This is a genomic window from Microbulbifer sp. ABF4_148 (assembly GCF_056158985.1).
The window spans coordinates 122,844-180,514 of the sequence record NZ_JBSWUI010000001.1 but is presented as its reverse complement, the minus strand read 5'-3'; the positions used below and the strand labels follow the sequence as shown (position 1 = coordinate 180,514).

40 protein-coding genes (1 of these 40 only partly in view) are annotated in these 57,671 nt (G+C 57.2%); 19 read left to right on the top strand and 21 right to left on the bottom strand.

The annotated features are described in order from the left end of the window. From ACXAD0_RS00715 to ACXAD0_RS00705, 3 genes are all read left to right on the top strand, one after another. Positions 1–369 carry the 3' end of a GH1 family beta-glucosidase gene (locus ACXAD0_RS00715; RefSeq protein ID WP_475086425.1) on the top strand. Its footprint begins 1,008 nt before the window's first position, so only the last 369 of its 1,377 coding nucleotides appear in the window; the start codon falls outside the window, past its left edge; it ends in the stop codon at positions 367–369. 149 nt (positions 370–518) lie between these two features. Further along, positions 519–1,913: a glycoside-pentoside-hexuronide (GPH):cation symporter gene (locus ACXAD0_RS00710; RefSeq protein WP_475086424.1), complete on the top strand. Its 1,395-nt coding sequence runs from the start codon at positions 519–521 to the stop codon at positions 1,911–1,913. 31 nt (positions 1,914–1,944) lie between these two features. Continuing rightward, complete coding sequence (locus ACXAD0_RS00705) at positions 1,945–3,123, top strand: glycoside hydrolase family 26 protein (protein WP_475086423.1); 1,179 nt, start codon at positions 1,945–1,947, stop codon at positions 3,121–3,123. A 248-nt stretch (positions 3,124–3,371) separates the two neighbouring features. Here ACXAD0_RS00705 and xylA read toward each other — a convergent pair whose 3' ends face one another. The 5 genes from xylA to ACXAD0_RS00680 form a co-directional block, all read right to left on the bottom strand. Further along, positions 3,372–4,712 (bottom strand): xylose isomerase, encoded by a 1,341-nt coding sequence (gene xylA / locus ACXAD0_RS00700; RefSeq protein ID WP_475086422.1) that lies wholly within the window; start codon positions 4,710–4,712, stop codon positions 3,372–3,374. A gap of 2 nt (positions 4,713–4,714) precedes the next feature. Further along, positions 4,715–6,205: a xylulokinase gene (gene xylB / locus ACXAD0_RS00695; RefSeq protein ID WP_475086421.1), complete on the bottom strand. Its 1,491-nt coding sequence runs from the start codon at positions 6,203–6,205 to the stop codon at positions 4,715–4,717. Continuing rightward, a complete protein-coding gene (tal, locus tag ACXAD0_RS00690) occupies positions 6,202–7,170 on the bottom strand; it encodes a transaldolase (RefSeq protein WP_475086420.1) in 969 nt (322 codons plus the stop codon). Before tal ends, xylB begins: the two co-directional genes overlap by 4 nt. Before the next feature lie 197 nt (positions 7,171–7,367). Continuing rightward, complete coding sequence (locus ACXAD0_RS00685; protein ID WP_475086419.1) at positions 7,368–9,725, bottom strand: alkaline phosphatase D family protein; 2,358 nt, start codon at positions 9,723–9,725, stop codon at positions 7,368–7,370. A gap of 25 nt (positions 9,726–9,750) precedes the next feature. After that, complete coding sequence (locus ACXAD0_RS00680) at positions 9,751–10,707, bottom strand: sugar kinase (protein ID WP_475086418.1); 957 nt, start codon at positions 10,705–10,707, stop codon at positions 9,751–9,753. A gap of 442 nt (positions 10,708–11,149) precedes the next feature. Between ACXAD0_RS00680 and ACXAD0_RS00675 the strand changes: the two genes are divergently transcribed. The 3 genes from ACXAD0_RS00675 to ACXAD0_RS00665 all read left to right on the top strand — a co-directional run bounded on the left by ACXAD0_RS00675 (position 11,150) and on the right by ACXAD0_RS00665 (position 16,994). After that, positions 11,150–14,677: a TonB-dependent receptor gene (locus tag ACXAD0_RS00675; protein WP_475086417.1), complete on the top strand. Its 3,528-nt coding sequence runs from the start codon at positions 11,150–11,152 to the stop codon at positions 14,675–14,677. A 67-nt stretch (positions 14,678–14,744) separates the two neighbouring features. After that, positions 14,745–16,250, top strand: coding sequence for a tryptophan halogenase family protein (locus ACXAD0_RS00670; RefSeq protein WP_475086416.1), 1,506 nt, complete (start codon positions 14,745–14,747; stop codon positions 16,248–16,250). Between the two features lie 177 nt (positions 16,251–16,427). After that, positions 16,428–16,994 (top strand): redoxin family protein, encoded by a 567-nt coding sequence (locus tag ACXAD0_RS00665; protein WP_475090274.1) that lies wholly within the window; start codon positions 16,428–16,430, stop codon positions 16,992–16,994. An 88-nt stretch (positions 16,995–17,082) separates the two neighbouring features. Here ACXAD0_RS00665 and ACXAD0_RS00660 read toward each other — a convergent pair whose 3' ends face one another. Then, entirely contained in the window at positions 17,083–21,156 is a 4,074-nt protein-coding gene (locus tag ACXAD0_RS00660) for a carbohydrate-binding protein (RefSeq protein ID WP_475086415.1), read from the bottom strand. Positions 21,157–21,571: 415 nt separating this feature from the next. Next, positions 21,572–24,013 (bottom strand): agarase, encoded by a 2,442-nt coding sequence (locus ACXAD0_RS00655; RefSeq protein WP_475086414.1) that lies wholly within the window; start codon positions 24,011–24,013, stop codon positions 21,572–21,574. Between the two features lie 352 nt (positions 24,014–24,365). Between ACXAD0_RS00655 and ACXAD0_RS00650 the strand changes: the two genes are divergently transcribed. From ACXAD0_RS00650 to ACXAD0_RS00640, 3 genes are all read left to right on the top strand, one after another. Next, positions 24,366–25,382 (top strand): phosphotransferase family protein, encoded by a 1,017-nt coding sequence (locus ACXAD0_RS00650; RefSeq protein ID WP_475086413.1) that lies wholly within the window; start codon positions 24,366–24,368, stop codon positions 25,380–25,382. Further along, complete coding sequence (gene eno, locus ACXAD0_RS00645; RefSeq protein ID WP_475086412.1) at positions 25,372–26,658, top strand: phosphopyruvate hydratase; 1,287 nt, start codon at positions 25,372–25,374, stop codon at positions 26,656–26,658. The genes ACXAD0_RS00650 and eno overlap by 11 nt, the downstream gene beginning before the upstream one ends. Before the next feature lie 100 nt (positions 26,659–26,758). After that, the gene (locus ACXAD0_RS00640; protein ID WP_475086411.1) at positions 26,759–29,353 is read left to right on the top strand and encodes a glycoside hydrolase family 2 TIM barrel-domain containing protein; all 2,595 of its coding nucleotides are present in this window, start codon (positions 26,759–26,761) and stop codon (positions 29,351–29,353) included. A 3-nt stretch (positions 29,354–29,356) separates the two neighbouring features. On the opposite strand, the gene ACXAD0_RS00635 is transcribed toward ACXAD0_RS00640, so the two are convergent. From ACXAD0_RS00635 to ACXAD0_RS00595, 9 genes are all read right to left on the bottom strand, one after another. Beyond that, on the bottom strand, positions 29,357–29,734 hold the full coding sequence (locus ACXAD0_RS00635) for a hypothetical protein (RefSeq protein ID WP_475086410.1): 378 nt from the start codon (positions 29,732–29,734) through the stop codon (positions 29,357–29,359). Positions 29,735–29,815: 81 nt separating this feature from the next. Then, a complete protein-coding gene (locus ACXAD0_RS00630; protein ID WP_475086409.1) occupies positions 29,816–31,264 on the bottom strand; it encodes an aldehyde dehydrogenase family protein in 1,449 nt (482 codons plus the stop codon). A 34-nt stretch (positions 31,265–31,298) separates the two neighbouring features. Beyond that, positions 31,299–32,078 carry an enoyl-CoA hydratase/isomerase family protein gene (locus tag ACXAD0_RS00625; protein ID WP_475086408.1) on the bottom strand — a complete coding sequence of 260 codons (780 nt, stop codon included), beginning with the start codon at positions 32,076–32,078 and terminating at the stop codon, positions 31,299–31,301. Between the two features lie 4 nt (positions 32,079–32,082). Next, on the bottom strand, positions 32,083–33,231 hold the full coding sequence (locus ACXAD0_RS00620) for a CaiB/BaiF CoA transferase family protein (protein WP_475086407.1): 1,149 nt from the start codon (positions 33,229–33,231) through the stop codon (positions 32,083–32,085). Next, entirely contained in the window at positions 33,228–34,388 is a 1,161-nt protein-coding gene (locus ACXAD0_RS00615) for a CaiB/BaiF CoA transferase family protein (protein ID WP_475086406.1), read from the bottom strand. The genes ACXAD0_RS00620 and ACXAD0_RS00615 overlap by 4 nt, the downstream gene beginning before the upstream one ends. A gap of 4 nt (positions 34,389–34,392) precedes the next feature. Further along, positions 34,393–35,547, bottom strand: coding sequence for an extracellular solute-binding protein (locus ACXAD0_RS00610; protein WP_475086405.1), 1,155 nt, complete (start codon positions 35,545–35,547; stop codon positions 34,393–34,395). A 141-nt stretch (positions 35,548–35,688) separates the two neighbouring features. Beyond that, entirely contained in the window at positions 35,689–36,450 is a 762-nt protein-coding gene (locus ACXAD0_RS00605; protein WP_475086404.1) for an SDR family NAD(P)-dependent oxidoreductase, read from the bottom strand. Positions 36,451–36,461: 11 nt separating this feature from the next. After that, positions 36,462–37,352: a fumarylacetoacetate hydrolase family protein gene (locus tag ACXAD0_RS00600; RefSeq protein WP_475086403.1), complete on the bottom strand. Its 891-nt coding sequence runs from the start codon at positions 37,350–37,352 to the stop codon at positions 36,462–36,464. A gap of 256 nt (positions 37,353–37,608) precedes the next feature. Continuing rightward, positions 37,609–38,244: a 2-dehydro-3-deoxy-6-phosphogalactonate aldolase gene (locus tag ACXAD0_RS00595; RefSeq protein WP_475086402.1), complete on the bottom strand. Its 636-nt coding sequence runs from the start codon at positions 38,242–38,244 to the stop codon at positions 37,609–37,611. A 169-nt stretch (positions 38,245–38,413) separates the two neighbouring features. Here ACXAD0_RS00595 and ACXAD0_RS00590 point away from each other — a divergent pair, with 169 nt between their 5' ends. The 9 genes from ACXAD0_RS00590 to aldA all read left to right on the top strand — a co-directional run bounded on the left by ACXAD0_RS00590 (position 38,414) and on the right by aldA (position 51,395). Next, a complete protein-coding gene (locus tag ACXAD0_RS00590) occupies positions 38,414–39,976 on the top strand; it encodes a sugar porter family MFS transporter (protein ID WP_475086401.1) in 1,563 nt (520 codons plus the stop codon). A gap of 43 nt (positions 39,977–40,019) precedes the next feature. Beyond that, positions 40,020–40,796, top strand: a complete 777-nt coding sequence (locus ACXAD0_RS00585; RefSeq protein WP_475086400.1) for an SDR family NAD(P)-dependent oxidoreductase — start codon at positions 40,020–40,022, stop codon at positions 40,794–40,796. Between the two features lie 7 nt (positions 40,797–40,803). Then, on the top strand, positions 40,804–41,958 hold the full coding sequence (locus ACXAD0_RS00580; RefSeq protein WP_475086399.1) for a mandelate racemase/muconate lactonizing enzyme family protein: 1,155 nt from the start codon (positions 40,804–40,806) through the stop codon (positions 41,956–41,958). A 145-nt stretch (positions 41,959–42,103) separates the two neighbouring features. Beyond that, a complete protein-coding gene (locus tag ACXAD0_RS00575; RefSeq protein ID WP_475086398.1) occupies positions 42,104–44,527 on the top strand; it encodes an agarase in 2,424 nt (807 codons plus the stop codon). A 119-nt stretch (positions 44,528–44,646) separates the two neighbouring features. Then, the gene (locus tag ACXAD0_RS00570; protein WP_475086397.1) at positions 44,647–46,926 is read left to right on the top strand and encodes an agarase; all 2,280 of its coding nucleotides are present in this window, start codon (positions 44,647–44,649) and stop codon (positions 46,924–46,926) included. A gap of 67 nt (positions 46,927–46,993) precedes the next feature. Then, positions 46,994–48,133, top strand: coding sequence for a mandelate racemase/muconate lactonizing enzyme family protein (locus ACXAD0_RS00565; protein WP_475086396.1), 1,140 nt, complete (start codon positions 46,994–46,996; stop codon positions 48,131–48,133). 13 nt (positions 48,134–48,146) lie between these two features. Next, positions 48,147–49,172, top strand: coding sequence for a zinc-dependent alcohol dehydrogenase (locus ACXAD0_RS00560; RefSeq protein WP_475086395.1), 1,026 nt, complete (start codon positions 48,147–48,149; stop codon positions 49,170–49,172). A gap of 6 nt (positions 49,173–49,178) precedes the next feature. Continuing rightward, entirely contained in the window at positions 49,179–49,943 is a 765-nt protein-coding gene (locus ACXAD0_RS00555) for an SDR family oxidoreductase (protein WP_475086394.1), read from the top strand. Positions 49,944–49,946: 3 nt separating this feature from the next. Next, positions 49,947–51,395 (top strand): aldehyde dehydrogenase, encoded by a 1,449-nt coding sequence (aldA, locus tag ACXAD0_RS00550; RefSeq protein WP_475086392.1) that lies wholly within the window; start codon positions 49,947–49,949, stop codon positions 51,393–51,395. A gap of 231 nt (positions 51,396–51,626) precedes the next feature. Here the strand turns inward: aldA and ACXAD0_RS00545 are convergent, their stop codons facing one another. Next, positions 51,627–52,235: a GntR family transcriptional regulator gene (locus tag ACXAD0_RS00545; protein WP_475086391.1), complete on the bottom strand. Its 609-nt coding sequence runs from the start codon at positions 52,233–52,235 to the stop codon at positions 51,627–51,629. Positions 52,236–52,501: 266 nt separating this feature from the next. Between ACXAD0_RS00545 and ACXAD0_RS00540 the strand changes: the two genes are divergently transcribed. Beyond that, a complete protein-coding gene (locus ACXAD0_RS00540) occupies positions 52,502–53,407 on the top strand; it encodes a 2-dehydro-3-deoxygalactonokinase (RefSeq protein ID WP_475086390.1) in 906 nt (301 codons plus the stop codon). Positions 53,408–53,454: 47 nt separating this feature from the next. On the opposite strand, the gene ACXAD0_RS00535 is transcribed toward ACXAD0_RS00540, so the two are convergent. The 4 genes from ACXAD0_RS00535 to ACXAD0_RS00520 form a co-directional block, all read right to left on the bottom strand. After that, positions 53,455–54,345, bottom strand: coding sequence for an SMP-30/gluconolactonase/LRE family protein (locus ACXAD0_RS00535; RefSeq protein WP_475086389.1), 891 nt, complete (start codon positions 54,343–54,345; stop codon positions 53,455–53,457). 125 nt (positions 54,346–54,470) lie between these two features. Next, positions 54,471–56,006 carry a PhnE/PtxC family ABC transporter permease gene (locus tag ACXAD0_RS00530; RefSeq protein WP_475086388.1) on the bottom strand — a complete coding sequence of 512 codons (1,536 nt, stop codon included), beginning with the start codon at positions 56,004–56,006 and terminating at the stop codon, positions 54,471–54,473. Beyond that, entirely contained in the window at positions 55,982–56,659 is a 678-nt protein-coding gene (locus ACXAD0_RS00525; RefSeq protein ID WP_475086387.1) for an ATP-binding cassette domain-containing protein, read from the bottom strand. Before ACXAD0_RS00525 ends, ACXAD0_RS00530 begins: the two co-directional genes overlap by 25 nt. Before the next feature lie 7 nt (positions 56,660–56,666). Continuing rightward, positions 56,667–57,536, bottom strand: coding sequence for a putative selenate ABC transporter substrate-binding protein (locus tag ACXAD0_RS00520; RefSeq protein WP_475086386.1), 870 nt, complete (start codon positions 57,534–57,536; stop codon positions 56,667–56,669). Between the last annotated feature and the right edge of the window lie 135 nt (positions 57,537–57,671).

Genomic DNA, 57,671 nt, shown 5'->3' with positions numbered 1-57,671 from the left:
TATCCAGATGGCATAGCGCGTGTGCTGCAGGATCTGGCCCACCATCCGCGGATGCCACCAATCTACATTACCGAGAATGGCATGGCGGCTGACGATCACCTCCACGACGGGCGCGTGCACGATACGGTCCGGGTTGACTACCTGCAGCGTCACCTGCTCGCGGTCGAGCGCGCCATCGCTGCAGGGGTAGATGTACGGGGATACTTTGTGTGGAGCCTGCTGGACAACTTTGAGTGGGCCGAAGGCTATGCCAAGCGATTTGGCATTTTTCATGTGAATTATCAGACACAACAGCGTTCCCCCAAGGACAGTGCGCGGGCACTGAAGGCCCTGATGGAGTCGCGGACGATGCTGACCGCCTCGAGCTAGCTCTGTAAACGTTTACATTTTGTTTTTCCGAAGCTATATTCGGGTAAGCCTGTGCGCACTGGCGCACGTCACGGGGCTCAGAATAACGATAATCCCCGGCCCTGCCCGCGGTCTGTCACCGGTCAGGGGGGAAACTAACAGGTGCGATAATGCGTAGTAGCAGCTTGTCCGTGAAGGAAAAGCTCGGCTACGGCCTGGGAGATACGGCGAGTAACATCGTCTTCCAGGTCGTCGTCAACTTCATGATGTTTTTCTATACCGACGTCTTCGGGATATCGGCTGCGGCTGCGGGCACCCTGATGTTTGCCCTGCGGATCTTTGATGGGGTGACTGACCCGTTAATGGGTGGGCTGGCCGATCGTACCCGCTCCCGTTGGGGCCGCTATCGTCCGTATTTGCTCTACGCCAGTATTCCCTACGGTATCCTCGGTGTGCTGGCATTTACCACGCCGGACCTGTCTGAAAACGGCAAGCTCATCTACGCCTACATTACCTATGCGGCGCTGATGACTGTTTACACCGCGATCAATATTCCCTATTCCGCTCTGGGTGGCGTCATCAGTGATGACCCGGGTGAGCGGGCCTCGGTGCAATCCTACCGTTTTGCGATGGCCATGGTCGGTGGAGCCATTGTCACCGCTGCGACCATGCCGCTGGTGAAATTTTTTGGTGGCGAGAACCAGGTGCTGGGCTTTCAGTTGACCATGGGAGTTCTGTCGCTGCTGGCAGTGGTGTGCTTTGTTATCTGCTTTGTCTCCACGCGGGAAAGGGTCGAGCCACCCGTGGAGCAGCAAGGTGAGAGAGGTGTCAAAGGGATCTGGCAATTTATGCGGGACTTCTTCTCGCTGTTCCAGAATCGGCAGTGGGCACTGGTCGCGGGTATTGCGTTCTTCCTGCTGATACTCGTGGCGGTCCGCGGAATGGTTACGCCTTACTATGTGATTTATTTCCTCGGCGAAGAAAATCTTGTCAGTGCGTTTATGACAGCAGGGATGCTGGCATCGGTTGCCGGCGCTTTGCTGACCAATCGCCTGGCGCGTCGACTGTGTAAAGTTTACCTGTTCAAGCTCGGCATAGTCGGTGTGATCTTGTTCCACGCGCTGTTATTTTTTGTTCCAGCCGGACAGGTTGAGATGGCCTTTCTCGTCTTTATGTTCGCCAACTTCGCGCAGATGATCGTGGTACCGCTGATGTTTTCCATGATTCCGGATACGGTAGATTATGGTGCTCAATATACCGGCAGGAAGAATATGGCGATGGCATTCTCCGGACATTTGCTCGCGATTAAGGCTGGCCTGGCGGTGGGCGGCATCGTGACAGGATTCTTGCTCGACTATTTCGGTTATGTCGCCAGTCAGGCGCAAACCGAATTTGCCCTGACGGGTATTCGCGTGGCGATGGCATTGGTTCCAGTCGTTTGTGCGGTGTTGGTTATGGTTTTGATCGGTCGCTACCAGCTGGATAACCGAACCATGGCCAAACTGCATACGCAAGACAATCGTCATGATGATGCAGTTAATGGACAGATGATCAGCGCCAGTTAGGCGGGCGCCTTTCCATTAGAAGGACTTGGAAATGCAATTCAAGAAATCGATGAAAGCAATAGCCTGTACCGCTTTGCTTTCCAGTTTGCTCGCTGGATGTCAGACAGAAGTGTCGGAGCCCCAAAGCTTCTCCCGTTTTGAGCCAAAAAATAACCGTGTGCTGGTGTTTGCCGGACAAAACCTGGCGGCTACGCGTGCCTATTATGCTTTGGAGTCTGTGCCCAAGCCTGCCGGTTTTACTGACTATATTTCTTACCAGTTGGGTAATCAGTACCCGGAGTTTGCCCCGGATTTCCCGACCAGTTACGAGGGCAATGACGGCCTGTTTGAAGCGACCAATTGGGGCGGCGGTGAGCAGTGCACCGACTGCCTGTTGCATGAGCCCGGCTACGAGCAGGCCGCCATCGCCATTGGTATGTATATCGGGGGCCCGCTCGGGGCGCAGGGAGAGCAGGGCGAAGTCTGTACCGCGCAGCCTCACTGTAATGTTGCCCGTATCGCACGCGGCGAACTCGACAGCCAGCTCAATACGTTCGCAGACTGGCTGCTGGGGTTGGGGCAGCGACCGGTATTTTTACGCATCGGCTACGAATTTGATGGTGCGTGGAACGGGTACGACCCTGCGCAATACCGTGAAGCATTCAAGTACATCCGACGTTTCCTCGATGGTAAGGGGGTCACCAATGTGGCGTATGTGATGCAGTCATTTGGTTATGCCAGCTACGAGACCATGCAGGCATACTATCCGGCCCCGGATGATCAGTATGAGTCTTATGTCGACTGGATTGGCTATTCATACTTTACGAACGACGCCCAGGCACCGGGTATCAACGAACTGAAGTTTGCCCGGGACCACGGGATGAAGGCATTTATTGCGGAGGTGACGCCGCACACTGGCGACTGCGCACGCCAGATCGATATCTCGACGAATGCACCCTTGGCACGTGAGTGGATTGACAATTTTTTTGATCACGTGGAAGCGAATCGTGATGTGGTGCGAGCGGTCGCCTACATCAATGCACGCTGGAACGATGCGGATTACTCACCCATGTGGAGTGTGCAGCAGGACCATAACTGCCCTGGCTACTTTGCCAACTCTAATGCGCGACTCAATGATGCGCCTACCATTGCCGACTACTGGGGAGAGAAAATTTCCCAGCCATACTTTCTGAACGATAGTAAAAACTTACTTTCCGAGTTAAAGCAGTAACTGGAAAACTCTCACAGGGTGAGTAGTTCGGGCCGGCTTTGCCGGCCTTTTCTTTTCTGATGCTGCGTCACCTGTCGCTCTATCTTGTCAATTTCTCCACAAGTGTGTCCATGCAATTTTGACCATCGCGATACTGGATTGCAGTGACACATTATTTACAGATCTTGTTTTGAGATTAGTCTGAGTTTTCGCAGGATATAAAAAGGGAAGCCAACTGGCTTCCCTTCTCGTTTCTTCTGTTGCAAAGCTTATGAGCAGAGATACTGGTTAACCAGGTTCTCGAACAGCTCTTGTTTGCCACTGATTGAACGCGGCTCACCGTATTCACCGGCAAGCTTTGCCAGATCGGCGAGTCCGAGCTTGCCCTCGCGGAATGCGGCACCATCTCCGCTGGCGAAGCTTTCGTAGCGGGCCTCGCGCCACTTCAGGTAGGGCGAGTCATTCAGCAGGCGATGGGCCACTTCCAGTCCGCGCGCGAACGCGTCCATGCCGCCGATATGACCGATAAAAATATCTTCCATATCGACGGATTCGCGACGTACCTTGGCATCGAAATTGAGGCCGCCATTCTTGAAGCCGCCATCTTCGAGGACGACCAGCATCGCGGTCACTGTGTCATACAGATCGGTGGGGAACTGATCCGTGTCCCAGCCGTTCTGATAGTCACCGCGGTTGGCATCGATACTGCCGAGCATATTAGCGTCGGCACACATTTGCAGTTCGTGTGCGAAGGTGTGGCCGGCAAGCGTGGCATGGTTGGCTTCGATGTTGAGCTTGAAGTCATTTTCCAGGCCATGTTGGCGCAGGAAACCGATCACGGTCTGGGCGTCGAAATCGTACTGGTGCTTGGTGGGTTCCATGGGTTTCGGCTCAATCAGGAAATCTCCCTTGAAGCCAATGGTGCGACCATAGTCACGGGCCATGGTGAGGAAGCGACCCATGTTTTCCAGCTCTTTCTTGGTGCTGCTGTTGAACAGGGAGATATAGCCTTCGCGGCCACCCCAGAACACATAGTTTTCACCACCCAGTGCCACGGTCGCATCGAGTGCGGCCTTCACCTGGGCGCCAGCGTGGGCAACCACCTGGAAGTTCGGATTGGTGGCTGCGCCATTCATATAGCGCGGGTTACTGAATACATTGGCGGTGCCCCACAGCAGTTTCATACCGCTGGCTTTCTGCCGCTCTGCGGCCATTTCCACCAGGGTCTGCAGGTTACGCTCGCTTTCCGCCACGGTGTCACCTTCCGGTGCCATATCGCGGTCATGGAAGCAGTAGTAAGGCACGCCCAGCTTGGTGAAAAATTCAAACGCCGCATCGATACGCTGCTTGGCGGCGGTCATCGGATCAGCGGCATCGTCCCAGGAAAATACCTGGGTGCCCGGACCGAATGGGTCAGCGCCCGCGCCACAGAAGGTATGCCAGTAACAGACGGCGAAGCGCAGGTGCTCTTCCATGGTCTTGCCGCCGATGACTTTTTTCGGGTCATAAAACTTGAATGCCAGCGGATTGTCGGACTCGCGTCCTTCGTACTGGATTGCGCTGATTTCGGGGAAGTATTCCTTTGCCCCGGTAATTACTTGTCTGCTCATCATTATTCTCCTGCGTAAACGGGAGACAGTCGGGCGAGAAGCTCGCCGAATGCCTGGTAATGCGGTTGGTATCTTTCTGCGGAATCCGGATTCGGAGTACAGCTATTGGTGTTGTCGACGACCAGATGCTGGTCGAGCCAGTCTGCCAGCTGGGTATCATTACGTGGTTCGGAAACCCAGGCTGCCTGCAGGGCAGCGCCGAGTGCGGCACCCTCCTGTTGCTGCAATACCTCGACCGGTAGATTGAAAATATCGGCAATCATTTGCCGCCAGTGTGGGCTGCGGGAGCCGCCACCGGTGAGACGAATACGGGTAAATGATTGCCCGGCGCGAGCGAAGGCTTCCAGACCGCGACGCAGCGTGAAAGTCGCGCCCTCCATCGCGGAACGATACAGGTTGGCGGACGTGGTGTTACCGGGTGTCAGTCCGAACACGGCGGCGGTGGCCTCCGGAAGGTTCGGGGTCCGCTCCCCATTGAAAAAGGGCAGGGTGAGTACGCCGTCGGCACCGGGCTGGCTGTTTGCCAGTAGCTGTTCGCATTCGTCGAGACTTTTATCGAGGAGCTGTCGGATGGTTTCTGTGGCAACGGTGCAGTTCATGGTGCACAACAGCGGCAGCCAGCCACCAGTTGACGAACAGAAAGCAGCGAGCTCGCCCTCCGGGTCGATTGCCGGCTTGTCACTGTGGGCGAACAGGGTTCCGGAGGTGCCCAGACTCAGGGTCAGGCGCCCCTCACAAACGGAGCCGGTACCCCAGGCGGCCATCATATTGTCACCGCCGCCGGTAGCGACAATCACGCCGTCCGGCAGACCGAACTCCTCCTGTGCGGCCTTGCTCAGCGGAATGCTCTCATCGGCCGACAATAGTCGCGGCAACAGCTGGGATAGATCGCGCTCCGGGTCGAGTGCGCGCAGCATTTCCTGGCTGTATTCACGGCGGGTGATGTCGAGATAGCCGGTGCCGGACGCATCACCATACTCGGTAAAGATTTCACCGGTCAGGTAGTAGTTCAGGTAGTCGTGGGGCAGCAGAATATGTGCGAGCTGGTCGTAGGCCTGCGGGTTATGGTTTTTCAGCCACGTGATCTTGGGGGCGGTATAGCCGGCCATAATTGGGTTGCCCAGCATATCCACTGCGCGCGCCTCACCACCAAAACGAGTGGTGATTTCGTCGCACTCGTTCAGGGTAGCGGTATCACACCAGAGCTTGACGGGTGCCAGCACTTCGCCGTCACCATCGAGGGGGACCAGGCCGTGCTGCTGTCCGGAAACGCCGATGCCACACACCCGCGCTCGGAGTTCAGCGGGCAGCGCCGTCATGCAGTCGCGCAGGGCGTCGATCCACCAGCTGGCCTCCTGTTCACGGGTGCCGTCATTGCGGCTAATCAACTGCAGTGTGGCAGACTCGCTGAACAGGATTTCCTTGTGTTCGGTGTCGTAGGCAATGACCTTCAGGCTCTGGGTGCCGGCATCGATTCCTAGAAAAACACTCATACGGCCTCCGCCGGCTGCGCACTGCGAGTGTTGAGCTGAGATTCCAGTTTCTGTTGATCCTGGACGAAGCGACGAATGCCCTCTCCCAGCTTCTCATAGGCCATGGCGCTCTGGTTGAGGGCAATGCGGAAATCCGCCTCGCAGATGGCAGGGGCATTATCGCTCGACGACGTGGCGGGATTGAGCTTGCGTTCCAGTGTGCCCTCGTCGGCCTTAAGCTGGGCCAGCAGGTCCGGACTGATCGTGAGGCTGTCGCAGCCAGCCAGGGCTTCGATCTGGCCCTGGTTGCGGAAGCTCGCACCCATCACAGTGGTGGAGTAGCCGTGTCGCTTGTAATAGGCGTAAATCTCACGAACCGACCGCACGCCGGGATCTTCTTCCGCAGTGAAAGGACCGTCGCCGGTGTGCAGGTGCCAGTCGAGGATGCGACCCACAAACGGGGAAATCAGGGTGACGCCGGCATCGGCACAGGCCTGGGCCTGCGCCATACCAAACAGCAGGGTGAGGTTGCAGCCGATGCCTTCGCGCTCGAGAACTTCTGCTGCGCGAATGCCTTCCCAGGTGGCAGCGACCTTGATCAGGATGCGCTCCCGCGCTATGCCTTGCTCTTCATAGAATTCCAGCAGTCGGTGTGCCCGCTCGATGGTCTCCCGCGTGTTGTAAGACAGGCGGGCGTCCACCTCGGTGGAGACCCTGCCGGGGATCAATTTGAGAATCTCGGTGCCGATACTGGCTGCGAGGCGATCGCAACACAGGCTCAACTGGGTGGCGGAATCCACATCTTGCTGTTGCGCCCATTGCACCGCATCAGCGATCTGCGACGCATAAACCTCTTGCTGTGCAGCCTTCAGTAACAGGGACGGATTGGTAGTGGCTTCTTCCGGCTTGAACTGGGCGATAGCCGCCATATCACCGGTATCGGCGACGACCTTGGTGATACGACTTAATTGAGTGAGCTTATCCATGGCATTGTTATCTATTGCGGTTACAAAATGTAAACGTTTACAGTTTCGGCTAGTGTGCCGCAGTTGCTCGCCGAGTGCCAGCACAAATTTCGCGACGGTGCCCGGGATGGGCGGCGCGTTGGCAGTGTGAGGAGAGATGCTGCGTTGGGGGCACGCAGCCCCGGCAGGGCAGCGGGGCTGCGGCCGGGCGTTACGGCTCAGTCTGGCGAGGGAAGGGGGAATGGGTGCGTCTGGGGCCAGCCGCGAAATTGTGCGTCCTGCTGGGGATTGGCGTCCCAGGGCCAGCATTCGAGCTGGTACTGGCCCAGAGCATGATTGACCCGAACCAGCCCGTAGCCTTCGCTCTTGAGGCGGCGGTCGGTGACAAACTTGCCCCAGGTGGTGTTGTCGTCACTGAATTCTGCGTGGCTGATCGCGGGGTTGGCGACGGCGAGCACCCGCATGCGGTTGCCAAAGCTATCGATAAAGTTGCCGGTGTTGGGGTCGTCGCCCACGGGGTTTTCCAGTTTGCCTCCGCCCTCAAACCAGCGCTGCCAGAAAGAGGCAGCGGCGGGGCCGGCAAAAAACAGCGCACCCTGTTCAAAATCATCGAGAGTCTGCCTGGCGACCATACCCAGGTGCTGGTCGCCGGCGAGCACCAGCGCCCCGGCGTCAGTGACCAGTTGCACAGCCCGATCACGACCGTCCGGCGGGTAGCCGTTGGCATCGTAATCCAGTAGCGGTGCCAACTGTTCATCGGTTTGCGGGGAGCCCCAAATGGAGGCGGTGAGGCAGATTTTCGGCATGCCGCGGTCGATCTTCGCCCAGTGCGCGAGGAAATCTTCCTGCCGTTGCCCGAGCAGTTCGCCGCGGGTTTCCAGCGGATTGGCTGCATAATCCGGAGGCGACTTGAACTTGCGGTCCTCCACCATCGCGAAGCTCACGCCGCCGTAGCGGAAGTGCGCGTAGGCAACGGGGATATCGTGCTGAATGGGGGTGGGATCATACGGGTCGGGGGTATGCGCATTCTGGATCCGGTGAATCATCCGCACCAGGCCCTTGTCCCATTTGTAGCCGCCGTCTTCCTCGCGGGGGCCACGGGAGCCATCGCCACCATTGCCCCAGAGGTTACCCTGCAAGATGTCGTGGTCGTCAGCCAGCACGATAGCCGGACGGTGCCGCAACGACTCGCGGAAAGTCCAGTACCACAGGTACCAGCGGTAAAGGGTATCTAATTCGGCATCGGGCGTGTCGCGCCCATAGCGGGTGGGGAAGGTCTCGTAATACTGGTCACCGCAAAAGACGTAGAGGTCCGGTTGCAGGCTGTCACAGTGTCCGACCATTTCCTGATGGGGAAACAGGATATTGTCTCGGGTATATCGCCCGGGCATCACTTCTTCAGGGATGGCCGCGCGATAGTGCAGGTCGTCGAGGCTTTTTGCCGTAGGGGTCATACAGGAGTACAGCGCTATGCGCAGCTCGCGCGTTGTACCGGGATCCTTTTGTACACTGCCGCGAAACACCTCGCCGTGGCCGGGCAAAATAATCCGGTAGTCATGATCGTGCTGCGCCTGCCAGTTTTCGATGCGGAAGGCCGCGATATAGCCCTGTTCAATATTGGCGCGGCCCCCTGCTTGCCAGGCTTTGCTGCCGCGTACCCGATGTTGCAGCCAGGCTTCGCTGGCATAGTCGCTTGCCACCGGCATCAGCTGGGCGCTGAGTTTGCACACATCGCCGTTGACGCTGTGCATGCAGCCCATGACCGGGCCGAGCCCCCTTTGGGTGTCTTCATCAACTTTAGCGCCACCAGTGGCAATATCAGCGAACCACCAGCGTCCGCCGGATTGCCCTGGCGGGGGAGACGAGACGAGTGAGATGCCCCCGGTGAGATGCTCCGCTGCAATGCCGGTCACCACGGCAAATCCGGTTTCCTCCCCAGTAACTGCGTCGCTGGCAACCAGGCGAATATCGAAGCGACCACCACTGACCGGGTCAATATGGCAGTCGAGAACCCACTCGTGCTTACCGATGGGGTTTGTGTTGGACGCTGTCTGGCTGCGAGAGAATGTTTCGAATGCGACGGGTTTTTCTGGATTCGAAAAATCGCGAAAACTCAGGTGTCCCCGATGATCGAGGGTTGCCAACAGGCCTCCGGCGGTGCCACCGGCACGCTGCGCCAGTGCGCTGCCGCGATAGTCGAGTGCGCCGGCGCCGACGCCGAGCAGGAAACCGCAGAAGCCCGGTTTGCCGACTTCCATCTGGCCGACGCGGGCGCGTACTCTACCGGCCTGGTGTTGCTGGTTGAGCGCCCGTGTAATGAGCGAAACCGTGCGCACTTCAAAGTCTTTATCACCGCGCAGGCACTCCAGCCGGTTGTGATTCCACTGCCAGTCTTGCAACCGGTTGCCCCAAAAGGCCGGGCCAAGCCAGTGGTGGCGACACTGTGCCGCGGCGCTCTCAACCGCTGTGACGGAAGTGATTGCGTGTCGCCGGGAAGCGGCGACCGCTGCGGCACTGGGAAGAAGCCCGCTGCCGACAAGGGCTGATCCGAGTTTGAGGAAATGACGTCTGCGCATAAGTAATTGGCTCCCAATCCTGCCGTTAGCTTGCCGCTGCCACCGCGAGGTCCTGGTAAATGTCGTGGTCCACCAGTGCCCCGCGATGTTGAATCACCAGTGCGGCGACCTGTGCGGCATGCTGGATAGCATCGTGTGGACTGGCACCGCTTGCTCGCGCTGCCAGATAGGTGCCATTAAAGGAATCCCCGGCAGCCGTGGTGTCGACGACATTGGCGACTGGCTCAATGGCGTGGAGGAAGTGAGCCTCGCCTGCGCAATAAAAGACCCCGTTGGGCCCGTCCTTGATCACCATCTCGTCAATGTCAAAAGGTGCAAGGAAATCCCGTGCTGCTTCAAAGCCTTTCACGCCATATAGCGCTTCCAGGTCTTCGATGCCGGGCAGGACGATGTTGCAGCTGCGGAAGGCACGGGCATATTCGCGACGGGTTTCTTCCGGGCTCGCCCACAAGCGCGGACGGTAATTGGGATCAAAGATCACCGTTGTGCCGGTTTCGCGCAGTCGATCCACAAATTCCCAGAAGTAGGCTCGGCCAGCAGCATCGAGGATGGCGAGCGAGATTCCGCTGAACATAAACCTCTCCGGCGGTTGCTCGAGTATGGCGTTGCGCAGCCGGATACCGTTGTCGTCAGTAAATAACAGGGTGAATGTTTCGCGGGCCGCCGACTCGCCGCGCCAGTATGAGAAGCTGCGCTCGCCGCGGTGATCGGTGTTCACCAGATACAGTCCCAGCTGTCGCGTCGGGTGGCGCAGGGTTAGTGCTCTGTCGATGTTTTCGGATGCCAGCGCTCCGAGCAAGCCCTCGCTGGCCGCATCCTGGCCGACGGCACTGAGCAGGCTGACGTTTTGATTGGCACCGGCGGCTCGCTTGAAGTAGACCGCCAGGCTATGCACGTCACCGGCGAACGACTGTCGATACAGGCCCGGTTGCTCCTGACTGAACTCGACCATGCTTTCACCAAAAACTACTAGATGTGACATTTAAGACATTCCTGCAATTTCATGCTTCGTTTACCCTGTTATCGGCAGCGTCGGGATCGGTGTTTTGCGCGGAAAGCGGCGGAATACGGGGGTTTACCTTTACTCACTCTCCGGTTGCTTGTAAATTGTCAACAAAGCACTGCAAAAGTGCTGTGGCGAAATAAAAAAGCAAATAAAAACAAAAGGTTAGAAATTTCTTGGAACAAAATTTCGCTGTCATCTCAGGCGCCTCGTTGAGCGGAAAGTAGAACATGCTTTTAAATTGTTAACAATCTACCGTTGACAATGTTCGGGGTGCGGACGATGATTCCCTTGTCGATAGAGCGAGCCGCCAATAACCAACAAACCGGCTTGCCATGTTTGTCGATGGGGCGGCGCACTGCAGTTCTGGGTGACTAGCCGAAGCAAATAATAAAAATGCGATCCGATGGAGAGATACATCATGTCCACCGCACATCAGCGTTTCCGACTAACGGCTCTTTCCGCAGCAATACTTTCTGTATGCAGTGGCCAACTGTATGCCCAGGATTCTGCGGCCGAAGAGAAGCTTTCGGAGCAAAGCGCGCTTGAAGAAATCGAAGTAACGGGTATTCGTCGTGCGATTGAGAAGTCAATCGACGACAAGCGTTTTGGTACCAACATCAAGGACACCATTAACGCGGAAGATATCGGTAAAACCACCGACCAGAATATTGCGGAAGCGCTGTCTCGTGTAACCGGTGTTTCTGCGCAGACCCAGGATGGCGAGGGTACGACCATTACTGTTCGCGGTGCCAACGCACAGCAGAACAACATTACCCTGAATGGTGTGCAGCTCGGCTCCACCGATAACAGTCAGGCGGTCGACCTTTCTGCATACTCCGCCGATATCCTGTCCAAGATTGAAGTTGTGAAAACCCCGAGTGCGGACCATGACGAAGGTTCATTGGGTGCCAGCATCAATCTGGTTACTGCCCGGCCTCTGGAAGTCACAGAGGGTTTCAACCTCTCTGCGCAGGGACGCTACAACGATCTGGCGGATGACCAGAATCATAAGGTCTCCCAGACTTACGTTGGCAAATTCCTAAACGACACGGTGGGTGTCATTGTCACTGCCACGGATGAGACCAATTCAGTACGTAAGGATCAGTTTTCACAGGAGAACTGGATCGCACGAACTTCCCAGCGTGCCACCGACCAGAACGGGAATATCGTCAATGACGTGACAGGCATCGTGCCCTACGACACCAAGATGCAGCTGCACCGCAACGATCGCGATCGCCAGGGTGTGAACGTCGGTGTACAGTGGCTTGCCACCGATACCACGGAAGTGAACGCGAATGTCGCCTGGAACAAGCAAGACATTGCCAATTCCATGCATGAGGTCAAGACGCGCGCGGGGGACTACTGGACCTATTCCAACATGGTTGAGGGCGAGGACTATCTGTGGACCGGCCCGGCCGCCTGGACCGATCCCCAGGAAGACTGGCACACCTACAATACCGAGACCCGCACATTTACCAAGTACCTCAACCGAAGCTCTCTCGGTGACCTGAGCCAGCAGGAAAATATCTTCACCAACGAAAACAAGATTTTCTCGCTGGATGTTGAACACCAGATTGGCGACGCGATCGTTGTGAATGGTGGTTTGAATTACTCGAGTGCGGAAGAGATTCCGGACAGCGCCCTGTATGTGAACATGCAGAACTACCGTCGGGTCAACGCCTGGCTGACGCGCTTCGCTCCCCCCGGAGAGGCTGAGCCCGTTGGCTACGACTGTACCTCCGGCAAATGTAATCTCGTTGCCGGTGAAGGTTTTGTCGATTACGGCACGGTCCTGCACCCTGACCCCAATGCGTTGTGGGACAACAGCAGTACCACGGGCTTTAACCCGGATGACCTCGCAGCACAGCATGTTTCCTATCTGGCGCGTACGGTTCGTGAAGTCGAGGATACCCAGAAAGCAGCCTACTTTGATGTGGATTGGGATGTAGATTTCGCCGGGATCAACCAGCTCGAATTCGGTGCCAAGTTTTCCAGCCGGGAAAAGTACGTTGATCACCAGACCGGGACCTTTAACTCCATCGGCGAAGGTGTCATCGTTACTGATCCTGCCACCGGCCAGGCCTACACCATCGTAGAAGGTATTACCGATATTGACGGTACCTTCGTTCCTGGTGGTGCGCTGAACGCCAGTGATTTCATGGATTCTCTGGGTTACGACCGCAATAACATTACTGACGGTTGGCAGACTGTTTCCGCCCGCGCTGCCTTTGAAACTGCACTGGCCAACCCGGCCGCAGAATTCATCCCGGATGATACGGAAACCCGTTCAGCCGATCTGGGTAACCAGGCGGTTTACTTCAAGGGTGATTTCGCTTTCCTGGATGAAACACTCACCGGTGATGTTGGCTTGCGTTACGTCAAGACCACGGTCGATACCACCGGTTACTCCGGTGTCAATTTCTACAGCAGTACCGGCAACCTTGGTCGTGTGATGGATGTGCTCAAGCTGCAGGAATTGCGTGATGCTTCCAACCCGGCCTGTAACCCGGTGATTGATTACGGAACGCCGATTGTGCTCGATGATCCGTCCACACCGGACATCGATGAGAATACCATCGACGGTGATTCGCAGAATCAGGAAGAGCTACGCTGGTCCCGTGTCGATGGTCTTGGCTGGGACACCCAGGGTACTGCGGACCGTTCCGATGACACGCCGATCGCCGACCAGGGTGCCTGTTACGACGCGTTTGCGGTTCGTGGCAACATGAACGAGTTCATGTTGTGGCGTCATTCCGATGTGTCCACCGAGTCGAACTACATCTACGGTGCGCGGGACGAAAACGGCAACCCGATCGTTGAAGATCGCAGCAAGCGTTCATTCGCGGTAACCGGTGAGCATGAATACGATGTGCTGCTGCCCAGCCTGAACCTGAACTATGCGCTGAACGACGAAATGGTTGCGCGTCTGGCAATGTCGAAGACCATGTCCCGTCCGCAGATCGATTCCCTCCGCCCGGGATTCCGTGTGCAGGAGACGGTCTGGACTGACGAGAATGGTACGGGCAATGCCATCACGCTGTTCAACACCAAGTTGGACCCCCTGGAGTCGAAAAATCTGGATCTGTCTTTCGAGTGGTACTTCGCTGAGAACTCCATGGTTGCCGCTGGCCTGTTCTACAAGGACATGACCAACTTCGAAGAGTCGCAGACGATCGTTACCTATATGGACGATCTGCGTGGGCTCGGCCTCGATGAGAGTGAAGGCCCTTACGATACGGCCGACCTGGTGAAGACTGCGGACAATCTCGAAGGCTGTATGCCTCGCCGTGTAGAAGGTGTTGCCGACTACGATGAAGATTGGTTGCACTCTGATAGCCTGACGGATCTGTGTGCGAAGTTCCAAACTACCCAGATCACTAATGGTAAGGGTGCGGAAATCAAGGGTCTGGAACTGCAGTACACCCAGACTTATGACATGTTGCCAGGTATTTTCTCAGGCCTTGGTACCATGTTTAACTACACCTACCAGGACAGCTCTTACGATCAGGAAGTTTCTTCGCTGGACGCAAACGTCGTCCTGCCGGAGTTGCCGGTGGCCTATACACCTGAGCACAGCTACAACGCGACGCTCTTCTGGGAGCGGAACGGTCACCAGCTGCGCCTGGCTTATCAGGGTACTTCCGATCAGTTGGCACAGCGCGTATGGGACAACGGGTCTCTCTGGCAGGAAGGGCGTAATACCCTCGACCTGTCAGCGACATATGCGCTGACCGACAATGTTAACCTGACATTTAATGCGGTTAACTTGACTGATGAAGGTGTTCGCCATTACTACACTAGCCGCTTTATCATGCTGCCGGATAGTGAAGGTAATCTGGTGCCCTTCGACGAAGGCAATCCGCTGGATGGGGGTTATACCGGGCGTACCGCACAGGAATACAAAACCGGTAGGTTCTACCGCTTCGGTATTCAGGCGCGCTTCTGATCGTCCTCTCACAATGAGTTAGTGATGTTTGTGGCCGCGCCTGATTTCAGGCGCGGCTTTTTTGCTTATGAAAAAAAAGAAATTAATTATTGTAGGTGGTGGCACAGCCGGTTGGATGGCCGCGTTAATGCTGCAAAAAGCGGTTGGCGATCAATGGGAACTACAGCTCATTGAATCTTCCAAGCGCGGTATCATCGGGGTCGGTGAGGGATCAACACCGTCGTTAAAGACGTTTTTTGACGAGGTTGATATCCCTGAAAATGAATGGATGCCAGCCTGCGAAGCGACCTACAAAACCGGTATTACGTTTGACCAGTGGTCAGAGAAAGAAGGGTACGAAAGCTATTTTCATCCTTTTTACAGCCACTTCGACCGCGATCACGCCAAGGCACTGATACACAACTCCCATCTGCGTCGCGCGGGCAAAGCGGTGCATGCCCACCCGAATCTGTTTGCCTACAATCACTATCTGGCGGAAAAGAAGCTGGCTCCTACCACGCCCTACCATTTTCCATTCGAAGTGCAGTATGGCTATCACTTCAATGCCGGGTTGCTCGCGGGATTCCTGAAGGGCAAGGCCCTGCAGCGCGGTGTCTCCCATGTCGATGCGTTGATTACGGATGTCTCCCTGGGTGACGATGGAGATATTGCAGAAGTGATCGATGAAGATGGTCAGCGCTATGGCGCCGACTGGTTTGTGGATTGTTCCGGATTTGCTGCACTCCTGATTGGTGGCGCCCTGGGTACACCATTCGAAAGTTACGCAGAGACTCTCTGGAATGACAGCGCGGTGACTCTGGCAATGCCACCGGAAGAGGACCCCTCTTGTGAGACAGTGTCGAGCGCGCTGAGCAATGGCTGGGCATGGCGAATCCCGCTGCAGAGCCGGGTTGGCTATGGTTATGTCTACAGCAGTCGCTATTGCTCTGCTGCAGAGGCCGAGGAAGAATTACGTCGACATGCCGGCGCAGATAGCCCCGTTGAAGCACGACACTTGTCGATGACTGTTGGGCGCCGCCAGGCACACTGGGTAAAAAATTGCGTTGCGGTGGGGCTGTCGCAGGGGTTTATCGAGCCGCTCGAGGCGACCTCCCTGGCTCTCACCCAGCAAACCTTGACGCGTTTTATTTATGCCTTTAAAGACGGCAATCTTGGCCCCGAGTTCGTCGAGAAATTCAATCAGGTAGTGAACAAGAGCTACGATGACGTACGCGACTATATCGCGGTGCATTTCCTGACGAACAGTCGAACCGACAGCCAATATTGGGTGGATAACCGGGAGTCTCCCGGCGCAGTGAGCAATAACCTGAAGCGGGTATTCAATTGCTGGTTCGACAATGGTGATTTACCGGGCCTGCTCAGGCATCTGAAGATCGATGGGGCATACAGCGTTCACTCCTGGCACTATATTCTGGCAGGGATGGGGGTCTATCCTCCGGGCCCTGCCGCGGAAGAGCCGACCAGTGAGGAGCGCGCGGGTATCGATCCGGAGAATATCCGGGACTTTTTCAATCGATGCGCACTCAATCACCCGAAGCATCGCGATGTGTTGGCAGGATTTTCCTCCGACTGACCATCAGCCTCCCTGAGACTGTCGATGGCGGAGCGCTTAAGGAAGAGCGTTCCCTCCCTCTTCGTGCTATACCCCCGTAGCGCTGCATGCTGATGTGTCGTGTAGTTGCTCTGGTTGGCAGCGTGGGCTGTCATAACGCACTACCCAAAGAGAAGGCCCGGAGGGATCCCTATGCCATTGAATGACCGTGTCCCCAGCGTGATTTTCAAAACCCGCGTGCGGGACGAATCCGTCGAGGGGCCGAACCCCTATCGCTGGGAAGATACCAGTACCGCCGATATATTCGCCGGCAAGAAGGTGGTCGTGTTTTCCCTGCCCGGTGCGTTCACGCCGACCTGTTCTTCCAACCACTTACCCCGCTACGAAGCACTGCATGACGAGTTTCAGGCACAGGGTGTCGATCAGATTGTTTGTGTCTCCGTGAATGACGCCTTTGTGATGTTTCAGTGGGGCAAGCAGGTCGGCGCCAATCATGTATTCCTGTTGCCCGACGGCAATGGTGAATTTACCCGCAAGATGGGCATGCTGGTGGATAAGTCCAATCTCGGCTTCGGTATGCGTTCGTGGCGCTATTCCATGCTGGTGAATGACGGCAAGATCGAGAAAATATTCGTCGAACCGGACTTTGGTGATAACTGCCCAACCGACCCGTTCGAAGTGTCTGATGCGGATACCATGCTGGCCTACCTGAAAGGGGAAAGCCCACACGGGGTGTCAAAGCCAGTTCGCGACTTCGAGGGTTGACGGGATACGCACCGGAATTCAGGTACAAAACTCAAGCAGAAAAAAGCCGCTGCGGGTTTCCCTGCGGCGGCTTTTGTTTTGACCGCGTTTAGCGGGTCGGCGTCGTGGTGTATTGCTTCACTACCAGGTTGGCGACGGCCAGCTCACCATTGTGGTGGAAATCCACTGCGATGGTGTTGTTGGCTTGTAGCACCGAGACTGGTACTGGAATCTCCAGACGGTTGAAGTACTTCTCGTTGCGGTTGGCCCTGGGGCCGCGCCAATCGAGCGGCACGGCGACCGCGGTGCCATTGACGGTCAGGGAGTCAATGGAAAGGTGGCCGACCTTGTCGTCCTCATCCGGGTAGAGGGCCACGGTCAGGTGTAGCATGGCTTCCGCGTAACCACTTGGTACATCCACGCCATTGACCTGCAGGGTCTTGGCCCCACCGGCCACATCGATACGGTGTGGCTCGCTGCCACCGCTGACACTGTCACCAAAGTACTTGATCTCGGCCATCGCCTCGTTGACGGCGATATTGCTTCCCATGGTGTAACGCAGTACCACGGTTGCGTCACCATCGACGGTCACGTTGCTGGGCAGTTGCGCCATATGGTGGCGATCCAGCAAGACCTGGGTGTTGCCCGGGAAGTGCATGTTACGCATTTCCACGTTCTGCACCTGCGCAGGCAGGCCCGCAACATTCAGGTTTACGGTGGTCGCGGTACTTTCCAGATTGTTGATGACCACAAACAGGTCGTTACCGTCCACGTAGGACTGAACCTGAATGTCCGCATCACTGGAAACCGCGTCGACGCGTGTCCCGTCAATATCCGCCCACAGTTCGAAGAACTTGATGATCGGCGACCACTGCCAGTCGCCACTGTTGAGTTGTGATTCGATCATCATGGCGTAGTGATAGCGGTAGGTACAATTTGGAACTTCCTCATAGGCGCAACCACCGGGCTGATAGCCCCAGATGGGTTTGGCCGGGGTGAACGGCATGGACTTCACGACATGCGCCGGCCGATCGAGGATCTGCATGATCATGCCGTTAAACGATTTCAGGTTTTCCACATCGAAGCGTTCTTCGTGAGTACGGAAGTCCCAGCCACCATTCACCGTGCCATACTCGGACAACACGACGGGCTTGATGTTGCCCGTACCGAAGCGATCCTGGTCGTACCACTCCATCATGTCGAGCATTGCATGCAGGTGGCCGCCGCGACGGATGACAGCTGTTTCGCCGTTATCGAGCCCGGGCCAGTCGTAGACGTGTACTGCGTAGAAGTCCATGTTGTGGCCGGCGGTATCCATGAAGCCCTTCCACATCACATCCCACTGGTACCAGTCCTGTGCACGGGTATCGTCTACTGTCGTGCTCATGGCGTTCTGGTAGAAGGCTTCCGCTTCGGCTTCGACGGCTGGATCTTCGTGCGTGATCCACTGGTCATAGGCATCATCGGCGTAACGGGAGATACCATCGCGACGGAAGAAGTCATGCTGGCCCCAGGTCATGCCCCCAATCAGTGGTGCGTCATTTCCCAGTTTGTTGCGAATCTCCTGCGCAACCAGATTGTGGTATTCCCAGATATCTTCCTGATTGGTGACCATAAACGCACCGGTTTTCATTTTCATATCCGGTTCATTGATCACTTCCCAGTACTTGGGCATCGGGTCGCCGACATAGCCATTACTGGCGTTGGCATAGTAGTGCAGCAGGTACTGGCCGGCCCAGGCTGCGGACGTCTCAATGTCCTTCGGTTGCCAGTTGTGCCAGGTCAGGCCATCGGCATTCCAGCTCAGCGTCGGATACGTCGGGTGCGGATTGGTGCCGGCAATCAACTCGGTTTTGGTCGGGTCAAAGCGCTTGAAGAATGCATTGGCTTCGTAGCTCTCACGCAATTCCTGTCCGCGGCTCACCATGTAATCCATGTCCGGCCAGTTCGGACGGTTGGGATCTTCCTTGGTGTCATTGAACTTCCAGGTCGCCGTGCCATTGTCACGGCCCATGGTGACATCCAGGGTATTCAGCACGTAGTTGAGTTTGTCGGCATGGCCTTTCCAGTCGTTCTCGTAAATGGCCGAGTGCATTGTGATATGGCGGTTCCTGCCGAAGTCGGATACGCCATTCACACTGTGGCTGATGTTGGCATTGACGGTTACGGTGGCAGAGTGGCTATTACCAACCTGTGAGGCGGAGCAGCCAGTTTCGTTGGCAAATTCCCCAGCCGGTGTGCTGGCACACTGGTCGAGACCGTCTTCTACGCCGTCGCGATCGCTGTCAGAAGACACGCTGCAGCCGCTCGCCCCAACATTCTGGCCGAAGGGCGTCACGCACTGGTCTGCGCTATTGGCGATACCATCGAAGTCGTCGTCGTCACCGCCGCTGCTGGCACAGCCGACCGCATCGACAAACGCATCAGCGGCGCTTGTGGGACACTGATCCAGGTCATCGGTGATGCCGTCGTTATCGGTATCGAGCTGTGAGGGTGCGCAGCCTTCACTGTTGGCAACTTCGCCAGCGGGTGTCGATGCACAGATATCATTGACGTCGGCAATGCCATCGCCATCGCCATCCAGATTCAGGTCGGCATCGCCAATGCGGTTAAAGGTGAAGTAGTCCGAGTTGAACTGAAAATCTTCACTACCGGCGCCGTAAATGCGCAGGGTCAGGTCACCCGCGAACAGGTTGATATCACTGCTGGCGGGCTGGGTGTAGAACGCGTCCCAGTCGCCCTGACTGGTAACCGGTGTCGTGCTCTTGATCACCAGGTCGCCGTTATGGTCTGTCGCCATCAAACCGACGGCGACACCGGAGGTGTTGCCGGTACCGACGGTATAACTCACCTGGTACAGACCGGATTCATCCAACGTCAGGTAATACTCGAGGTAGTCGCCCGCGTTAAAGTAGTTGACCCCGGTAATGGAGCCGACCGTGTAGACATCCACTTCGCCACCGACCGCATCATAGTCCTCGGCCTGCAACGTGAAGCTTCCCGTGGAAGGCGTCGGTGTTGGTGTCGGTGTCGGCGTTGGTGTTGGTGTCGGCGTCGGCGTCGGCGTCGGTGTCGGTGTCGGTGTCGGTGTCGGTGTCGGTGTCGGTGTCGGTGTTGGCGTCGGAGTCGGTGTCGGAGTCGGTGTCGGAGTCGGTGTAGGTGTCGGAGTCGGTGTCGGAGTCGGTGTAGGTGTCGGAGTCGGCGTAGAGACTTTGGTCAGCGTAAAGCGATCCAGATTCCACTGCCAGTCATGGGTTCCACCGCCGTAAAGGCGGATCGTGTGGGTGCCTGCCGGCAGGGATACAGTGCCGCCGTCCTGGGGCTGGAAGTTGTCCCAGCCAATATTGGGCACATCTGTCTGGCTCAGGGTCTGCCAGTTGCCGCCGCTATTCAGCTGGAAATCGATGCGGGCGCCGGTGACGGCAGTTCCGGCATACAGCGTCAGGGCATAGTCGCCACCTTCAGGCACCGTCACGGTGTAATCCGCGTAGTCACCTCTGTTGACGTAATTGATCACGGTTGCGCCGTTGACGTTGTACACGCTGATGCGCTGCGGCTGGCCATCGGGATAAGTGCCTCCCACCGCATCAAAATTTTCCGCTTCCGTGGAAATCACGCTCGGCGTTGGAGTTGGAGTTGGAGTTGGGGTCGGTGTGGGTGTGGGTGTCGCGAGCGTCAGTTCCAGTGCATCCAGATTCCACTGCCAGTCGTTGCTGCCGGATCCAAACACCCTCACGTTGTAGGTGCCGGCCGGTAAGCTCACCAGTCCGCCATCGAGGGGTTGGAAGTTGTCCCAATGGCCGACGGGCACGCTGGTTTTTGCCAGGGATGTCCAGCCGTTACCGGCGTCGATCTGGAAGTCAATTTCGGCACCCGAAGACATGCTGGTGCCGATCAGGTAATTGATGCGGTAATCCCCGGCCTGGGAGACCGTCAGGGGATATACGGCATAGTCGTCACGGTTGACGAAGTTGATGGCGGTAGCGCTATTCACGGAATAAACGCTGATGCGTTGCGGCTGTCCGTCGGGATAGGTGCCGCCGACGCTGGAGAAGCCTTCGGCCTCGAGACGGTAATCGGCTGCGTGTGCTGTAGAGCTCATCGCGAGACCGGCAGCCTGCAACGAAATAGCAGCAGCAAGCGTACTCCTGGTCAGGGTACGCCGGGAAAGGTGACGTTTCATTTTCTCTCCGGGAATATTGGAGACACGATACCTCTGGTGTCGTTTTTATTTTTCTTCTGCCGTTTGCACCTCGCGCCTGCGTGGGCATGGGGGTCGCAGGGCAGATCGCTGATCGCCAGCCCGGGTCGTACAGAGACATACTGGTGTGAGGCGCCCGGGCCAGCTGCGATATTTATATGTTAACTGTTAACAATCGACAATTGACTTTCCCGCCATGCGTAGCAAAGCGGCCAAAATCAGCGGCGATTTGTGCGTCAGCGCACACTTTCACAGCGGACAGCGGGATGGTGGTCGCCGTGTTGCCGGTACTTGCAGGCCAGATCTGAGCGGTCGGGACGTGTTCTTCAGGCGGGGCGCGGATAGGTGCCGGCGGGCGCCACCACTGCCGGCCGAGGTCGGCAGTGGTGTGTGGTGCTTAGCGTGCGCCGCGATTGAGAGGCTGGTCAGTGTTGAATACTTGCAGGGTAGCGGTTGCTACGAAGCCGCCGGTGTCAGGGAAGGTCAGCTCGATGTGGTTGTCTGCCTGCAACAGGGACAGCGGCACTGGCACCTCGATGACACCGTAAAATTCGTTGCGGCCGCGCCCGCCGTCAAATTGATCGTAGCCCCGATAATCCGCCGGTACACTCACGCGCTCCCCGTTGATGGAAACCGTCGGGGTCAGGGACTTGCCGTGTTGGCGACCAAGGCCCAGGCGCAGAGTCGCCTCACCGGTACTACCAGCGATTACGTCATTGATCGCGAAGTTGATGGGGGTGTCCGCCTCGATGGCCTGCTTATAGGTGTCGGCGTAGTACTTGGTCTCGCTATTGGTGGCCGCCGGATCCAGCGCATCGGTATACGTGATCTGAAGAACGCTGGTGGCTTCCGCCTTGAGTGTCAGGGTGGCGGGTACTTCATTCAGGCTGCGCTCTGTCAGGACCGGTTTGCCGCTGTCGTCGAAATAAAGTTCTTTCAGTATGACATCCGACACGTTGTTGCCGGCATCGCCGAGCAGGCTGAGATCGATTTCGGTGTCAGTGAATTCCAGGCTGTTCAGTACAATGGCAGCGCCGGTTTGCTTCACGTACGCGTTGACCTGAACATCCAGATCTTCAGACCAGCTATCGACCCGGGTACCGTCCACGCCAGACCAGAGCTGGAAGTATTTTACCAGTTCTGTGTAAACCCATTTTTCGCCGCTCTCCCCGTTCGCTTCTTTTTTCTGGCGCATCAAGCGGTTGGTATAAGGGGTGCCGTCTTCGCGCCCCCATTCGGCTTTGATGGTGATGAAGGGGATAACCTTGAGAATTTGATCCGGGCGCTCGAGAAAACTCATGGTCAATCCGTTTAATGCACGCAGTTTGTAGCTGTCGCGCTCGGCCGACCACGGGTCGTTCATCATGGAATGCACCGTGGCGCCAACCTCGGATACCAGGAAGGGTTTCGGCTGGCCAAATCGCATCGCACTGTACTGTTCGAGCATATCGAATGTGGCTTCGACATTGCTTCCACGCCGCAACTGCCGGGTACCATTGAAATCAGGGAAGTCGTAGAGGTGGATGGAGACGAAATCCATATTTTCCCCGGCGATATCCAGAAACAGCTTGTCGCGTTGCTCCCAGTTTGCAAAGCCGGATTTTTCATAATCCGGGAAGGCGACGGTATACCCGCCTACCAGTACATTTTCATGAGCATTCGTACCCCAGACATCGACATAGTTTTTGACCTCAGCGGCGACCGTATTGTGGAACTCAAAAATAGCTTGTGGCGTTGTGGGGGTTGCCGCGTAGTCCACCAGCTCATACAGCGGCTCATTCATGACTTCCAGGAAAACGGGCTTGGGCTGCCCAAACTCGTCGTCGGGCCCCCGATTAAAGTACTCATAGAGATAGGTCGCCATGAAGTGGCCTACGGCGGTGCCCAGTGGCTCTTCCATGGTGTCGGTTTGTGAAAAGCTCCAGCCCTGACCGACGTCCTTGCCATCGGGCCAGTATGGGTGCTGTTGTCCGCCGACCACCATGTCAGTTGCACGATGCTGATGCGTGCGGCTAAGTGTCGTGTTGCTATCGGTCGCGGTGGCGTATACCCAGCGCATGCCGCCGCCATTTTTGATCGCGTTGGAGGCCGCCGCTGTATTGGGGTCTGCATAGGACTGGCCATCGTCGGCGTAGCCAGGTTTTGAGGGGTGTTCATCGAGCAGGCTCAATTGCCATTTCATGGCACCGGTATCGCGCCCTAGGTACACGTCATAGCCGTCGAGAAAATTACTCATCAGGTCGGGATCTTCGTTAGCAGCGTTCAGGCTCTGGCTGTTGCCGCCAAACCAGTCTGCTTCGGTATTGGAGGCATGCAGATTAATTACTTTGCGCCGGTCAAATTGGTCCACGCCGCCAACGGTATGACGCATGTTCAGATCCACATCGACTTTAACCCTCGCCAGCGCGACTGGCGCGGAGCCAGTGGTTACGGTGAAGTCGGCGCTGACGCCACCAATTGAGAGCGTGGCTCTGGCGGTGGATTCATAGGTGTCTGTGCTGGTGACTCTGACAATGACCTGGTCACCTGCGACGACTTCACCGGTATCGCTGCGGAAGCTGTTGCCATTAATCGCATACTCGCCACCACTAATGCTGATGGCGGCGGCCGCATTGATGCCAGTGACGGTGATGGAGTTGGACTCATAGATGGTGGAGCGGTCAGCGTCGCTCACCCCTGAAAAAGAGAAGCTGTCAGGCGTCGTGTCTGCTTGTACCGTACCGCCGTCGTCCGGGGGCGGATTTCCGCCGCCCCCGCCTCCGCCTCCGCCCCCGCAGGCGGTCAGGGCTAATGTCAGTGGCAGTGCGACAAGGAGTAACAGGCGGCGGGGGTTCTTCATGGTGCTGGATTCTTCTTATTGGGGGAGATTTGTTATTGGTTTCCGCCCCATCCTAGCCAAGCGGTCGATTATCGTAAATAGTTAATTGTTGACAATAAGGGTTGTCGTTTGCGGTGTCCCGGATGGGAATACCCCGATGTGTTTACTCCTGCGACCGAATATTGTAGATTGTCAACAATATTGGCAGGGCCATATCGGCCTGCGTTGGGGCGAGGTCTCTCGTTGGCATTGGCTACCCCGTGGGCGTCTGTGACGACCAGGGCTGTGGGGCCGGGCACGGGTCGCATCACCCTGGTGATAACCATAACGAGAATGCGGTGCCCCTCTGGTGCCGTCCGGTGCGAGGCCGCCCGTGAACCAGAATGAATTGGTAGAGCATATTGTTGAGCTGGGGCTGTTGAACTCCACCAACGTCCAAATTACGCCCCTCAGTGGTGGCGTGTCTTGTGAAATCTTCCTGCTGGAAACACCCGATACGCGATTTGTTGTAAAGCGGGCGCTGGATAAGCTCAAGGTCCGGGAAGACTGGTTTGCCGATGTGCGCCGCAATGTCACCGAGCAGAAATATATTCGCTATGTTGGTGGTTTCCTGCCTGGCGCTGTACCTCAAATTCTCCATAGCGATGCAGAGCGCTGTTTCTTTTGCATGGAAATGCTCGATGGTGACCTGCAAAACTGGAAAAGCCGTTTGTTGAATGGCGTTTACGAAGGGGAACAGGCGAGGAGGGCTGGAGAGTATCTCGGACGCATCCATCGCCATTCCCATAATGACGCGTTTGTCCGTGCGGAATTCGCAACACTGGACGACTTTCAGGCGCTGAGACTTTCTCCCTACTTACTCAGTACGGGTGATCGACATCCTGAGCTGCGAGACTATTTCTATCGTGAATCCGAGCGCATTGCGGCTGAGGCACGCTGCCTGGTCCACGGAGATTTCAGTCCCAAGAATCTGCTGGTAAGTCCCGATCGATTTGTCATTCTGGATTGCGAGGTCGCCTGGTACGGTGACCCGGTATTTGATATCGCATTTTTCCTCAATCACTTTCTTCTTAAAGCCTTACGCTGCCCACCAGATGCTGCCCGGTTATTGCAATTGGCGCGTATCGCTTGGTGTGCGTATACCGAGTACGCGGGTATCGTGGTTGATCCTGGCTTCGCGTCGCGTCTGGTAGACCTGTTGCCGATGCTGATGCTCGCGCGCGTCGACGGCAAGTCGCCGGTGGAATACCTCGGTGAGCGAGAGCAGCAGTGTGTACGGCGTTTCGCCTACCAACGAATTCCCGTTACCCCCTCTTCATTAGACGACTTCCTGCGCGACTGGCACGAAGTTTTGATATCCGCCAAGGAGCCTGCAGCCCATGCACATTAAGTCCATTGATGCCTACCAGATCTATGACTCACGTGGTTTTCCCACGCTGGAAGTCGAGGTTGCCCTCGATAATGGCACGCGCGGCTACGGGCTTGTGCCCTCTGGTGCATCTACCGGTCAATTCGAGGCACTGGAGTTACGCGATGGTGATGGGCGGCGCTTTGCAGGAAAGTCGGTTTACCAGGCCGCAGAGAATGTCCGCCAGAAAATTTGCCCGGCTCTGCGAGGCCTTCCCATTGACGATCAGCAGTCTATTGACCGTCGCATGATCGAGCTCGACGGCACCGACAACAAGTCCCGGCTCGGTGCCAACGCGACACTGGGGGTGTCGATGGCCTGCGCCAATGCGGCGGCCAATGCGGCTGGCTTACCGCTGTTCGAATATCTGGGCCAAGGGCAGGGCACGTTATTGCCGCTCAATGAGATCCAGATTCTCGGTGGCGGTGCCCACGCCGATTGGGCCATCGATATTCAGGACTTCCTGGTAATCGCGGTCGGTGCAAAGAGTTATGAAGAAACTCTGGAGATGACCTTCAACATCTATCATGCAGCCGGCCAGGTGATGCGGGAGCGAGGCAGTAGTGTTGGCATCGCAGATGAAGGCGGTTGGTGGCCCGACTTCAACTCCAATGAAGAGCCCTTCGAAATCATGCTGGAGGCATTCCGTCGGGCCGGTTACGAGCCCGGCGTCGATGTCGCTATCTCGCTGGATATCGCAGCCAGTGATCTGTATGACGGTTGTCAGTATCACTTGAAAAAAGACAATCGCAGCTTCAGTCGAGAGTCATTCTGCGACTTGATGATCGAATGGTGTGAGAAATATCCGATTATCTCCATTGAAGACCCATTTGCAGATACCGATTTTGACAGCTGGAAACGGTTTATGGGGGCGGTGGGCCATCGGGTACAGATCATCGGTGATGATCTGTTTACGACCAATATCCGGCGTATTGAACAGGGCATCGAGAATGGACTGGCGAACTCGGTGCTGATCAAGCTCAATCAGATCGGCACGGTGTCGGAAACCCTCGCGGCCATCGAACTCACCCAGAATGCAGGTTGGTTGCCGGTGGTGTCCGCCCGCTCGGGAGAAACCGAAGATGCCTTCATTGCGCATCTCGCGGTAGCGACCAATGCGGGGCAGTTAAAAGTTGGTTCTTTTGCGCGCAGTGAGCGAATGGTCAAGTGGAATGAGGTGTTGCGTATCCAGCGAAGCCTCGGAGCGCGTGCACAATTTGTCGGCGGGGCGTTGTACCAACGCATTTTTTCCAAATAAAACCGTGCTGCGCCGATCAAAAAACCACTGTGGCCTCTTGGCCAGTTTAGAAGCAGTCATGCTTTCGGTGCGGCGCCAGGGCAAGCTTTCGGGGCATACGATGCGAATCAATAAAAAGACGGTACCTGCATCTCTACTATACGTAATGACGATGTTGATGCCTTGCCTGGCGAGCGGTCAGGCAGCGCCATCAGTAAACACCGTAGAGATACCGTCCCAACAGCGCCAGGCGGATTTCAATTTCGGATGGCGCTTCACGCTCGGGGACAATTCCGGTTTTTCCGATCCTGAGTTCGATGACTCAGACTGGCGGAGTCTGCGGCTGCCCCATGACTGGAGTATCGAAGCGCCTTTTGATCCCGACCTCGACGGGGCGACGGCTTACTTGCCCGGCGGCATTGGCTGGTACCGGAAGCATTTTTCTCTTGCAGAACGGCAGTCTGGCGAACGTTACTACCTGTTGTTTGATGGTATCTATAACCACAGTGAAATCTGGCTGAATGGTCAGCGTATCGGTGGCCGGATAAACGGATATACGCCGTTCTATCTCGACATTACCGAGGCGCTCAATGAACAGCGCGAGGGTAATCTACTGGCGGTACGGGTCGATCGTTCCCGCTACATTGACAGCCGCTGGTACCCGGGTTCCGGAATCTATCGCGATGTCCGCCTGATACGTACGGGCGCACTGCATATTCCACCCTGGGGTACCTACGTGCGCACGCCGCTAAAAGACGGCGCTTTGGGCGCGGTGGAGTTCGACATTGAGCTGGATAATCGCACTGCTGTACCTATCGATACCCGGGTTCGCACGGAGATCCGCGATACACAGGGAAACCGCGTCGCCTTAACGTCTTCGCGGGTCCATATTAAGGCGGGCAAAGCGGCGCTCGTACAGCAGGCCTTACAGGTCGACAATCCGCACAACTGGAGTCCGGCGTCGCCGACGCTGTATGTCGCTCATACTGAAGTCCTTCGGGGAGGGCGCGTCGTTGATCGGGTGACCACCCCCTTTGGCTTCCGCAGTCTGCGCTTCGATCCAAAACTGGGATTCTTTCTCAATGGCAAGGCAACCCCCATCAAGGGGGTCAACCTGCATCATGATGGGGGGTTGGCAGGTGCCGCCGTGCCAGATGACGTTTGGCGTCGGCGCTTAGTCAAACTGAAAGCGGCTGGTGTGAATGCCGTGCGTATGGCCCATAACCCATCCTCTTCGAATCTGTTGCGCCTTTGCGACGAGCTTGGCTTGTTGGTGCAGGCCGAAATCTTCGATGAGTGGGACAGCCCGAAGGACAAGCGCCTGAACCAGTGGGAGCGTCACAATGACGAGATCAGCCGTGGCTATGCGCATTGGTTCCAACAGGAGGCCGAAGCGGACCTGAAGCTTGCGGTCAAGCGCGATCGCAATCACCCCTCTGTGATCATGTGGAGTATCGGTAACGAAATCGAATGGACCTATCCCCGTTATAAGGCGGCGAGCGGTTACTTCGATATGAATGCCTCCGGAAACTATTTTTATCACTTACCGTTTATCGCCCCGGAGGAAATTCACGAGCGTTTCCATGGCAGCGCAGAGGGTGAGCACGTGTTGGCAAAGACTGCGCACAAACTTCGTGAGTGGGTGCGTGATATCGATACGACCCGACCGGTCACTGCCAATCTGATCTTGCCATCGGTCAGCCATATCAGCGGTTACACCGATGCGCTTGACGTGATCGGCTACAGCTACCGTCGGGTGATCTATGACTACGGCCATCGGCGCTTTCCGGAAAAAATGATCTATGGTGCCGAGAATGTGCCCCAGTGGCATGAATGGAAAGCGATTGAGGAACGACCCTATATTCCGGGCACTTTCCTGTGGACTGGCATTGACTACCTCGGTGAAAGCCACGGCGCCTGGCCTCGCAAGGCATTAACCAGTGGCCTGTTGGATACAGCCGGTTTTGATAACCCGAGTTATCACCTGTTCAAGTCCTTGTGGAATCCTGAGCCGCATATTCATATTCGTTCACAGGTCGCGGAAAAGTCGCTTTATCGATTGGATGGGAGCGATGTCGTCGAAAAAGATCCCGGTCAGTGGCAGCAGCGGGTGTGGATCTGGCACGAGGTAAATCGCCATTGGAATTATCCTGAGGACGAGCAAGTGATCGTTGAGGTGCTAACCAATTGTCCTGCGGTGGAGCTTCAATTGAATGGGGTATCTCTCGGTATTCGGCGACTGGAAGACAATCCTGATCGTCAACTGAAATGGGCGCTGCCATTTGCGGCAGGTGAATTGGTTGCCAGGGGGCTCGAGGGATGCGCAGTAAGCGATCGGATCGTGTCCGCAGGCTCACCCGTAGGTATCCAGCTTTCTATCGATCGTACGCAACTGCCGTTCGATGGCTACAGCATTGCACATATTATCGCTGAGCTGCACGACCAAGACGGTAACCGGGTCCAGCACGATGATCGGGAGATCGAGTTGCTGTTCGGATCCAACCTGGAGTTGCTGGGGGCAGATAATGGCAACAGCGCGCGGATGACCGGTTACGGTTCCGCGCGCCTGCTGACTAACGAAGGGCGCGCGCTATTTGTCGTGCGGCGAACCGATAGCGGCCCGCTGGAAGTGACGGCGCGCTCCGTCGAGGGTGCATTGAAAGAAACCCGGCTGCTCGATCCGACAACAGACCAATGCAGAGGCGCGGATTGTTAATGGCTATTGGCTGATCTTTGTGAAGACGATACGACTGGGGCTACCGTCGCTTTGCCAGCCATGCAGGCAATTGGGTCGGAACGTGATGTAGTCCCCTTCTGTGTATCGCATACCATCGCTCTTGTGGCCATGCTCGTCCGCAGCATATAGCGTACCAGCACCGCTGGCGACATAGGCCAGCCATGCATCTTCTGAAGCATGCAGGGGGTATTCAGTGGCATCGGCGGCGATGTCAAAGGTAAACATCAGGATACCGGCATCTTGCAGGGCCATGCCCCGCCAACCGTCAGGGTGCTCCGCGTCGCTGAAATGCGGTGTATCGGCCTGGGCCAGTGTGCTACCGCCGTTAGGCTGTGTGCTCATAATAATATGCTGCGCCATGGCAAAGCTCCTTCGAGATACTGACAAAGAAGTGTGTTTTTCTGGTCCCGCTACTGTGTGCAGCGGATACTCGGTGTGCGCTCATTCATTGCAATTGAGATAAACCGTGCGCTTCTGCAGATATCCCTCGATACCGTATATGCCATCCTCGCCGCCGATCCCGCTTCGCTTATGTCCAGAGTGGTATCCCTGGATGTAGCCGACGATCTGTTTGTTCACGAACACCGTACCGACTTCCAGCCGAGCAATAGCGTCCATAATCGTGCGGTAGTTATTGGTAAATAGATAAGCACTGAGACCATCATTGCGACGATTGGTGATGGCCACGGCTTCTTCGTAGGAGCCGACCTTAACGATAGGCAATACGGGCCCAAAAATTTCTTCACGTGCAGCGGCCATATCCGGGGTTACGTCTGTCAAAACGGTTGGCTGGTACCAATTACCATGCGCGAATTGCGCGCCTTCCGGACGACGGCCGCCCACGGCGAGCGTGGCACCGGCGGCAATACTGTCATGGACAATAGTCTCCACCCGGTCCAGCCCCTGTGCCGTCACTGACGGTCCCATACCGGGGTTCTCCATCGGGTCACCGACATCGATTGCGCGAACCCGCTCCAGTACTTTCTGGGTAAAGGCATCGGCCACATTTTCGTGAACGAGCACCAGTTCGGCACAGATGCACACCTGGCCGCAATTTGCATAGCGGGAAATGACCGCGGCCTCGGCGGCTTTCTCGATGTCTGCATCTTCCAGCACAATAAATGAGGCTTTGCCCCCCAGTTCCAGGGAAACCGCAGTGACATTGTCAGCGACCGAGCGACAGATGGCCTGGCCAGCACGAATACTGCCGGTGAGGGTGACCAGCTGGGTAATCGGGCTCTTGACCAGATGCTCGCCGACCGCGATGCCACTCCCGCTGATCACATTGATGACACCGGCCGGAATTCCGGCGCGCTCAACACAGCGCGCGAACACCATCGCAGTAACCGGGGTCGCCTCATGGGGTTTGATAATGATGGTATTACCGGTGACCAGCGCGGGACCAACCTTGCGCCCGATCAGGGCGAGGGGATAATTGAATGCACACAGGCCGATGGTCACCCCATAGGGAACCTTCTGGATCCAGAGTTGCTCGCCGGCGCTATCGGACGGAAAGATATTGCCTTCCAGTCGACGCGCGGCCTCGGCGGAGTACGTCAGGTAGTTGAGCGTATCGTCAAATTCCCCGTAGGCTTCATTGAGTGTTTTGCCCTGCTCAACCACCAGCAACCGCGCAAACAGGTCCCGCTCCGCCTGCAGCACCTCTGCCAGCTGCTTCAGGTGGCGACCGCGCTCTATGGCAGGGAGTAGTTTCCATCCCTGCAACGCGCTCTGTGCAGACGCCAGCGCCAAATCTGCCTGCGCAATCGTGCAGTCCGGGACGGTGGCAAACACTTCGCCAGTTGCCGGATTCTCTACCGCAAGTTTTTGCGTACTGTCGATCCACTCGCCATTGATATAGCAGGGGTAGTGTTGGTCGGTCTGTTGCATCATCGCCTCCGCATGTTGTTATTAGATCTGGAGTTTATTGATTAAATTGCGCTGGCCTCTTTTCTGTAAAGGCGAGTAATCCTTCACGGGCATCTGGTGTTTCGTAGAGTGCATCTGCCAGGCCCGCCTCCAGCTGCAGCCCCTGCGCAAGCGGTAAACTGCTGCCATCGCGCAGGCATCGTTTGGTCGCGGCCAGGGCGAGTGCCGGCCCCTGGGCAATCTCGCTGGCAAATGCGGTTACCGAATCGCGGAGGGTAGCTACTGGGAAAACGGCGTCCAGCAGGCCCAGCGCCATAGATTCGGCAACATCGACGGTGTCACCTCTCAACAGGAGTTTCATTGCCGCTTTACTTCCGGCACGCCGTACCAGACGCTGGGTGCCACCGTTACCGGGTATCAGGCCGAGTTTGATTTCCGGAAGTCCCAGGCGGAAACTTCCCTCCGCGGCAAAAATAAAGTCGCAGGCCATCGCCAGTTCGAGGCCGCCACCCAAACAATGGCCGGCGACCTCTGCGATATAAATTTTGCGGCTGCCCTCGATAGTCTCAGCATTGTGGCGTGCCTGATGCACCAGTTCGAGATTCTGTGCGACCGAGTTTTTTTCAAAAACCCTGATATCGGCGCCTGCACAGAAGAATTTTGACAGGGCGCTATCGATAATAACGACACGGATACGGTCATTGCTTTCCAGCTCGGCCAGCAGGGCACCGATATGGCTAAGGAACGCCGCGTGATAGGCGTTGGCCGGACCGAGCTGCAGGGTGATGCGGGCAACACCCTCTCCGCAAAACGAAATGATGGCACTATCGTTCATCGTACTAACCGCCGTTTAACAATTCTTGGGAGATGATTGCCTGTTGTTCGCCCAATGCCGGCGCGCTGTGTTTTCCCCATAACCGCTCGCCATCGAGTCGAATCGGGCAGCGGCTGGTCATAAACGAGTTGCTGCCGTTCAGGGGAAGTTGTTGCAACATATCGAGGCTCTTGAAACCTTCGTGGGCCAGCAGCGCTTCCCAGTCCAGTACTTCTGCACACCAGATATCGGCAGGCTCCAGCAGTGACAACCAGTGTGCAGTGGTATTACCGGGTAAATGTGCCGCGAGGATGTCTTTGATATTGTCGCGCTCGGAGAACGCACAGGCCGGATCGCTGTACGTCAGTAGCGCTTCGCAGTCGAGCAGGTTGGCGAGGTCACTGATACGCCCCATCGATAGCGCGATAAAGCCGTCAGCGGTGCGGTACAGGCCATACGCGCCGGCAACCAGTGTATGTGCACCATTGACCTTTGCGCGCTCAATGGTCTGGCTGGGTTCCTGTAGCAGGATGGTGAGGGGCTCAAACTGAAAGTCGAGCATCGCTTCCAGCATGCTGATCTGGACATGTGCGCCTTGCCCGCTCCATTCGCGCGCGAACGCTGCGGCAAGGATTCCCTGTACCAGTTGCGCTCCGGTAAAGATGTCGGCTACCGGGACCCCCATGGCAACAGGGCCATCGTCGCGGCTGCCGGAGAGCCACGCCAGACCGGACAGCGCTTGCAGGAGCAGGTCCTGTCCCGGGCGCCTGGCCCAGGGGCCGCGTTCACCATAGCCGGAAATTTCTCCGTAAATAATTCCCGGGTTAATCCTGCGTACTTTTTCGTAGTCGAGGCCGAGCTTTTGCATCACGCCGGGACGAAAGTTGGCGATGAGGATATCGGCTCGTGCGATCAGGGCATTCAGTGCTCTGCGCTGGGTGGGATCCTTGAGGTCTGCGCAGTAGCTTTGCTTGTCCCGGTTGATTGCCTGAAACAGACTCGACTCTCCATCGAGCATGCAGTCGGACAGATAGAGTCGGCGACAGTCATCACCACGGTGAGGACGCTCAATTTTGATGACACGTGCCCCAAGGTCGGAGAGTCTCAGGGCGGCGGAGGGGCCGGACAGAAACTGGGAGAAATCCAGCACCAGCATGTTTTCCAGAGGCTTCATTGCATCTCCCCAAGAATACGCTGGGTGTCTGCGCCTAAAGCAGGCGCGCCGCGGCTACTGCGCAGGGTTTCACCGTTGATCCGCAGGGGACAGCGGGTTGTCGTGACCCTGACATCGGTACCATCAACGGTTGCCCGGCGGACCGGCAGTGACATATCCAGTGCCCTGATGGCCGGGTGTTCGAGTAGCTTGTCGTAGTCGATGAGTTCCGATGCCCAGATGTCGGCATTTTCCAGTCGCGTCAGCCAATATTCGGTGGTGTTACCGGCCAGGTGGTTGGCCAGGACATGCTTGATTGTCTCGCGCTGGCGAAATGATTCACTGTCGGGTACGTCAATACTGGGGCAGTCCAGTGCCGTGGCCAGGTCAGCTAACGAGCACATGGAAATCGCAATCCAGTGGTCTTGGGTGGCATAGATACCGTAGGGCGCACCCAGCAAGGCGTGGGCATTGGCGACCTCACTGCGGCGCGGCAAAATTCGGCCATTATTGAGGTAGGTGGATAGCCCTTCAAACTGGAAGTCGATCATGGATTCCAGCAGGCTAACCTGCACCAGGCCGCCACCGCCATTGCGCCGGCGGCGTAGCAGGGCTGCCAGCAGGCCCTGGGCCAGATGGGTGCCACACAGCATATCGGCAATCGCCAGTCCCAGCGGAATCGGATCGCTATCGGCATTACCGGAAAACCAGGTAATGCCCGATACCGCCTGCGCCAGTAGATCCTGGCCGGGCTTTGCCGCCCACGGCCCGGTATTGCCGTAGCCGCTCACCTCGCCATACACCAGCTCAGGGTTCAGATTGCGCACACTTTGGTAATCGAGCCCAATTTTTTCCATCACGCCGGGGCGAAAATTATGGGTCAGCACGTCGGCCTGTCCGATGAGCTGTCTTACCCGGACAAGATCGTTGGCCTCTTTCAGGTTCGCGCAAAACGATTCTTTGTTCCGATTGATGGTATGGAACAACAGGCTGTCACCGTCGACATACAGGTCCTTGGTGGCGAGCTGTCGACAGGCGTCGCCACTACCGGGTCGCTCAATCTTGATAACCCGGGCGCCCAGGTCAGCCAATCGCAGGCCCGCATAGGGGCCGGCCAGGTACTGGCTGAATTCCAGTACCGTGATGCCGCGCAAGGGCTGTGAGGGTGTTGGCTGCATGCTGTCAGTCCTGGCGGGAGCGCACGTAGAGCGTGTTGAGGTGCGCAAGCAGTGCTCGGGCATCACCGCCTTCCATCAGGTAGTGGCGAATGGGCGCACCGGCATTGTCCTGAAAGAACATATGGCCGTGGTAGCGCGGCCGCAGGAACGCGCGGTCCAGTGTTGGCAGTGTATTGGCGAAGTAGCTATCGGTGAGCGCGTTGTTTGTGCTGTTGGTCCAGGCTGAGCGGTGTCCGGGTTGGCCGCCGTACTGAACGTAGAAGCTGCTCTGGAATTCAGGATCACCGACAAAATGGACAAAGTCAGCAGCGATCCGTGCCTCAGTGGAGCGTGCGGAGATCGCCAGCCCGGTCCCTCCCAGTGTGGTGCACAGACGCTGGTCGTTGGCGAGATTGACGGTGTCACGAAACACGAGTTTTCTGCGCGCATAGCCGGGCTGTGCGTAGTTCGCATAGCCGTAAGCGAACGGGCAGTAGGCGAATGCATCACTGCGGGTCATGGCTTCGTAGACCTGAATTGGGTTCCAGTCGAAGCAGCGCCGGTCGAGCTGGTCAGACAGTGCCTTGAGCATTCCCAGCGCATCGATGCCAGTGGCTTCGCTGACCACCTGCGCTTCCTCCTGACACGGGTCTTCTCCCAATGTGGAGCAGAGCATGTAGAAGTTCATCAGGGTGTCCTGAGGGATACTCGGTACGGCCACCAGCCCGCGTTGCGCCAGGGACATCAGGTCGTCCCAGGATTGCGGTTCATCAATTTCCATTTCCTGCAGGAGATCGGCTCGCAGCGAGGCAACGGGTGTTGCGGCATCCAATGCCAGCGCCCACTGCTGGTTGTCGTAGCGGTAGGAAGTGTGTGATGCACCGACGGCATTTTCTGCCTGGTCCTGCAGGAAGTTTGCGGGTAGATAGTCATCCAGTGGCAGGATGACCCGCTCGCGCGCCGCGAAGCCGGTCCATGGATGGTCAATCACCAGCAAATCATAGGTTTGCGCCAGCTGGTCGATAGGTTCGTCGGCAAATGCCTGTAGTGAGCGCTTGTCCCACAGGATACTGACATCAGGATTCAGTTCTTCATAGCGTTGTGACGCGGCCACCATCGGGGTAAAACCGCGGGTGTGGTTCCAGGTCATGCCACGCAGAACGATCTTGGAGCTGCTCATGAATAATCTCTCGAATACAGTGGGTCGCTCGAGGTGATCGCGCTAGCAAGCGACGCAGCGGATCCACTTGCGCAAAAAAGTGGCCCCAAAGAGCGGGGCCGATGCGCTTTCCCCGGGCAGGCCCGGTGGTGATGAGATGGGTTAATAGGTCGCGCGTCCGCCAGACATATCGAAGACTGCGCCGGTACTGTAGGAACACTCTGCCGAACACATCCATGCAGACATCGCGGCGATTTCCTCAACGGTGCCCATGCGCCCCATAGGGATCTTGCCGATCATGTAATTGATCTGTTCTTCGGTAACGTCATCGAGCATTTCCGTTCTGATCACCGCCGGCACGATCACATTGGCGAGAATATTCTCCTGTGCCAGTTCTTTACCGAGGCTTTTGGTCAGGGTAATAACGCCGGCCTTGGACACCGAGTACGCTGATGCATTGGGATTGCCGTCTTTGCCCGCCATAGAGGCGACATTCACGATGCGTCCGTAGCCAGTTTTCTGCATGTGCGGCACGATCGCGCGGCAGGTATGGAAAATGCCATCCAGGTTTACGCGCTGCACCAGTTGCCAGGTGTCCAGTGGATAATCCACCAGGTGAGTGTTCACACCGGCGATGCCGGCACAGTTCACCAGCAGGTCGATACCACCAAAGGCGTCGGCGGTTGCGGCGGCTGCAGTCTCTACATTGCGGTAATCTGTTACATCGACCACGCGTGCTTCCACGGTCCCCCTGGGCGCAGTTTCTGCAAGGTTCGCCGCTGCCGCATTGACGGCCTCTGCGCTCACATCCCAAAGGGATACTTTGGCTCCGGAAGCGAGAAAGCGCTTCGCCACCGCAAAGCCCATGCCCCGGGCAGCGCCGGTAACTACCGCCGCACGCCCGTTTAAATCGATCTGGTTCATAGTGGCGATCCTCAGGCTTCAGCCAGTGCGGCCGTGTCCTGCGCGGCGGCGAGGAACTCGTCGAGCGCGATGATTTCCTGCGCCTGCTCACCAAGCCCTTCGATTCCGAGAGTGACCTTGTCACCGACCTTGAGGTACTGCGGCGGATTCATGCCGAAGCCAACGCCGGGCGGTGTGCCGGTGCAGATCAGGTCGCCCGGCTCGAGGCGCATAAATTCAGACAGGTAGCTGACAATGGTCGCCGCGTTAAAAATCATCGTGCGGGTATTGCCGGTCTGCATGCGCTTGCCGTTCACGTCGAGCCACATATCCAGTGCCTTGGCATCGTCGACTTCGTCACCCGTAGCGATCACCGGACCGGTGGGACAAAAGTTCGGGAAGCCCTTGCCTTTGGCCCACTGGCCGAGGCGGTCGATTTGCCAGGCGCGCTCGGAGACATCGTGCACCAGCGTGTAGCCAAGGATGTAATCCGCTGCTTCTTCAACGGAAACATTCAATGCGGGCTTGCCGATGACGATGCCCAGTTCCACTTCCCAGTCGAGCTTGGACATTTTCGGGGAGTAGGGGATGGCGTCGTGTGGCCCGCAGTAAGTGCCGGAGGCCTTGTTGAACAGAATGGGTTCAGATGGCGCCTCCATACCGGCCTCTTCTGCGTGATCGCTGAAGTTCAGTCCGATGCAGAGAATATTGCGCGGCTGGCTCACCGGTGCACCGATACGCTGCCCTTCGGTGCGGACTGCGGGCAGGGCTGTGAGATCGACGTCTGCCAGTTTCTCCGTCAGGCTCGCGATGGTTTCCGGGGTGATGTCCGTTACCAGGGAAGAAATGTCCCGGGCCTGGCCCGCTGCGTCCAGCACGCAGGGTATCTCGGCGCCCGCAGCGCCAACGCGAAGAAACTTCATGAGAACTCCTAACAATCATTATTAGCGGGGGCGCATGCGGCCCACCTGTGTCGTAGCGAGAAAGTGATCCTGCCTTGATTCTCTCGCTGCAATTGTAGATTGTCAACAATATGGTGCGAGCGGCGTCGAGATGCACTGGTATTGGGCGATCGCCGGGGGGTGAGCAGGAGCGCGTTGATGTAGGCAAAAAAAGCCGCCCCAGAGGGGCGGAACAAGGCAAGCAAACTGATAACAATCAGTGATGATGAGGGAGAAGCTAGCCTGAAAGCTGTTGGCTGGCGGCCACCAGGGCGGAGGCTTTTGCCATTACCGTGGCGGCGGTGTCGCCGGCGCGATAGAGGTTCGATCCCAGGCCGAAACCGCGTATGCCGGCGGCCCAGAAATCGGCCATATTGTGGAGGTCGATGCCGCCGACTGCCAGAGTGGTGACGTTCTCTGGCAGAACCGCGTGCAGTGATTTGACGTAGGCGGGGCTGAAGTCCGCGACGGGGAACAGTTTCAGGAAATTGGTTCCGGCTTTGAGGGCGGCAAACGCCTCTGTGGGGGTCAGGCACCCGGGGGTCGAAACGAGTCCCCGCTGCAGCGTGGCATTGATGACATCTTGATCACAGTTTGGTGATACGATGATCTGGCCGCCGGCATTTTGTACATCTTGTACCTGTTCCGGGGTCAGCACAGTGCCGGCCCCACAGATACCGTGGCCATCCATGAGCCGTGCGAGTCGCTCAATACTGGTTAACGGATCCGGTGAGTTTAAAGGGACTTCTATGGCGCGGATGCCCGCCTCCAGCAGGGCGCCGCCAACCCGTTCCACTTCGTGGGGCTGCACCCCACGAATAATGGCAACCAGTGGGCACTCAGCCAGGGCCTGGTGAAACTGCTCTGTCAGCATGGGGCATCCAACGTCATGTTTATCTCTATTTGCGACGATTATATGGACGACGCCAAAAGTTGTATATAGTTAATTGTTAACAAAATGGTGTCAGCGTTGTATGATGATTGCTGAACCGGTCCCGCCGCAGAGCTGGAGGCCGTATAACAATAAATGAGGTGTTCGCCCGATGAGAGCATTACAAATGACGGCCTTCCGGTTTGCAGCCATTGTTGCGTTCGGTGGGTTTATCTTCGGTCTCGATGCCGCGCTGATTTCCGGCACGGTGCGATTTATCACTGCTGAGTTTGCGCTGTCCGACCTGCAGGTGGGCACAGTGGTCAGTGCGCCGGGCTTTGGCGTTATCTTCGCACTAATGATTACCGGCCGAATCTGCGACGCCTACGGCCGCAAGGCGGCGTTGTTGATCATTGCCTCACTCTACCTTGTGTCGGCGATCGCTTCGGTGCTCGCGCCCAATTTTGAATCCCTCGTGGCGGCGCGCTTCCTCGGTGGGCTGGCGTTTACCTCTCTATCGCTCGCTTCCATGTATATCGGTGAGATCGCCCCGGCGAATATGCGCGGCAAGCTGGTCTCCATGAACCAGATTACGATTGTGGTCGGTCTGTCCGCGGCATACTTTGCCAACTACCTGATTCTGATGGCCTCCAACAATGACGCAAGTTGGGTGGGAAGCCTGGGCATTGATACCTATACGTGGCGCTGGATGCTGGGAGTGGAAGTGCTCCCCGCCCTGGTCTGGTTGATCCTGCTGATGACAATTCCCGAGAGTCCGCGCTGGCTGGTGCTCAAGGGGCGCATTGAGGAGGCGCGCGGTGTGCTGGCGCGGTTGACGCCGGCCGGGCAGGTCGAATCCCAGATTTCGGAAATTCAGTCCAGTGCGGCGAACAGTGTCTCCGCGGGGAGCTTCCTCGAACAACTGACGGAGCTGTTCAAGCCACGATTGCGCACAGCGGTATGGGTGGGTCTAGCCATCGCCATCGTCCAGCCGATCACCGGCATCAATGCCATTATGTTTTATGCCCCAACGGTATTTGAGCAGGTCGGCATCGGTACCGATGCGGCCTTCCTGCAGGCCGTTGTGGTCGGCGTGGTCAGCGTCATGTTTACGATATTGGCATTGCTGCTGATTGACCGTCTTGGGCGCCGTCCGCTGGTCCTGTTCGGACTTGCCTGGGGAGGCTTGAGCCTGTTTGTCTGCGCCTGGACTTTTTCGCAGGCGAGTTACGAGTTGAGCTCTGACGCGATTGTGGCGCTGACGGATTTTGATGCCTCTGCACTACAGGCCATTGCCGGGGTGGTGTACGAGAGCGATGTCGCTTTCAAGCAGGCACTGTACAACGTATTGGGTGCAGATGTTGCCCGTGCGAATGAGGGATCCCTGATTCAGGCTGCTATCCAGATTGATACGACTTTGGTGCTGCTCGGGATCATGTGCTTCATTGCCGCGTTCAACTTTTCCATAGGCCCGATTATGTGGGTGCTGTTCTCGGAAATTTTCCCGATCAATGTGCGCGGTATCGCGATTCCGGCGTTTGCCCTGGTGACCAGTGTGGTGAGCTACTTTGTGCAGCAGTTCTTCCCCTGGCAACTCAACAATATGGGAGCTGCAGAAATTTTCGCCTTCTACGCTGTGTCGATTGCGATCGGTTGGGGCGTTTTGTTCCGCCTGCTGCCGGAGACCAAAAACAAATCCATCGAAGAAATCGAGGCCGCACTGGTGCGAGCTTGAATGCTCAAAGACTTTGGCTGACTGAAACCCGGAGAGTGAAGATTTGAACGCAAGCGCCTTGCTGGAACAGAAAGTTGTGGTTGTTACCGGTGCTGCCGCAGGCATCGGCTGGGGTATTGCCCAGGTCTGTGCGGCATCGGGAGCTACTGTTGTACTGGCGGATATCCAGGATGCCAGTGACAAGGCTGATGCATTGCGCGATCGTGGCTTTGCGAGCGAGAGTTTCCTGTTAGACGTCAGTGACGTCGCTGCTATCGAGCCCTTTATCGCCAGTGTGATCAATAAATATGGGCGGCTCGATGGGCTGATTAATAATGCCGGAATTACAGTGGAATGTGACTTTCTCGATTTTCCGCCCGAGAAACTCGACTGCCTTTGGGCGGTTAACCAGCGATCCGTATTTTTGTTATGCCAGGCGGCGGCGCGAAAAATGCAGCCGGGTTCGGCCATCGTCAATATTGCCTCCAATCACGCGGGCGCCAGCGTGGCCGGTTACGAAATGTATGCCGCGACCAAGGCCGGTATCGTTGCCATGACACGCGCGATGGCGTGGAGCCTCGGGCCCCTGGGAATCCGCATCAATAGTCTCAGCCCGGGGCTGACCCACACCGAGGCCGTTGCCAGAGTCGCACAGGAAAACCCGTTGCTGGCCGCTTCCTTCGGCAAGATGCATGCCGATGGCAAGTACAACACTGTGGAAGAGGTGGGACAGATCGCCGCGTTCCTGTTGTCGGATCATGCCGGTGCGCTTACCGGTTCTGACCTGACTGCGGATCACGGTCTGAGTGCCAGCCTTTGCCCCACCGATGATCTCAAGTGAGTCGCCGATGAAAATTTCTGACATCAAGGTGTATCCGGTCTGGGTTGGCCATCGCAACCTGTGTCTGGTCAAGGTGGAGACCGATGAGGGAATCTACGGTTGGGGGGAGTCCGGTCTGTCCAGTCGTGAACTTGCCGTGGTCGGTGCGGTAAAACACTACCGGGAGTTCTTGCTGGGTAAAGATCCGCGCAACATCGGCGCTCTCTGGCAGGAAATGTACCGCAGCCAGTATTTTGAAGGTGGTCGTGTGCTGACCGCGGCGATTTCCGCCATTGATATCGCGCTATGGGATATTGCCGGCAAGGTGCTGGGAGTGCCGGTCTATCAGTTACTGGGTGGTCGCCAGCGCGACGAAATCCCGTTGTTTGTGACTTCCACCAAACCGATGGGGCAAGCACTGCTGGACGATTTTCGCGCGCTGCGGGAGCAGGGCTGGCAAGTCATTCGTGCAACCACAGGAGAGCATGGATCTCCGCAACAGCCGACGACCTTTGACGTGCGTAAGTCCATTGCTGCGGCCGCCGGCAGCTTGAAGGAGATTCGGCAGGAGCTCGGTGAGGAAGTTGTGCTGGGTATCGACTATCACCATCGTCTTTCAGTGGCAGAGGCTGCGAGTTTTTGCCACAAACTCGGTGATGGGGTGCTGGATTTCCTGGAAGAGCCGATCCGCGATCAGACGCCGGCAGCCTACCAGAGCCTGCGCAGCATGGTGAATGCACCGTTTGCCATCGGTGAGGAGTGTGCAAGCAAGTGGGATTTTATGCCCTATATCGAAAGCGGTCTCACCAACTTTGCCCGCATCGATGTGTGTAATGTCGGGGGGCTGACCGAAGCGATGAAAGTCGCCGCCATCGCGGAAACCCATTACATCGATGTGATGCCGCATGACCCGCTCGGGCCGGTATGTACTGCGGCCACCATTCAAATGTGTGCCGCAATTCCTAACCTGGCCTGGTGTGAGATTGCTCCCTATGATTCTGACACGTCCGACCATGACAAGTTTTTCATAAACCGACCTGTCGAGGTGAATCGCGTGTATCCGGTTGGGGACGCGCCGGGGCTGGGGATTGATGTGAACGAGGCATTGCTGGCGGAGCAGAGCTTCCGTTTCTGGGAGGCTCCGCGCCTGCACAAGCCAGATGGTTCCTATACCAACTGGTAAATCATTTAAACCACGAGAGCCGCATCACTCCGGAAAAACCGGAGGGGCCCCGCGACGGAATCGCAGTACCGGGCAGGGTTGGCCGATAACCATTGAGTGAACGCCGGCACGATTGGCCGGCCAATGAGATACGCAGGAAAGAATAATGCATCAGAAAGCTTCCCAACGACCTGGCCATTTGGCTGTCCGTAGCGGATTGAGTCTCGCCATCGCGCTGGCGATGTTTGGCATAAATGGATGTGGTCAGCCCGAGGATAATGTTTCGGCGGAGACGGGCGCTCAGTCTGTGGGGAACACGGCCTTGCTGACCGGCGACCTGTTACTGGAAGGCTTTGATGGTGATCAAATGCCGGCGTCTGTGCAGGTCCATAATGGTGTCGCGGAGCTCGTTGATCACGGCGAAGCGGGCAAGGCGCTCAACGTCAAACTTAACCTGAAAGACAACAATGATGCCGGGCTGGTGATTGAGCCGGCAGAGCCCTGGGACTGGAGTGAGCTGTCTGATTTCAACCTGGCTTTTGATGTCGCCAATTACGGTACAGAGTCGGTACAGATTGATGTCACTATGACCGACAAGAATGGCGATAGTTATACCCGTGGTATGGTCGTGCCGGTAGGGCCGGCGCAAACGTTCTATGCCAAACTCGATGGCCATGACCAGATTGACCCGGAAGCTGCGGCGAAAAATGAATTCAACTTCGCTTCGGGCCTGCGTTCCAACCCGGTGACCTGGGTTTCCGACGACAAGCAGCTGCATTCTTTCTGGGGCAAGAAACGCCTCGACCTGAGCGGCATAACCAAGATTGTTTTTGGCTCGGATGGCAGCTTGAGTGACCGTGAATATACGATTGACAACCTGCGTCTGCGTGCCAATCCGGAGATGGATAAAACTTTCCTCGAGGGCCTGCTAGACCAGTATGGCCAGAACGCCAAAGTCGATTACGCGGGTAAGGTGCACTCTGATGACCACCTGCGCGAGATTGTTGAGGAAGAACTTGCCGGTTTGTCTGGCGAGCCGATGCAGGACCGATCGCAATACAGCGGCTGGAAACAGGGTCCGCAGCTCGAGGCGACTGGTTTTTTCCGCACCGAAAAGGTCAATGGCAAATGGGCGCTGGTGGATCCGGAAGGTTATCTCTACTTCTCCACGGGTATCGACATTATTCGCCTGTCCAACTCCTCCACCATTACAGGTTACGATTACGATCAGGCGCTGATTCCCAAGCGCAGTGCGGAAGAATTGATTGCAGAAGATGACCAGCCATTGAATCGAGTGGATGCCAAGGCCTGGGAAACCCGTGAACTGATTTCTGATGTGCGGGCCAAGATGTTTAACTGGCTGCCCGGTTACGATGATCCGCTGGGCAATCACTACGGCTATCGTCGCGAGACCCAGTCGGGTCCGCTGAAGCACGGCGAGACATACAGCTTCTATAGCGCCAACCTCGAACGTCGCTATGGTGAGACCTATCCGGAATCCTATCTGGACACCTGGCAAAAAGTGACCGTGGACCGCATGCTGGATTGGGGCTTTACCTCGTTGGGCAACTGGGCGGCGGACCCGTTCTACCAGCAGAAGCGCATTCCGTTTGTGGCATTTGCCGATATCATTGGTGAATTCAGTACGCTTTCCAGCGGCTTCGATTTCTGGCACCCGGTGCCGGATCCCTATGATCCGCGGTTTCACGAGCGCGCAGTCGTCGCCGCACACGGCGTGGCTGCACAGATTGAAAGCAGTCCCTGGTGCATGGGGATTTTCTTCGACAATGAGCAGAGTTTTGGTCGCCTGGAAACGGATGAGCTGCACTACGGGATTGTGCTGAATGCACTCTCCCGGGATGCAGCAGATACGCCGGCCAAAGCGGCATTCACGAAAAAACTGCAAGCGCAGTACGCCAGTATCCAGGACCTGAACACGGCATGGGGCAAAGATATTGCCTCCTGGGAGGCCTTCGCCAAAGGTATCGATTCCAGTTTCGTCACGGAGGCGCAGAAACGGGATTACTCCATGCTGTTGCACGAGTATGGCAAGCAGTACTTCGGCACGATTAACAAGGCAATGAAGTCGGTACTGCCCAACCATCTGTACCTCGGTTCGCGCCTGCCAAGCTGGGGCATGCCGGAAGAGATCGTCAAGGCGGCAGCTATTCATGTGGATGTGATCAGCTACAACCTCTATGAAGAAGGGCTGGTGCCATCCAAGTGGGAGTTTCTTGCCGAGATCGACAAGCCCAGTCTCATCGGTGAATTCAGCTTCGGGTCCGATGATCAGGGGCACTTCCATCCGGGTATCGTCATTTCCGCGGATCAGAAAGATCGCGGGCGCATGTTCAAGAACTATATGCATTCTTTTATCGATAACCCCTGGTTTGTCGGTGTGCATATGTTCCAGTACATGGACTCGCCGATTACCGGACGAGCTTATGATGGCGAGAACTATGCGAATGGCTTTGTGTCTGTCGCCGATGTGCCGTACGCGGAAATGGTAAAGGCCGCCAAGGAAGTTCACAGTACGCTTTATCAACGCCGTTTCGGTTCCCTGGCCAGCGCAGAAATCGAGGCGGACTAACAGGTCGGTCCCTCTTCACTGAATCGGGCCCCATATCGGGGCCTGTTTATCATTCTCTGACAAATGTCTGTCACCCGGCGATCGTCGGGTGTGTCATCGTGCTCGCGAGGTTTATCGCTATGAAGGTACACACTCGACAGTGTCGCTGTGTGGTTTCTCTGATAATGGTGCTGCTGGCAGCAGGTGGCTGCGATCGTCGATCGGCCGCAGATTTTGCTGAAAATCCCATGCTGCCGGTTACTTTGGTTGCGCCGGCGAAACTGGCAGGGCAGCCAGCGAATGGATACCGTCTGCAGGCAGATGGTGTTTTCCTGTCTCCGATCCAGCGTGACGGGGAAGATACGTTGTCTGCGAAATTTTCCAGCGAAGTCTATGAGCCGTCCCTGTCAATTTCTTCGCCGGGCGGCTGGGACTGGTCTGTTTTCGGGGAAAACCTGGGTCTGCTGATTGCCCTGGAAAATCGCTCGCCGCAATCTGCACAGGTATTCATCACGGTGCACACCGCGCGTGGAGATTATGCGACCCGTTCGTTCAATATTCCAGCCGGCACTGCAGGAAACTACCTGTTCGACCTGAACGGCCCGGCGCTTGCCAGAGAAACCGGGATGCGGGATACGCCATCAGCCTATGCGAATCACTTTTCCGGCATGACATGGATGTGGGGATCCAAGCGTTTGGACCTGAAGGAGGTCGACCGCATAGAGCTGCATATGAAGAGCCTGCTGGCAGAGCGAGAGCTCGATATTGCGAAAATCCGACTGGTGTCCAATGGCGACTACGTCCCCGGGCGTCTCGAGGGTATGTTCGACCAGTATGGCCAGTATGCGGAGCAGCACCCCGGCAAAGTCCATACCGATAGCGCGCTGCGAGCGAATCGCGACAGGGAAGCCGGTGTGCTTGCTGCGTCACCCAGACTCCCTGATCGCGCGCGTTTTGGCGGGTGGAGTGCGGGACCACGCCGCACGGCGACCGGTTATTTCCGCACAGAAAAGATCGGGGGGCAATGGGCCCTGGTCGATCCGGAGGGTTACCTCTTCTTTGCAAGCGGCATTGCCAACATGCGCATGGACAACACGGCCACCATGACCGGCATCGACTATGCGTCTCCAGATGCGGGTGAAGGCAGGGTGGTGGCAGCGCCGTCGCGCCGCGCGCTATTTCAGTGGTTGCCGCCCGGTGATGACCCACTCGCCCAGCATTACAGCTACAGGCCGCAGGTGCATACCGGCGTATTGCCGCGCGGAGAGGCGTTCAGCTTCTATGCGGCGAATCTGCAGCGGAAATACGGTGACGCATTCTTACAGTATTGGCGACAGGTGACCGTGGACCGGCAGCTGAACTGGGGGTTTACGTCTCTGGGGAATTGGGCCGATCCCACTCTGTATCGTAACGGCGAGATTGCCTATGTGGCCAACGGCTGGATTCGCGGTGCACACAAGCGTGTGAGTAGTGGCGATGACTACTGGGGGCCCTTGCACGATCCCTTTGATCCGGAGTTTGTTCATTCTGTGCGTCGTACCGTGGCACAAGTGGCTGCCGAAGTCGCCGGCGATCCCTGGTGTATCGGGGTTTTCATCGACAATGAATTGAGCTGGGGAAATACCAAATCTCCGGCGCTGCACTATGGGCTCGTGTCCCACACATTGTCGCGGCCTGCGAGCGAAAGTCCGGCCAAAGCCGCATTCACCGAGTGGTTGCAGCGCAAGTATGGCAGCGCCGCAGCGTTACAAGCGGCATGGGGCGTACCGGTTTCGTCCTGGCAGGGCTTCGCGCAGGGTTTCCAGCTGGCCGGTCCAATCGAGGGCACTCTGCAGGAGGATTTTGCTGCGCTTCTCGAGGCACTTTCTGCGCGATATTTCTCGATTGTGCAGGCTGAGCTGAAATCCCTGATGCCTGATCATCTGTATTTGGGGGCACGCTTCGCAGACTGGGGTATGACGCCAGAAGTGATCAGAGGGGCTGCGCCGTATGTGGATGTGATGAGCTACAACCTGTACACCGAGGGGCTCAAACCCCGGCAGTGGGCATTTCTGGCGGATGTAGACAAGCCCTCGATCATTGGCGAGTTCCACATTGGTGCGCGGGATACCGGCCTGTTTCACGCCGGGCTGGTTTCGGCTGCGGATCAGCACGAGCGCGCTGAGATGTACCGCGCTTACATGGATACCGTGCTGAACAGTCCCTGGTTCGTCGGGGCGCACTGGTTTCAATATATCGATTCTCCTGCCTCGGGCAGGGCCTGGGATGGAGAAAACTACAACGTCGGGTTTGTCAGTATCACGGATGAGCCGTATGTGCCGCTCGTTGAGGCTGCACAAAAGTTGCACACAACGTTGTATCCGCGGCGTTATGGCCAGCTGTCTGAGCATCAGACGGCAACCACAGTAAAAACTGATTGACGTACATTGTTAACAATCTACAATGGTTCGTATTGGGGTCTAAATACAAGAATATTGAGTTCTAACAATGCTGACGTACTTGAAAGACAGCGAGTCTCACGCGCTTTCCGCGAGCACGATTGCTGATACCCGGGTTGAGTATTACCAGGTGCCGCTGGAAGAAGTGCTGGCCGATGCCCGGCATGGGGATCACACCCACTTTGAATTGATTGTGGTGCGTGTGCGCTGTCACGATGGCCTGGAAGGCGTCGGCTACACCTACACCGGCGGTCGCGGTGGTCGTGCAATCTTTTCCCTGCTGCAACACGATATCCAGCATCTGCTCGAGGGTCGGGACTCTTCGGAGATCGCCGCGATCTGGGAAGACATCAATGCGCACCTGCACTACGTCGGACGCGGCGGGCTGCTGAGCTTTGCCCAGTCTGCTGTGGATATCGCGCTATGGGATTTACGTTGCAAGCGCCTGGAACTGCCGCTGTGGAAGGTGGCCGGTGGAGCCAGCAATTCAACGCGCTGTTATGCCGGGGGCATAGACCTGAACTTCTCACAGGAGAAGCTCTTGCAGAATATATGCGGTTACCGCAAGCAGGGTTTCAAGGCAGTCAAGATCAAGGTCGGGAAAGAGGATTACCGCGAGGATGTCGCCCGGGTAGAAGCGGTTCGCGAGCTGATCGGCAGCGACACCATATTTATGGTAGATGCCAATTATTCGATGACCATTGAGCAGGCCATCCGGTTCGGTCGCGCAATTGATCATTGCGACATTACCTGGTTCGAAGAGCCGACCATCCCTGACGACTATCTGGGCTATGGGCGCATTGCTGACGCCATCAATATCCCCCTGGCGATGGGCGAGAACCTGCATACGGTGCACGAGTTTACCTACGCAATCGCCCAGGCAAAGCTCGGCTTTCTGCAGCCGGACGCCTCCAATATTGGCGGTATCACCGGTTGGCTGAAAGTGGCCGAGCTGGCCTACGCCCATAACCTGCCGGTGTGCAGCCACGGTATGCACGAATTGCACGTGTCCCTTATGGCATCCCAGCCCCATGCCGGATACCTGGAGGTGCACTCTTTCCCCATCGATCAATACACCACCCGTCCGATCGTGCTCGAGAATGGCCGCGCAGTGGCCTCCGATGCGCCGGGAACCGGAGTGGCCTTTGACGAGGCGCTGCTGCGTCCGCACCTCGTGATGAATACCTGACAGGAATTTTGTTATGCAAGCTCAAGCTGCCCAGTATGTAGGGAATAAATCTTTTGAGGTCGTCGAAGGTAGCTGCACAGCGCCCGCCGACGACGAGGTGCGCCTGAAGGTCGGTTATGTGGGGATCTGCGGTACCGATATGCATATCTACCACGGTGTGATGGATCAACGGGTTGCACCACCGAAAGTGATTGGCCACGAAATGTCTGGTGTCGTCGACGCGGTGGGGGCAAACGTGGGCGATTACCAGGTGGGTGATCGCGTGGTGGTACGCCCGCTGGACTACTGTGGAAACTGCCCCGCGTGCGATGCGGGCCACAGTCACGTATGTCACAACCTGAAATTTATGGGTATCGATTCTGTTGGCGCTTTCCAGAGTTTCTGGAATGTAAAGGCGCGTACCCTGCACAAGCTGCCAGAAACTCTCACGCTGGAGCAGGGCGCCCTGATCGAGCCGCTGGCAGTCGCCTGCCATGATATTTCTCGCGCTCGGGTAACGGCGGGTGAAAAAGCCGTGGTGATCGGCGGTGGCCCAATTGGCCAGCTGGTGGCGCAGGTGCTGCGCTGTGTGGGCGCCGATGTGATGATCTCCGAGGTCAGCCCGGAACGCCGTGCATTTGCTGAAGAGAATGGTGTGATGTCAGTCAACCCGCTGGAGCAGGATCTGGTTGCCGCGGTGGAGGACTGGACCCGCGGCAAAGGTGCGGATGTGGTGTTCGAAGTCTCCGGTGTGCAGCCCGCCGTTGATGTGATGACAGAAATTGCCGCCGTACGCGGGCGTATCTGCATGGTGGCGATTCATTCGCAGAAACCGCAGCTGGACCTGTTCAAGTTTTTCTGGCGCGAGCTCGAGTTAGTCGGTGCACGTGTCTATGAAGCGGCGGACTTCGATCAAGCCATCGAACTGGTCGCCAGCGGAAAAATCGACCTGGGGCCATTTATCAGCTCCGTGTCAAAACTGAATGATATTGGCAGTGCCTTCGCCAGCATGGACGGTAACCCGTCCGGTATGAAGGCGCTGGTCTCCTGTAGCGAGTAACTGATTATGTTGGAACTGTTTAGTCTCGCGGGTAAAACCGCGCTGGTCACCGGCTGTAATCGTGGCATCGGCAAAGGCATGGCGGTGGCGCTGGCGGAAGCCGGCGCAGATGTTATTGGTGTTTCCGCCAATCTCGATCTGAATAACTCAGAAGTCGGTGAGGCAGTGACTGCCAGCGGACGAAAATTCCATGCCTACCAGTGTGATTTTTCCAACCGCACTTCGCTGTACGCCTTTATCGAGCAGGTGAAACAGGATCACCCTCAGATTGATATTTTGGTGAATAACGCGGGCACCATCCTGCGTGCACCCGCCGTCGAACATAATGATGACCTCTGGGACAAAGTCATCGAGGTCAACCTCAATGCCCAGTACATCCTGAGCCGGGAAATCGGCAAAGGGATGGTGGAACAGGGCGGAGGCAAGATTATCTTTACCGCATCACTGCTCACTTTCCAGGGGGGCATCACTGTGCCCGGATATGCGGCCAGCAAGGGTGCCGTCGGCCAGCTGGCCAAGGCCCTGGCCAATGAGTGGGCCAGTGCCGGCGTGAATGTGAATGCGATTGCCCCGGGCTATATCGCTACGGATAACACCGAAGCGCTGCGTAACGACCCCGCCCGTGCGGAAAGCATCCTGGCGAGAATTCCGCAGGGGCGCTGGGGTGAACCGGAGGATTTCAAGGGGCCGGTAGTTTTTCTTGCCTCGCGCGCATCTGACTATATGAATGGCAGTATCGTCCTGGTGGACGGTGGCTGGATGGGGAGGTAACCCATGGATCTCAAGCAGAATCTGAATTTTATCGCTGGCGAGTACGTTGGCTCTCTGGCTGCCGGCACGATTGAGGTGCTGAACCCGAGCACGGGAGCGTTACTGGGTCCCATCCCTGCGGGTTGTGCGGAGGACGCCGAGGCGGCGATGTCCGCGGCCAAGGCAGCGCAAGCGGGCTGGGCGAGTAAAACAGCACGTGAACGCGCCGCACTGTTGCGACGTTTTGCACAAGCGATTCGTGCAGAAACTGACACGCTGGCAGAGCTGCTGGTCAAGGAGCAGGGCAAGCTGATCGGCGTGGCACGGGATGAAGTCAACGCGACAGCCACTTTCATTGAATATGCCTGTGACAATGCGCTCACTATTGAGGGCGATATTCTGCCGTCTGATAACACTGGCGAAAAAATCTATATCCACAAAGTCCCGCGTGGCGTCGTGGTGGCAATTACGGCATGGAATTTCCCGCTGGCACTGGCGGGCCGAAAAATTGGCCCGGCACTGGTCACCGGCAACACCATTGTGATCAAGCCGACGCAGGAAACACCGCTGACGACCATGGAACTTGGTCGTATTGCCAATGACGTAGGTATTCCTGCTGGTGTACTGAATATCGTCAACGGTCGCGGCTCTGTCGTCGGCCAGGCGCTGTGCGAAAGTCCCCTGGCTGCGATGATCACAATGACCGGAAGCACCAAGGCTGGCCAGGTTATCCACCAGGCCAGTGGCAAGCACATGATTCCGGTGATGCTGGAGCTCGGCGGCAAGGCACCGTTCATCATCATGGAAGATGCGGACCTGGATCGCGCGGTCGAAGCTGCACTCTGGACGCGCTTTGCCAATTGTGGACAGGTATGCACCTGTGCAGAGCGCCTGTATGTGCACGAGTCAGTGTATGACACCTTTATGGAAAAATTCCTGCCCAGAGTGCAGGCGCTGAAAGTTGGCAACCCGCTGGATGAGGACACCCAGATGGGCCCCAAGGTTAATGCGCGCGAAATTGAAAATATTCACGAACTGGTGCAGCAGGGTATTGCCGAAGGGGCAGAACTGTTGTGCGGTGGCGATCGTGCAGAGGTGCCGGGCTATGAAGGGGGGAACTGGTACCAGCCGACCGTGCTCGGGAACGTGCAGCAGGACAATATCCTGGTGCATGAGGAAACTTTCGGCCCGGTACTGCCGGTAGTGAAGGTTACCAGCATCGATGAGGCGATTACCTATACCAATGACAGCGAGTACGGGTTGTCTGCCTACCTGTTTACCCAGAACCTGGGTTATATCAATCGTGCCGTGAATGAAATGGAAGTGGGCGAGGTCTATGTGAACCGGGGCATCGGCGAGCAGCACCAGGGTTTCCATAATGGCTGGAAGCTGAGCGGCATTGGTGGCGAAGACGGACGCTACGGCCTGGAGCAATATCTGGACAAAAAGACGATTTACCTGGCGGAATCCTGACAGCGGATTTGGCCGGCCAGAGAAGGAATCGCCCATCGCAGGATGGCACTTGATTGCGGCTGCACTGACAGCCGCATTTTTTTGCTTCGCGGTGAATCAGCCTTGCCCGTTTGGCCACCCAAGGGAGTTTTGTAGCGGATGGTGGTGAGCGAGGGACAGCGGTAGAGGAAGAGAAGAGACAGGGAAGAGGCTGGTGCGCCTGAGCGGCGCACCGGAGCGAGATCAGCGCGCTTATTTGATGTTGGCGCGTACGGCAGTGACGGCCACGTTGATCTTGCCATCGCGCAATGCTTCAAGGATTGCGCGATGCTCATCGACACAGTCTTGTGGCTTGCTGATGCGCTTGTAGTTCATCCGCATGCGCAGCACGATCGGGTACCACAGGTTCACCAGTTCATCGCCGCCGGCGGCGCGTACCAGGTACAGGTGGAAGTCGATATCGGCCTTGGTAACCTCGTTGAACTCCTGCGCATCGAAAGCGTCCTGCAGGCGGGCAAGGATGTCTTCCAGTTCGGCAAAGTCGGTTTCGGTCAGTTGGCCTTTGAGTTGCTGGATCGCGAAGACCTCGATGCGACGACGGATATCGACCATCAGCTCCTGGACTTCCGGTTGCAGCACGCTGTTGACGGAAACGCCGCAGTTGTTTTTCGCAACCAGGAGGCCTTCCTTGGTGAGCTGCAGCAAAACATCGCGAACGGGACCGCGAGAAACGCCGAAGCGGTTGGCCAGTGCCTGCTCGTTCAGCTTGGTGGTGGGTGCGAGTTCTCCGGAAATAATGTCGGAGCGCAGTTGCTCGGCAATCTGCTCGCGCACGGGAATAACTTTGGTGGCTTCACGCATGGTTCAATTCAATCTGTGTTGGTCCTGGATGACCCGGGAATCCTCAACCGGGCACGGCCTGATGCCAGTCAGCGATGGGTCGATGAAATTGACGCACCTCAACCGGCCTTTTTTAGGCCAACGGTTAGGTTAGCTAATTTGTAGACAATTAACAATAGTGACGGGAAACTGCCACAAAGAACACGTGGCGACAGGCGGAACGTTATCAGTAATTGGCGCAGGGGTGAATAGCCCGGCGCCTTCAGGCGGTGTTTTGGGGGAATTCCATGACTAGTTTGGTTTGTGACTGGGGAACCAGCAGCTTTCGTCTGATGCGGCTCGACGAGGCCGGGGAAATTGTTAGCGAGAAAACCTCAAACCGCGGAATAAAAAACCTTTCTCCGGGAGAAATTGCGCCCTACCTTGCTGATGCCTGCGAAGCACTGGCCCCGGGGCAGGATCTGCCGGTGATCCTGTGTGGCATGGTGGGTTCCAGTATCGGCTGGTCTGAAGTGCCCTACGTTGACTGCCCGGCGGATCTGGCGGCGCTGGCGAGTGGCCTGACGCGGATGCCGGATTGCGGCCGCGCTGCCGTTTGTGTGCCGGGTGTGCAGATCCGGCGTAATGATGGCACCGCGGATGTGATGCGCGGCGAGGAGGCCCAGGTCATGGGCTGGCTGCAGCGGGCGAGTGATGAGGAGCGGCAGGAAAGTCTGCTGTGCCTGCCAGGTACCCACAGCAAGTGGGTACATGTCGTAGACGGCGAAATACGGGAATTCGGTACGGCCTTTACCGGGGAGCTGTATGCACTGTTGCGCGACCACAGTGTCTTGGTGCAGGGCGAGCAGGCCGAAGACGAGGCGGCATTTGCCGCAGGGCTGGAGGCCAGTGCAGGAGATCAGTCGTTGATCTTTCAGTTGTTTGCCGCCCGTAGTCGTGCAGTGCTGGGTTTGCAGGCGCCAGCGCACAGTGCCGCATTCCTGTCGGGCTTGTTGCTGGGGAGTGAAGTGGTTGCGATGCGCGAAATCGCGGCCCAATCCGGCAAGGTCCACCTGATCTGCAATCCGTTGTTGGCGGATCGCTACCAGCGCGCGTTGGGCTATTTCGGCCTGGAGGGCGCGTGCCACCCGGGAGATGGCTTGTCGGCCGCCGGGATGTTCGCGATTGCGGATACAGCCGGGCTGCTCCGTTAGGCAGGAGCCGCGCCCGAATGGATAAAGCAGCCTGCGGGATAAAGTGGTCAGGCGGGATAAAAGGTTTCCTGAAAGCCCTGTACGTTGGTCTGGTAAATAAACAAATGCCCGGCGTGCGGTTGCTGTTCCTGCGCAGCGCTGTCGAGCCCCCAGTTGGCGGTGGTGACAAATAATTGGCTCAGGTCCGGGCCGCCGAAGGTCACACAGGTAACCTGCTTGACGGGCAGGTGAATCTCGAAGTCCACCTGGCCGTCCGGCGTATATCGCACCACCTTGCCATTGCCCCACTGCGCATTCCACACATAGCCGTCGGTATCGACGGTTGAGCCGTCCGGATGGATACCGGCTTCCGTTCGCGCCATCACACGACGATTACTGATCTCGCCTTTTTCCGCATCAAAGTCCATCGCATACAGCTCGTAGCGTGGCGAGTCTGCAAAATACATGGTGCGATTGTCGGGAGACCAGCCGATGCCGTTGCTGATACAGATGTCGCCCATGTGCTCGGTCAGGTCGCCGCGATCGTAACAGTAGAGCTTGCCCTGGTGTTCGGGATCGTCGCAGCGGTTGTCGGGCGTGTCGATGAGTGAGCCAACCCAGAAGCGTCCCTGGCGATCCATACGTCCGTCGTTCAGGCGTACCCGGTCTGCGTTCGGCAAGCGGAAGAGCCAGTCGAACTCATTGCGCTCGGGCTGGAAATGGGCGAGGCCGCTTTGAAAGGCGCAGAGTAACTGGTCGCTGTCTTCGATAAATGCCAGCGAGCAGAGGTTTTCTGGCGTGGCGAAATTTTCCAGTCGTTGGTGAGCTGGGAAATAGCGTCGCAAGGTATTCCCCGGCATGTCGGTCCAATAGGCGGCCTGCTGCACCGGGTGCCAGATAATACTCTCTCCCAGTCCATCGGCTGTCGGAACCACATGGATTAATTCTGCCGTCACCATACTGGCTGTCCCCAGGTGCTCTGTAGTGTTGATACGCCGTGTGCGCGCCCGCGCGAGGCTCACACGAGGGCTTTATGGTAGATTGTTAACAATATTGGCGCAATACGTCGATGCCCTGTCGAGCGTCAGAGTAAAGGCGGGGTGCTGTCGAGCGCGCGTTTGTGCAGGCGCTGGCGGAGGGCGCGCGCAACACTGTCGGCGAGTATGGTCAGGGCGGCGCTGGTGGCAATTAGGATCAGCGCGACATCAAAACGCAGGAACTCGAAGGCCGAATCAATATAGAAACCCAGGGTGGGTATGCCCAGCACGCCGAGCATAGCGGTCTCCCGGATGATGATTTCCCAGCGGTAGAAGCAGTACGCCAGAAAGCGCTGGTATAGCGTTGGCACATAGTGGAAAAAGAAGCGACTTATTCGGTCTGCCGGCACAGGCGAGGGTTCCACGGTATCGCTGTGTTTGCCCAGCAGGTGGCTGATGATCGCGCCGTTGTGCAGCGTCATTGCGATGATGGCGGGCAGCATCGAGGGTCCGAACAGGATCAGCCCGACGAAGTTGAGCAAGTATTCGGGCAGCGAGCGCAGCACCAGTAGCAGGCCATCGCCGCATTTGCGTGGCCAGCCCCGGGAAAAGTGTGATGAATTCAGGGTGGATCCCAGCAGTGCGAACAGGCCCGTGAGCACCAGTACGATTTGTGCAACCAGCAAGGTATTCCAGCTACCGACAATCACCTGGTCGCCCACCCACACAAACCAGCGCTGGGTCTTGTCCAGATCCCAGTCTTCGCGAAGCGGTGCGGGGATGCAATCGTGCAGAAACTGGAGAAAGCCCACGCTGTGCCACTGTCCGCTCGGTGGTCGCAGCGCAAAGGCCATGGCTGCAAAAGCCGCAAGCCAGCGCGCGCGAAACCAGAATCGCAGGGAGAACACCATGGCAAGCAGGGTCAGCAGGTAGCCGCCCGCGTCGGAATACTCTCCGGTGCGCAACGCGGTTTCCAGATGAAACCCCAGCGTGGGAAGACCGATAAACCCCAGCACGACCGACGAGCGTATGGCGCACTCGAGTCGATAGGCGACGTAGTTGCCGATCGGATGCCGCGCCTGCGGCAGCCGGGTATACAGCAGATGGACGACACTATTGGTGTGCACGCGATCGACAGCGGCAGCCGCCGTGCCGTCCACTTCTTCCAGTTGTTCACCGAAGACCTTGGCCATGGTGCCGCAAAACGGTAGTGCGATAGCCAGTACACCGGCGAGCGTGGATATACCAAATAGCTGGATAAAGATCAGTGCCCAGAAGACCTCGTGGACCGAGCGCAAGATGGCGGCAACAACGCGCACCCATCGATACTGGTAAAGGAGCGCCAGGCAGAACCCCGCCAGCGTGGCCAGTCCGACCCCCTGCAGGGCAAACGCCAGTGTGTTGGCCACCGCATTCCACCACTGCCCCCACTCCGCGATGGTTGGTGTCGCCAGTCCCGTTGTCATCCGCCACAGTTCCCCGGCAGGGTCGCCAGTGCTGATGTGGATATCGGCAAACAGCAGGCTCACCACTGCCGCGGCAATAAAGTACGCGCTGAGCTTGCGCAGGCTGCGCCGCTCCGCCACCAGGCGGGTGACCGCCAGACTGAGTGAGCGGCCTACTGATAGAGCGGCGTGATACATGCGGGGTCGAGCTCGTCCGCCGGGGTGTCGAATGCGATACGCTGGTCTTTGAGCCCGATTACCCGATTGCACAGGGCGAGTGCCAGCTCCGTATGGTGCAGCGCAACAACACTGGTGTGATGTTGTTCGAGCAAGTGGCGCAGGAGCTGTTGTCCCTGATGCTTGTCCAGTGCGGCGACCGGTTCATCCGCCAGTAGAAGCGGTTGTCGCTGATACAGCGCCCGCGCGATGGCGACACGCTGTTGCTGACCGCCAGATAATTCGTCCGCTTTACGCCAGAGCAAGTCCGCAATACCGAGCGGGGTGGCGATCTCCTCAATTTCGGCACGATGCCGTGCGGAAGGCAGCAACAGTGTCCGGAGATTGGACAGCGTAGAGTGCCTGGCCAGGGCCCCGGCATAGATGTTGTGAAACACCCTGAGTTGCGGAACCAGGGCCGCATGCTGCGGGCACCAGCTACATTGCGCCCCGAGTTGTGATCGCAGCTTTGCGAGCAATGTGCTTTTACCCGCGCCACTCTTGCCGAGCAGCGCGATTCGATCGCCGGGCCGGATGGTGAGGCGATCAATCTGCAGTGCAAAAGACTTCGGCTCGGATGGTCGACTGCCCGGATAGGAGATCCGGCAGTCGATTAAATCCAGCAACGGGTTCATGGCGCGCTTAAAATGCGTCGAGCAGACCAATGCCCTGGGCAGTCTCTTCGATCGCCCGGTAAGTATCATTGTCCGCAGGCACAAATTTGGAGCGCGGGAAACTGGCCAGAATTTGCGGGTCGTCCAGTGCCAGCAGGGCCTCGGTTAGCTTCTTCTTAAAGCCTGAACCAAATTGTTCATCGATATCTCCACGCACCGTCCACTGGTAATCCGCATAGGTGGGCGTAGTCCATACCACCGAAACCAGTTTTGGGTCCACCTCGCCACGCGCCACCGCTTTGTCCCATACCGCGTAGTTCACTGCACCGGCCTGATAGGCGCCAGACTGTACCAGGGCAATCGTGCGGCTGTGGTCGCCGCTAAAGCCCACGCGGGCAAAGACTTTGTCCGGTGCCTGACCGAATGCCCCACGCAAATAGAACTCCGGCATTAACCGGCCGGAGGTGGAGCCTTTTGAGCCAAAGGTGAACGTCTTGCCTGCCAGGGAGGTGGGAACGACTTCTTCCGCCTCGATACCGGCACTGTGATGGGCAATCACATAGCTTTTGAAGAACTGGTCCTCATGGCCCTGGGCAATCGCCTCCGAACCAGAGACTGCGCGTCGTGCCTGCACCCCACTCAGTCCGCCAAACCAGGCGAGTTGCACCTGATTATTGCGAAACGCGGTGATAGCGGCCGGGTAGCTCTTCACCGGGATGTAATTGACATCGACATCGAGTGACTCGGACAGGTAATCAGCGACTTGCTGAAAGCGTCGAATCAGTTCGGCTTCGTTCTGGTCGGGAATCGCGGTGAAGGTGAATTGGGGGCGCTGGGCATCCGCGGCATGGCCGCTCAGGGAAACCAACAGGGCCATCAATGCGGTTAAATAGCGCATCAGGATGTTCCTTTGGAAGTAGGTCATGATTGGAGGAGGGGTTTGTATATCAACTGGCACATTAATACAACGCTTTGCTGGCCGCTAGCGCATGGAGTGGGCGCGCGATGGGGGTGTGGGTCGAAATAGACTAAA

Coding starts and splice junctions, on each gene's coding strand:
- ACXAD0_RS00710 (WP_475086424.1), top strand. CDS start 519: ATGCGTAGTAGCAGCTTGTCCGTGAAGGAAAAGCTCGGCTACGGCCTG.
- ACXAD0_RS00705 (WP_475086423.1), top strand. CDS start 1,945: ATGCAATTCAAGAAATCGATGAAAGCAATAGCCTGTACCGCTTTGCTT.
- xylA (WP_475086422.1), bottom strand. CDS start 4,712: ATGAGCAGACAAGTAATTACCGGGGCAAAGGAATACTTCCCCGAAATC.
- xylB (WP_475086421.1), bottom strand. CDS start 6,205: ATGAGTGTTTTTCTAGGAATCGATGCCGGCACCCAGAGCCTGAAGGTC.
- tal (WP_475086420.1), bottom strand. CDS start 7,170: ATGGATAAGCTCACTCAATTAAGTCGTATCACCAAGGTCGTCGCCGAT.
- ACXAD0_RS00685 (WP_475086419.1), bottom strand. CDS start 9,725: ATGCGCAGACGTCATTTCCTCAAACTCGGATCAGCCCTTGTCGGCAGC.
- ACXAD0_RS00680 (WP_475086418.1), bottom strand. CDS start 10,707: ATGTCACATCTAGTAGTTTTTGGTGAAAGCATGGTCGAGTTCAGTCAG.
- ACXAD0_RS00675 (WP_475086417.1), top strand. CDS start 11,150: ATGTCCACCGCACATCAGCGTTTCCGACTAACGGCTCTTTCCGCAGCA.
- ACXAD0_RS00670 (WP_475086416.1), top strand. CDS start 14,745: ATGAAAAAAAAGAAATTAATTATTGTAGGTGGTGGCACAGCCGGTTGG.
- ACXAD0_RS00660 (WP_475086415.1), bottom strand. CDS start 21,156: ATGAAACGTCACCTTTCCCGGCGTACCCTGACCAGGAGTACGCTTGCT.
- ACXAD0_RS00655 (WP_475086414.1), bottom strand. CDS start 24,013: ATGAAGAACCCCCGCCGCCTGTTACTCCTTGTCGCACTGCCACTGACA.
- eno (WP_475086412.1), top strand. CDS start 25,372: ATGCACATTAAGTCCATTGATGCCTACCAGATCTATGACTCACGTGGT.
- ACXAD0_RS00640 (WP_475086411.1), top strand. CDS start 26,759: ATGCGAATCAATAAAAAGACGGTACCTGCATCTCTACTATACGTAATG.
- ACXAD0_RS00635 (WP_475086410.1), bottom strand. CDS start 29,734: ATGGCGCAGCATATTATTATGAGCACACAGCCTAACGGCGGTAGCACA.
- ACXAD0_RS00630 (WP_475086409.1), bottom strand. CDS start 31,264: ATGCAACAGACCGACCAACACTACCCCTGCTATATCAATGGCGAGTGG.
- ACXAD0_RS00625 (WP_475086408.1), bottom strand. CDS start 32,078: ATGAACGATAGTGCCATCATTTCGTTTTGCGGAGAGGGTGTTGCCCGC.
- ACXAD0_RS00620 (WP_475086407.1), bottom strand. CDS start 33,231: ATGAAGCCTCTGGAAAACATGCTGGTGCTGGATTTCTCCCAGTTTCTG.
- ACXAD0_RS00615 (WP_475086406.1), bottom strand. CDS start 34,388: ATGCAGCCAACACCCTCACAGCCCTTGCGCGGCATCACGGTACTGGAA.
- ACXAD0_RS00610 (WP_475086405.1), bottom strand. CDS start 35,547: ATGAGCAGCTCCAAGATCGTTCTGCGTGGCATGACCTGGAACCACACC.
- ACXAD0_RS00605 (WP_475086404.1), bottom strand. CDS start 36,450: ATGAACCAGATCGATTTAAACGGGCGTGCGGCGGTAGTTACCGGCGCT.
- ACXAD0_RS00600 (WP_475086403.1), bottom strand. CDS start 37,352: ATGAAGTTTCTTCGCGTTGGCGCTGCGGGCGCCGAGATACCCTGCGTG.
- ACXAD0_RS00595 (WP_475086402.1), bottom strand. CDS start 38,244: ATGCTGACAGAGCAGTTTCACCAGGCCCTGGCTGAGTGCCCACTGGTT.
- ACXAD0_RS00590 (WP_475086401.1), top strand. CDS start 38,414: ATGAGAGCATTACAAATGACGGCCTTCCGGTTTGCAGCCATTGTTGCG.
- ACXAD0_RS00580 (WP_475086399.1), top strand. CDS start 40,804: ATGAAAATTTCTGACATCAAGGTGTATCCGGTCTGGGTTGGCCATCGC.
- ACXAD0_RS00575 (WP_475086398.1), top strand. CDS start 42,104: ATGCATCAGAAAGCTTCCCAACGACCTGGCCATTTGGCTGTCCGTAGC.
- ACXAD0_RS00570 (WP_475086397.1), top strand. CDS start 44,647: ATGAAGGTACACACTCGACAGTGTCGCTGTGTGGTTTCTCTGATAATG.
- ACXAD0_RS00565 (WP_475086396.1), top strand. CDS start 46,994: ATGCTGACGTACTTGAAAGACAGCGAGTCTCACGCGCTTTCCGCGAGC.
- ACXAD0_RS00560 (WP_475086395.1), top strand. CDS start 48,147: ATGCAAGCTCAAGCTGCCCAGTATGTAGGGAATAAATCTTTTGAGGTC.
- ACXAD0_RS00555 (WP_475086394.1), top strand. CDS start 49,179: ATGTTGGAACTGTTTAGTCTCGCGGGTAAAACCGCGCTGGTCACCGGC.
- aldA (WP_475086392.1), top strand. CDS start 49,947: ATGGATCTCAAGCAGAATCTGAATTTTATCGCTGGCGAGTACGTTGGC.
- ACXAD0_RS00545 (WP_475086391.1), bottom strand. CDS start 52,235: ATGCGTGAAGCCACCAAAGTTATTCCCGTGCGCGAGCAGATTGCCGAG.
- ACXAD0_RS00540 (WP_475086390.1), top strand. CDS start 52,502: ATGACTAGTTTGGTTTGTGACTGGGGAACCAGCAGCTTTCGTCTGATG.
- ACXAD0_RS00535 (WP_475086389.1), bottom strand. CDS start 54,345: ATGGTGACGGCAGAATTAATCCATGTGGTTCCGACAGCCGATGGACTG.
- ACXAD0_RS00530 (WP_475086388.1), bottom strand. CDS start 56,006: ATGTATCACGCCGCTCTATCAGTAGGCCGCTCACTCAGTCTGGCGGTC.
- ACXAD0_RS00525 (WP_475086387.1), bottom strand. CDS start 56,659: ATGAACCCGTTGCTGGATTTAATCGACTGCCGGATCTCCTATCCGGGC.
- ACXAD0_RS00520 (WP_475086386.1), bottom strand. CDS start 57,536: ATGCGCTATTTAACCGCATTGATGGCCCTGTTGGTTTCCCTGAGCGGC.